The sequence below is a fragment of the Pantoea sp. C8B4 genome (genome assembly GCF_051336905.1).
GTDB classification, from domain to species: Bacteria; Pseudomonadota; Gammaproteobacteria; order Enterobacterales; family Enterobacteriaceae; genus Pantoea; species Pantoea rwandensis_B.
The window spans coordinates 1-57,671 of sequence record NZ_JBGMNK010000002.1 but is presented as its reverse complement, the minus strand read 5'-3'; the positions used below and the strand labels follow the sequence as shown (position 1 = coordinate 57,671).

At 56.3% G+C, this 57,671-nt stretch carries 39 protein-coding genes and 1 tRNA gene (1 of these 40 running past the window's edge); 31 read left to right on the top strand and 9 right to left on the bottom strand.

Going from position 1 to position 57,671, the window contains the following annotated elements; translation table 11 throughout:
• A protein-coding gene (locus tag ACCW76_RS03110) for a fimbria/pilus outer membrane usher protein (RefSeq protein WP_436337721.1) crosses the window boundary here: on the top strand, nucleotides 1-1,024 show its 3' portion. It extends 1,547 nt beyond the left edge of the window; the window shows 1,024 of its 2,571 coding nt (coding positions 1,548-2,571); its start codon lies off the left edge, out of view; its stop codon occupies nucleotides 1,022-1,024.
• Nucleotides 1,025-1,057: 33 nt separating this feature from the next.
• A complete protein-coding gene (locus tag ACCW76_RS03105) occupies nucleotides 1,058-2,134 on the top strand; it encodes an adhesin (RefSeq protein WP_436337720.1) in 1,077 nt (358 codons plus the stop codon).
• A 37-nt stretch (nucleotides 2,135-2,171) separates the two neighbouring features.
• On the opposite strand, the gene ACCW76_RS03100 is transcribed toward ACCW76_RS03105, so the two are convergent.
• Entirely contained in the window at nucleotides 2,172-2,798 is a 627-nt protein-coding gene (locus ACCW76_RS03100) for a serine protease (protein WP_436337719.1), read from the bottom strand.
• A 483-nt stretch (nucleotides 2,799-3,281) separates the two neighbouring features.
• On the opposite strand from ACCW76_RS03100, the gene ACCW76_RS03095 reads away from it, so the two are divergent.
• The gene (locus ACCW76_RS03095; protein ID WP_045816380.1) at nucleotides 3,282-4,445 is read left to right on the top strand and encodes an MFS transporter; all 1,164 of its coding nucleotides are present in this window, start codon (nucleotides 3,282-3,284) and stop codon (nucleotides 4,443-4,445) included.
• On the opposite strand, the gene ACCW76_RS03090 is transcribed toward ACCW76_RS03095, so the two are convergent.
• Entirely contained in the window at nucleotides 4,442-5,362 is a 921-nt protein-coding gene (locus tag ACCW76_RS03090) for a LysR family transcriptional regulator (RefSeq protein ID WP_436337718.1), read from the bottom strand. The two genes, ACCW76_RS03095 and ACCW76_RS03090, sit on opposite strands and share 4 nt — an antisense overlap.
• Nucleotides 5,363-5,472: 110 nt before the next feature.
• On the opposite strand from ACCW76_RS03090, the gene lysA reads away from it, so the two are divergent.
• Nucleotides 5,473-6,726, top strand: a complete 1,254-nt coding sequence (gene lysA, locus ACCW76_RS03085; protein WP_436337717.1) for a diaminopimelate decarboxylase — start codon at nucleotides 5,473-5,475, stop codon at nucleotides 6,724-6,726.
• Complete coding sequence (locus ACCW76_RS03080; protein WP_436337893.1) at nucleotides 6,726-7,175, top strand: GNAT family N-acetyltransferase; 450 nt, start codon at nucleotides 6,726-6,728, stop codon at nucleotides 7,173-7,175. Before lysA ends, ACCW76_RS03080 begins: the two co-directional genes overlap by 1 nt.
• A 187-nt stretch (nucleotides 7,176-7,362) precedes the next feature.
• Here the strand turns inward: ACCW76_RS03080 and galR are convergent, their stop codons facing one another.
• The gene (galR, locus tag ACCW76_RS03075) at nucleotides 7,363-8,364 is read right to left on the bottom strand and encodes an HTH-type transcriptional regulator GalR (RefSeq protein ID WP_034823157.1); all 1,002 of its coding nucleotides are present in this window, start codon (nucleotides 8,362-8,364) and stop codon (nucleotides 7,363-7,365) included.
• 197 nt (nucleotides 8,365-8,561) lie between these two features.
• Between galR and ACCW76_RS03070 the strand changes: the two genes are divergently transcribed.
• The 12 genes from ACCW76_RS03070 to lplT all read left to right on the top strand — a co-directional run bounded on the left by ACCW76_RS03070 (nucleotide 8,562) and on the right by lplT (nucleotide 32,268).
• Nucleotides 8,562-10,823 carry a molybdopterin-dependent oxidoreductase gene (locus ACCW76_RS03070; protein ID WP_436337716.1) on the top strand — a complete coding sequence of 754 codons (2,262 nt, stop codon included), beginning with the start codon at nucleotides 8,562-8,564 and terminating at the stop codon, nucleotides 10,821-10,823.
• Nucleotides 10,824-11,109: 286 nt separating this feature from the next.
• A complete protein-coding gene (locus tag ACCW76_RS03065; protein ID WP_038645061.1) occupies nucleotides 11,110-12,840 on the top strand; it encodes a penicillin-binding transpeptidase domain-containing protein in 1,731 nt (576 codons plus the stop codon).
• 424 nt (nucleotides 12,841-13,264) lie between these two features.
• Complete coding sequence (locus ACCW76_RS03060) at nucleotides 13,265-13,453, top strand: hypothetical protein (RefSeq protein ID WP_038645063.1); 189 nt, start codon at nucleotides 13,265-13,267, stop codon at nucleotides 13,451-13,453.
• Between the two features lie 199 nt (nucleotides 13,454-13,652).
• Entirely contained in the window at nucleotides 13,653-14,789 is a 1,137-nt protein-coding gene (locus ACCW76_RS03055) for an efflux RND transporter periplasmic adaptor subunit (protein WP_436337715.1), read from the top strand.
• Between the two features lie 9 nt (nucleotides 14,790-14,798).
• Nucleotides 14,799-17,933 carry an efflux RND transporter permease subunit gene (locus tag ACCW76_RS03050; RefSeq protein ID WP_436337714.1) on the top strand — a complete coding sequence of 1,045 codons (3,135 nt, stop codon included), beginning with the start codon at nucleotides 14,799-14,801 and terminating at the stop codon, nucleotides 17,931-17,933.
• Entirely contained in the window at nucleotides 17,923-19,323 is a 1,401-nt protein-coding gene (locus tag ACCW76_RS03045) for an efflux transporter outer membrane subunit (RefSeq protein WP_436337713.1), read from the top strand. The genes ACCW76_RS03050 and ACCW76_RS03045 overlap by 11 nt, the downstream gene beginning before the upstream one ends.
• A gap of 142 nt (nucleotides 19,324-19,465) precedes the next feature.
• Nucleotides 19,466-20,710: an MdtA/MuxA family multidrug efflux RND transporter periplasmic adaptor subunit gene (locus ACCW76_RS03040; RefSeq protein ID WP_436337712.1), complete on the top strand. Its 1,245-nt coding sequence runs from the start codon at nucleotides 19,466-19,468 to the stop codon at nucleotides 20,708-20,710.
• Nucleotides 20,707-23,904 (top strand): efflux RND transporter permease subunit, encoded by a 3,198-nt coding sequence (locus ACCW76_RS03035; protein WP_436337711.1) that lies wholly within the window; start codon nucleotides 20,707-20,709, stop codon nucleotides 23,902-23,904. Before ACCW76_RS03040 ends, ACCW76_RS03035 begins: the two co-directional genes overlap by 4 nt.
• The gene (locus ACCW76_RS03030) at nucleotides 23,904-27,005 is read left to right on the top strand and encodes an efflux RND transporter permease subunit (protein WP_436337710.1); all 3,102 of its coding nucleotides are present in this window, start codon (nucleotides 23,904-23,906) and stop codon (nucleotides 27,003-27,005) included. The genes ACCW76_RS03035 and ACCW76_RS03030 overlap by 1 nt, the downstream gene beginning before the upstream one ends.
• Before the next feature lie 3 nt (nucleotides 27,006-27,008).
• Nucleotides 27,009-28,403, top strand: coding sequence for an efflux transporter outer membrane subunit (locus ACCW76_RS03025; RefSeq protein WP_436337709.1), 1,395 nt, complete (start codon nucleotides 27,009-27,011; stop codon nucleotides 28,401-28,403).
• Nucleotides 28,404-28,930: 527 nt separating this feature from the next.
• Nucleotides 28,931-31,081 (top strand): bifunctional acyl-ACP--phospholipid O-acyltransferase/long-chain-fatty-acid--ACP ligase, encoded by a 2,151-nt coding sequence (gene aas / locus ACCW76_RS03020; RefSeq protein ID WP_436337708.1) that lies wholly within the window; start codon nucleotides 28,931-28,933, stop codon nucleotides 31,079-31,081.
• Nucleotides 31,078-32,268: a lysophospholipid transporter LplT gene (gene lplT / locus ACCW76_RS03015; protein WP_038645081.1), complete on the top strand. Its 1,191-nt coding sequence runs from the start codon at nucleotides 31,078-31,080 to the stop codon at nucleotides 32,266-32,268. Before aas ends, lplT begins: the two co-directional genes overlap by 4 nt.
• Before the next feature lie 201 nt (nucleotides 32,269-32,469).
• On the opposite strand, the gene ACCW76_RS03010 is transcribed toward lplT, so the two are convergent.
• From ACCW76_RS03010 to mutH, 4 genes are all read right to left on the bottom strand, one after another.
• Nucleotides 32,470-33,510 (bottom strand): NADP(H)-dependent aldo-keto reductase, encoded by a 1,041-nt coding sequence (locus ACCW76_RS03010; RefSeq protein ID WP_045816396.1) that lies wholly within the window; start codon nucleotides 33,508-33,510, stop codon nucleotides 32,470-32,472.
• A 143-nt stretch (nucleotides 33,511-33,653) separates the two neighbouring features.
• Nucleotides 33,654-33,872: a YgdI/YgdR family lipoprotein gene (locus ACCW76_RS03005; protein WP_034823127.1), complete on the bottom strand. Its 219-nt coding sequence runs from the start codon at nucleotides 33,870-33,872 to the stop codon at nucleotides 33,654-33,656.
• A 117-nt stretch (nucleotides 33,873-33,989) separates the two neighbouring features.
• Entirely contained in the window at nucleotides 33,990-34,700 is a 711-nt protein-coding gene (locus ACCW76_RS03000; protein ID WP_034823125.1) for a TerC family protein, read from the bottom strand.
• Between the two features lie 59 nt (nucleotides 34,701-34,759).
• Nucleotides 34,760-35,446: a DNA mismatch repair endonuclease MutH gene (gene mutH / locus ACCW76_RS02995; RefSeq protein WP_436337707.1), complete on the bottom strand. Its 687-nt coding sequence runs from the start codon at nucleotides 35,444-35,446 to the stop codon at nucleotides 34,760-34,762.
• On the opposite strand from mutH, the gene ACCW76_RS02990 reads away from it, so the two are divergent.
• From ACCW76_RS02990 to recD, 13 genes are all read left to right on the top strand, one after another.
• Nucleotides 35,445-35,618, top strand: coding sequence for a hypothetical protein (locus ACCW76_RS02990; RefSeq protein ID WP_436337706.1), 174 nt, complete (start codon nucleotides 35,445-35,447; stop codon nucleotides 35,616-35,618). The two genes, mutH and ACCW76_RS02990, sit on opposite strands and share 2 nt — an antisense overlap.
• 511 nt (nucleotides 35,619-36,129) lie before the next feature.
• A complete protein-coding gene (gene rppH / locus ACCW76_RS02985) occupies nucleotides 36,130-36,660 on the top strand; it encodes an RNA pyrophosphohydrolase (protein WP_034823115.1) in 531 nt (176 codons plus the stop codon).
• A gap of 12 nt (nucleotides 36,661-36,672) precedes the next feature.
• Entirely contained in the window at nucleotides 36,673-38,919 is a 2,247-nt protein-coding gene (gene ptsP / locus ACCW76_RS02980; RefSeq protein ID WP_038645088.1) for a phosphoenolpyruvate--protein phosphotransferase, read from the top strand.
• Between the two features lie 115 nt (nucleotides 38,920-39,034).
• Nucleotides 39,035-39,916, top strand: coding sequence for a prolipoprotein diacylglyceryl transferase (gene lgt / locus ACCW76_RS02975; RefSeq protein WP_034823111.1), 882 nt, complete (start codon nucleotides 39,035-39,037; stop codon nucleotides 39,914-39,916).
• Complete coding sequence (thyA, locus tag ACCW76_RS02970) at nucleotides 39,913-40,707, top strand: thymidylate synthase (protein WP_045816400.1); 795 nt, start codon at nucleotides 39,913-39,915, stop codon at nucleotides 40,705-40,707. The genes lgt and thyA overlap by 4 nt, the downstream gene beginning before the upstream one ends.
• Nucleotides 40,708-40,797: 90 nt before the next feature.
• Entirely contained in the window at nucleotides 40,798-41,358 is a 561-nt protein-coding gene (locus ACCW76_RS02965; protein ID WP_436337705.1) for a prepilin-type N-terminal cleavage/methylation domain-containing protein, read from the top strand.
• Nucleotides 41,349-41,888 (top strand): prepilin peptidase-dependent protein, encoded by a 540-nt coding sequence (locus tag ACCW76_RS02960; protein ID WP_436337704.1) that lies wholly within the window; start codon nucleotides 41,349-41,351, stop codon nucleotides 41,886-41,888. The genes ACCW76_RS02965 and ACCW76_RS02960 overlap by 10 nt, the downstream gene beginning before the upstream one ends.
• On the top strand, nucleotides 41,885-42,313 hold the full coding sequence (locus tag ACCW76_RS02955; RefSeq protein WP_436337703.1) for a DUF2509 family protein: 429 nt from the start codon (nucleotides 41,885-41,887) through the stop codon (nucleotides 42,311-42,313). Before ACCW76_RS02960 ends, ACCW76_RS02955 begins: the two co-directional genes overlap by 4 nt.
• Nucleotides 42,249-42,587 carry a prepilin-type N-terminal cleavage/methylation domain-containing protein gene (locus tag ACCW76_RS02950; protein WP_436337702.1) on the top strand — a complete coding sequence of 113 codons (339 nt, stop codon included), beginning with the start codon at nucleotides 42,249-42,251 and terminating at the stop codon, nucleotides 42,585-42,587. Before ACCW76_RS02955 ends, ACCW76_RS02950 begins: the two co-directional genes overlap by 65 nt.
• A gap of 79 nt (nucleotides 42,588-42,666) precedes the next feature.
• Nucleotides 42,667-46,047 (top strand): exodeoxyribonuclease V subunit gamma, encoded by a 3,381-nt coding sequence (recC, locus tag ACCW76_RS02945; RefSeq protein WP_436337701.1) that lies wholly within the window; start codon nucleotides 42,667-42,669, stop codon nucleotides 46,045-46,047.
• 105 nt (nucleotides 46,048-46,152) lie between these two features.
• Nucleotides 46,153-49,050, top strand: coding sequence for a pitrilysin (gene ptrA / locus ACCW76_RS02940; protein WP_436337700.1), 2,898 nt, complete (start codon nucleotides 46,153-46,155; stop codon nucleotides 49,048-49,050).
• Complete coding sequence (gene recB / locus ACCW76_RS02935) at nucleotides 49,047-52,592, top strand: exodeoxyribonuclease V subunit beta (protein WP_436337699.1); 3,546 nt, start codon at nucleotides 49,047-49,049, stop codon at nucleotides 52,590-52,592. Before ptrA ends, recB begins: the two co-directional genes overlap by 4 nt.
• Nucleotides 52,589-54,439 carry an exodeoxyribonuclease V subunit alpha gene (recD, locus tag ACCW76_RS02930; protein WP_436337698.1) on the top strand — a complete coding sequence of 617 codons (1,851 nt, stop codon included), beginning with the start codon at nucleotides 52,589-52,591 and terminating at the stop codon, nucleotides 54,437-54,439. The genes recB and recD overlap by 4 nt, the downstream gene beginning before the upstream one ends.
• A 166-nt stretch (nucleotides 54,440-54,605) precedes the next feature.
• Here the strand turns inward: recD and argA are convergent, their stop codons facing one another.
• Entirely contained in the window at nucleotides 54,606-55,934 is a 1,329-nt protein-coding gene (gene argA / locus ACCW76_RS02925) for an amino-acid N-acetyltransferase (protein WP_034823094.1), read from the bottom strand.
• 232 nt (nucleotides 55,935-56,166) lie between these two features.
• Here argA and amiC point away from each other — a divergent pair, with 232 nt between their 5' ends.
• Nucleotides 56,167-57,402: an N-acetylmuramoyl-L-alanine amidase AmiC gene (amiC, locus tag ACCW76_RS02920; RefSeq protein ID WP_038645103.1), complete on the top strand. Its 1,236-nt coding sequence runs from the start codon at nucleotides 56,167-56,169 to the stop codon at nucleotides 57,400-57,402.
• Between the two features lie 66 nt (nucleotides 57,403-57,468).
• Here the strand turns inward: amiC and ACCW76_RS02915 are convergent.
• Nucleotides 57,469-57,545 (bottom strand) — tRNA-Met (locus tag ACCW76_RS02915).
• Nucleotides 57,546-57,671: the final 126 nt, after the last annotated feature.

Genomic DNA, 57,671 nt, shown 5'->3' with positions numbered 1-57,671 from the left:
CGGTTCTGCCTATCTCTCCACCTCACGAACCGATTACTGGGGCAGAAGCCAGGTCATCAATTCGCTGTCATCAGGCTTCAACGGTAGCTATCGCGGAATGAATTACACTCTGGCGTACAACATTGAGCGCACCAAAGGTAACGGCGCCTGGCCGGAGAACCGCACGCTAACCTTCAATATGACCGTTCCATTCAGTCTGTTTTCATCCCGTTCAGGCATGAGTCAAACCTATGCTAGTTATCAGGCCAGTCACAATAATCGTGGTCAGGTTCAGCAACTGGCAGGCATCAGCGGCAATGCGCTCGACAGTCGTCTGACTTATGGCTTGATGCAGGGCTGGGCTAACGAACCACAGCAACGCAGTCATCAGTCACTGAGCCTGGCTTATGCGGGAAGTAAAGGCTCGCTGGCTTCCGGTTACAGCCGTTCAGGCGGTAGCCAATCGATGAATCTCGGCGGTAACGGCGCGTTTGTTTTGCACCCAGAAGGGCTGACGCTCAGCAAAATGGTCGGCAACTCAGTGGCCATTATTAGTGCGCCGGGTTCTCAAGGCGCGAAAGTGGGCAACGGTGGCAGCTATACCGACAGCCGTGGTTTTGCGGTGGTGCCTTATCTCACCAACTATCAGCTCAACAACATTTCACTGGATCCTTCTACCCTGCCAGAAAACGTCGATCTCACCGATTCCAGCGTGGCGGTCTATCCCACTAAAGGTGCGGTGGTTCGAGCGAACTTCGCTACGAAGGTGGGGTATCAGGCATTACTGACACTGCAACGCCGGGACAAGTCGATTCCTTTTGGTGCGACCGCCAGCGTCATTAACGTGACGAATAGCGAGGTGAACAGCGGCCTGGTCGGCGATGCCGGTCAACTGTATATGAGCGGATTACCCGAGCAGGGCAGGCTGTTGGTCAAATGGGGTAAACGTTCAGAACAGCAATGTCAGGTGAATTTTAATCTCAAGAATATTTCTGCTTCCTCCGCGAATAACCCCATTCGTATTGTGAAAGCAGAGTGCGAATAGGGGAAAACCATGAAGCTAAAGACAGGCTCCAGCGTGAAAATCAGCTTACTTGGTACAGCGCTTCTTTTCACTTTACAGCCGCATATCGCCAGCGGCCAAATCACCATTGGCAAAGATAAAGGGATATTCCCGACCGGGCTGATGATTAATGTCAGTGACACACAGCCTCAAGTCTATAGTGATGCTTTTACCAGCACCGGCGTGGCAGCGATTGGGCCTAATTTACGCTGTGCTACTCAGGGAGATTTAAGACAAATCAACGGTATTTGGGCGTTGCCGATTGCACAGGGTATTGGCTTAGCGCCCAACGTCACTGCAACAGCCAGCTATACCGGATATCGCAATGGGAGTTACCAGCATGAAATCCTGACGGGAAAAATCACCCCGGAAGGCAGTTATGCAACCACGAATCTGGGCTATAGCATGACCAGCCCCGGCTCTATCCCTTATCACTGGTGCCTTTCTCCCGTTGATAAAACAGACTATGGTTTTTTCAGAGGTGCCGGTAATAAAAGCTATGAAATACGCGGCGAGTGGATGCTGGTCACTGATGGCACGCAAAAAACGGGTTCGCCCAGTATTCCGATAATGCGCGCGATGTCGCTAGGCGGCGGAACGCTCTATAACATCGTAATCCCTGCCGCCATTCCGATTCGTGTATCCACGCTGGAATGCACTATCAATACGCCGACCACCATTAATTTCGGCGCGGCGGAACAGAATTTCAAAAAAGATAGTGAGCTGGCAAAAGTGAATCACCATATGGGCGTGACCTGCACCCAGGATGCTGGTCGCGGCATCGATACGAATATTAATGTGCGTTTTAGAGCTTTAAGCGGTTTGCACGAGGGTAATAAATATCGTCTGAAACTTGATCAGGGTGGTGGCTATATTACCGGTAGCCTCGGTGGCGTCACCTATGATGGCCGCTGCGGTACCAATCAAGGCATCACCTTTGACAATGCGGAAATTAAAATTGGCGAGATTTACCGATCGCAATTAAATAAATCATATTCCCATCCACTTGTCTGGCGGCTCTGTTCTGGCGGCAGTGATTTGCCCAGCGGCCGCGTCACCGCAACGGCAGAAATGATGGTGACCTATAACTGATTCTTCCCCGACAGAACGGCTGAGGGAAGTCAGTTCATTACGACTTCACGACGTTGTCCAGCCACACCTGAAAACGCGAATAGGGCACATACAGCGCCACATCCTTATACAAGGTCTTACCGCTTTTATTGTCGTCAATCGCGCTGCTATAGCCGACAATCACCCCCGCCAGCGTATCGTCGCTGGCGTTGTACACCGCACCACCCGACATGCCTTTCACTACACCGGCATTGGCGGCCACCACCACACAACTTGGTTTATTCCAGTCATTGGCCAGTGTGGTGTTGATTAAATTCTTGCCGCTAGAGGCCACCGGCATGGCCGAGATAAAGCTGTAACCGTATAGATTGACGTTGTCGCCAATATGGCTGTTGCGGAACGGTGGGGGCAGATTGGGTTCGGTGTTCTTGTGATACACCACGGCGATATCGCACTCAGGATGCCAGGCTTTCACCCGATACATCGAGTATTTCGCCACGTGTGCGGCCGTCAAACTGTATTCAGGTGTCAGTGGAATGGTGGTGCCCAGCGCGCCAATACCCAGCACGGTAGGAATGCCAGTCACGGTCATATCGACGCGTTTTGCGGCTTCTTTGCTGTACTCGTAGTGACCCACGGAGCAGCCACTCAGGCAACCCACTGTCAGTGCGATCAGCCATCGCATAGGTGTTCCCCCTGCATTTTTTGACACCGCATCACCGCGTAACTGGTTGAGGTATCGGCAATGCGCGCCCATCCTTTACTGATTGATTTCTCGCCGAAAGCTGAATTGCTGTGACAACGATCACAGCTGAATCAAGCGTAGCGTGAAAAGTGCCATCTGTCTCAGTGGTCAGCTGCAGTCACTTTCCCGCGCAGGGATTATTGCGTTGCAAGCAAAAATGCCTTGCAGCACAGAGGCTGGTTGAGCTGCCAAGCCTGTGCTTTAATCAGAATGTGACGCAGTTCAAATAATAAAATCCGTTATCGTTTGGGTTGCAGGTAAGTTGGCTGATATCGCTCACTCTAATCACTGATTTAAGCCAGCTTATCGGGATTGTCTCGTTTGCCCCTGCCTGCAACTCAAAAGAATGAGGGTATGCGTCCGTTGTAACCGCATTGCGTCCGCCGTGCGGCCCGCCTGCAAAACATTTTAGGAGAGTGTGTTATGCCTGTTGCATTACTGGCGCTGGCGCTGAGTGCGTTCGCCATCGGCACCACGGAATTCGTGATTATGGGATTGCTGCCGGAAGTGGCGGGCGATTTACAGGTGTCGATTCCTTCAGCAGGATGGCTGATCAGTGGTTATGCACTGGGCGTGGCCATCGGTGCACCGATCATGGCGTTGCTGACGGCGAAGCTGCCGCGTAAACGTACTCTGATTCTGTTGATGATCATCTTTATTATCGGCAACGTGCTGTGCGCGCTGGCGTACACCTATAACCTGCTGATGCTGGCGCGTGTGGTCACCGCACTGTGCCACGGCGCTTTCTTTGGTATCGGCTCGGTGGTGGCAGCGAGTCTGGTGGCACCCAGCCGTCAGGCATCGGCGGTGGCGTTGATGTTCACTGGCTTAACTCTCGCCAACGTGCTGGGCGTGCCGCTCGGTACCTGGTTTGGTCAGCTCTTTGGCTGGCGCGCCACCTTCTGGGGCGTGGCGATCATCGGCATCCTCGCCTTTATCGCCTTGATTGTCAGTCTTCCGACCAACAAAGAAGAGAAACCGGTGCATCTGGCGAGTGAAGTCAGCGCGCTGGCGAATGGCAAACTGTGGCTGTCGCTGCTGATGACGGTGTTCTTTGCTGCTGCGATGTTTGCGCTGTTTAGCTACATCGCGCCGCTGCTGTTGCAGGTCACGGGCATCACCGATCGCGGCGTGAGCTGGACGCTGTTCCTGATTGGTGCGGGCTTAACCGTCGGTAACATCCTCGGTGGCAAGCTGGCCGACTGGAAAGTCTCCTTCAGCCTGATTCTCAGCTTTGTGCTGATCGCGGTGTTCTCGCTGCTGTTCAGCTGGACCAGCCACGCGCTGTGGTTAGCGGAGATCACGCTGTTCCTGTGGGCGATGGCGACCTTTGCGACCGTGCCGGGCTTGCAGATTAATGTGGTGCGCCACGGTAAAGACGCACCTAACCTGGTTTCCACGCTGAATATCTCTGCGTTCAACGTCGGTAATGCGCTCGGTGCCTGGGTCGGCGGCGCGGTGATCGATAAAGGCTACGGCCTGACGTCAGTGCCGGTCGCCGCCGCTGCACTGGCGGTGGTCGGTCTGGTCATCTGCCTGATCACCTTCCGTAAGTCGGGCGGGCAGGGCGAAGCGGTACGCGCTTAAACCAGACGCTCGGCAATGCGTTGGGTAAAGGTGGCCACCTGCTGTTGCAGGTGGTCGCAGAAGTGATCAACCAGCGCTGAGGCCGGGCGATGCTGTGGCCGCACCAGGCTCACGGTGAAGGGCACCGCAATACTGAACTTACGCATCACCACACCGCTGTCGGCGTAATCCAGTGCCGTCAGCGGATTCACAATCGAAATCCCCACCCCGGCGCGCACCATCGCGCACACCGATGCCGCACTGTGCGTCTCCAGCACCAGACGGCGTTCCACCCCTTGTTCATGAAACAGCGAATCCAACAGCTGACGATAGCTATCACTGCGCGACAAGCTGACGTAATTCTCTCCCTGAAAATCCTGCGGCGTCAGCACCTCTCGCTGACACAGCGGATGGTGAGGCGGCAGCACGCAGACTTCATCGCAGGTCAGCAGCGGCACACGCTCAGTGCCTGCTGGCGCATGTTGGGTTTCGGTCAGACCCAGATCGTAGCGCTGTGCCGACAGCCACTCTTCCAGCAGCGGCGACTCCTGCGGAATGATGTTCAGGCTGACCTGCGGATAGCGTTGCAGGAAAGGCTGTAGCAGGGGAGGTAACAGCGATTGCGAAAATACTGGCAAGCAGGCAATCGACAGCTCACCCTGGCGGAACTGGCGCAAACCTTCGGCGGCATCCATGATGCGGTCTAAGCCGTACCAGGATCGCTGAACTTCTTCATACAGCCGTAAACCCTGCACCGTGGGCTGCAAACGTCCACGCACTCGCTCAAACAGTTCCAGACCCAGCTGCTGCTCCAGCCGCGCCAGCTCGCGGCTCACCGTCGGCTGTGAAGTATGCAGCAATGCAGCCGCCTGCGTCAGGTTGCCGCTGGTCATCACCGCATGAAAAATTTCGATATGTCGCCAGTTAATTTTTGCCATAAATCCTCTCTGCAATTCCATATCATATTTGCATAGCTGACGCTAAAACAGATATTTTTCTGAATCGAACGGCTGTGGCTAAATAGTTGCAAAGACACAGGAGAATTGAGATGCCACGTCCACTGAACAACACCGAAACGGCACTGACTGCCGACAATTTATTGCCGCTGGCGCAGCGCTATGCAGGGCCATTCTGGGCTTACGATGCCGCGATTATTCAGCAGCGTATTGCGCAGCTGAGCGCCTTTGACGTGGTGCGTTTCGCGCAAAAAGCCTGCTCAAACATCCACATTCTGCGTCTGATGCGTGCCGCTGGCGTAAAAGTGGATTCCGTTTCACTGGGTGAAATTGAACGCGCCCTGGCCGCGGGTTTCCAACCGGGTGGCGAAGATATCGTCTTTACCGCTGACGTTTTTGATCAGCCAACCCTGGCGCGTATCGCGGAATTGAAAGTGCCGGTCAACGCCGGTTCCGTAGACATGTTGCATCAGCTTGGGGTTGTATCACCAGGCCATAAAGTCTGGCTGCGCATCAACCCAGGATTTGGTCATGGTCACAGCCAGAAAACCAACACTGGCGGTGAGAACAGCAAGCACGGCATCTGGCACAGTGATCTGCCGCTGGCGCTGGCGGCGATTCAGCAGCACGGCCTGAAACTGGTGGGCCTGCATATGCACATCGGTTCCGGTGTCGATTACGGCCACCTGCAGCAGGTGTGTGACGCGATGGTCGATCAGGTCATCGCATTTGGTCAGGATCTGGAAGCCATTTCAGCGGGTGGTGGTTTGTCGATTCCATACCGTTTCGGCGAAGAAGCCATTGATACCCAGCACTATTTCGGCTTGTGGAGTGGTGCGCGTGACCGCATCGCGGCGCATCTCGGTCATCCGGTGAAACTGGAAATTGAACCTGGCCGTTTCCTGGTGGCAGAGTCTGGCGTACTGGTGTCTCAGGTGCGTGCGGTTAAGGAGATGGGCAGCCGTCACTTTGTGCTGGTGGATGCCGGTTTCAGCGATCTGATGCGCCCATCGATGTACGGCAGCTATCACCATATTTCCGTGCTGCCAGCCGATGGTCGCGCGCTGAGTGACGCAACCGTTGAGAGCGTGGTGGCCGGTCCGCTGTGCGAGTCGGGCGATGTGTTCACCCAACTGGAAGGCGGTAAAGTCGAAACCCGTGCGTTGCCAGCCACGCAGGTCGGCGATTATCTGGTGTTCCACGATACTGGCGCGTACGGCGCATCCATGTCTTCCAACTACAACAGTCGTCCATTGATCCCTGAAGTGCTGTTTGAGAATGGCACTCCACGTGAGATTCGTCGCGCGCAGACCATTCAGGAGCTGCTGGCGCTGGAGCTGATGTGATCAAGATTGTTCCACTCAGTGAAGTCCCATATCACGCCAGTCATATCACCGACTGGCTGTGGCAGGCGTTTGGCGAGGGAACATCCCGCGAATTTTACGACAGCATTGTGCGCAGCAGTCTGAACGGCGCCGAATATCCGGTGACCTTTGTGGCGCTGGATGGCGATGTGCCCTTGGGCACGGTTGGGTTCTGGCGCTGTGATTTGATCAGCCGTCAGGATCTCTATCCGTGGATTGCCGCGTTGTATGTGGATGAACCTGCGCGCGGCAATGGCTTGAGCGAAGCGCTGCAGCAGCATGTGTTGAATTATGCCCGCGAGCGCGGACATGAAAAGCTGTGGCTGTGGTCAACGTTTGGCGGTTACTACGAGCGCTTTGGCTGGCAGTATCAGTGTGACGCGCTGGAGTTCCCGGATGTGCGAGTGAAGGTCTATTCGCAGGATTTGTGATTTGTCACCGACCGCCGCTACACATCACAAGGCGCTTTAACTTTTCGTTGTGAACCGTAGCGGCGCGATTTATCGCGCTCATTCGCAGCGATAGCGTTACTGGCCGATGCGCAAAAAATTGCGCCGCAACACATTGTACGGCGCTTTCACTTTCCGCCGCGACACATCGCAAGGCGTTTTAACTTCTTCAACCCGGCCCGCTCACCGAATGCCTTCTCACCAGTGTCGGGCTAAACATATTGGTCACTTCCGGCATTTCCGTGCCGTTGGCTAACGCCAGTGCCAGCTGTGCCGCCTGCTGCGCCATGGTGACAATCGGGTAACGCACCGTAGTCAAACGTGGACGCACATAGCGTGAGACCAGCACATCATCGAAACCAATCAGCGACATCTCTTCTGGCACGCGAATGCCGTTATCACTCAACACCGCCAGCGCGCCAGCCGCCATTGAATCGTTGTAACAGGCCACCGCCGTGAACTGCTTACCGCGCCCCAGCAATTCCGTCATCGCCTGTTCACCACCCACTTCATCCGGCTCGCCCCACGCCACTAAGCGGTCGTTTGAAGGCAAACCGTGCTCTTTTAGCGCATCGTAATAGCCCTGCAGGCGGTCTTCGGAGTCAGAAATAGGGTGGGTCGAGCAGATAAAAGCGATTTGCGTATGGCCTTGTTGGATCAGATGGCGTGTTGCCAGCCAGGCACCGTAACGGTCATCGAGCGCGATACAGCGCGACTCAAAACCTTTCAGCAAGCGATTCAGCAGCACCATACCCGGCACCTGCTTCATCAGCACTTCTAAATCGGCGTCAGGAATTTTCTTGGCATGCACCACTAAGGCATCGCAGCGATGCCGCATCAGTTGCTCAATCGCCTGACGCTCTTTTTGCTCAATGTGGTAACCGTTACCAATCAGCAGGAAGTTGCCGGTGGCACCTGCGACTTCATCGACAGCTTTCACCATCGCGCCGAAAAACGGATCGGAAACGTCACCCACCACCAGACCGAGGGTTTCGGTGGATTGCTGCGCCAGCGCGCGTGCATTGGCGTTCGGGTGATACTGCAACTGCTCCATTGCCTGGGTCACGGCGAGGCGTGAACTCTCGCTGGCTTTGGGCGAATTATTGATGACGCGGGAAACGGTCGCGACCGATACCCCGGCCATGCGGGCAACATCCTTAATGGTAGCCATGCGGTTACTTGCATCCGGGAAAACGTTTACACATCCCATCAGTGTTACGGAAAACAGTACCTGTAGCAACCCGCGAGAATGCCAGCGCTGTCGCAAAAGTGCGGAAAATCAGGCGCTCACAGACTGGCTTTAGCCCTGCTATCGCCTCATGGTATGCTGCCAGCACGATTCAGACCTGCCTGCCGGACCCAATAACCATGAAAACACGCGTGCCACACCTGGCGCACTGGGGCGCATTTACTGCCGTCACGGAAAACGACCGCCTGATTGGCTGTGAACCCTTTTTTGCTGACGCCGATCCGTCGCCGATGCTCAACACCATCCCGGAACTGGTCTACTCGGATAAGCGGATCCGCCAGCCAATGGTACGTCGTTCATGGATAAAGTCGCGTGAGAACAGCGATCGCACGCTGCGTGGTCGTGAAGATTTTGTCGCCGTGGATTGGGATACCGCACTGGATCTGGTGGCGGAAGAGAATCGCCGCGTGCGCGATCGCTACGGCGCATCGGGTATTTTCAACGGCTCCTACGGCTGGTCATCGGCTGGACGCGTTAACCATGCGCGCACCCTGATCCGTCGTTTCTACTTCCAGGGCGGCGGCGGGGTGGATCAGCAGGGTAACTATAGCTGGGGCGCAGCGCAGTTCTTCCTGCCCTATGTGATTGGTACCTACATGCCACTCACGGGCCGCGTCACCGACTGGCCGAGCGTGGTGGAACATGCTGACATCTTTATCGCCTTCGGTGGCCTGGCGCTGAAAAATGCCCAGGTGGCGTCGGGCGGGGCCGGACAGCACAGTCTGAAACCGGCGCTGGAGCAGTTGAGCGCTAAAGGCACACCGATCATCAACATCAGCCCAATGCGTGATGACTGCCCGGCGTTCGTCAATGCCGAGTGGATTCCGATTCGCCCGAACACCGATGTGGCGCTGATGCTGGCGCTCGGTTATGAGATTACGCGCCGCAATGCGCTGGACGAAAGCTTCCTTGCCAGCCACTGCACCGGCTGGCCGCAGCTGCGAGAATATCTGTTAGGCGAAAGCGACGGTATCGCCAAAACGCCGGCGTGGGCGAGTGCCATCACCGGGATTCCGGCGGCGCGTATCGCGTTGCTGGCACAGCAGCTGATTGGCAAACGCAGCTTTATCACCTGTTCTTACTCGGTACAGCGTGCTCATCGCGGTGAGCAGCCGTACTGGATGATGATTGCGCTCTCCTCGATGCTGGGTCAGCCAGGCTTGCCGGGCGGCGGTTTCTCCTTTGGTCACGGTTCGATGAACAGCGTCGGTAATCCGCGTCAGGAAGGGCCCGCGCCGATGATGAGCACCGGGCCGAATCCCGGCAACTTCTCGATTCCGGTCGCGCGCATCAGCGACATGCTGCTCAATCCCGGCCAGCCTTACAATTTCCAGGGCGAAACCCTGCACTATCCCGATATCCATCTGGTGCACTGGGCGGGTGGCAATCCGTTCCACCACCATCAGCAGCTCAACCGCCTGGTGGAAGGCTGGCAGCGCCCGGATACCGTGATCGTGCAGGATATCGTCTGGACCCCGGCGGCGCAGATGGCGGATATCGTGTTACCCGCCACCACCACGCTGGAGCGCAACGACATCGGCGGATCTTCACGCGATCGCTTTGTGTTCGCGATGCATCAGGCGGTGAAACCGCAGCATCAGGCGCGTAACGATTTCGATATCTTTGCAGATATCGCCGATCGCCTAGGCTATCGTGATGTGTTCACCGAAGGGCGCAACGAGATGCAGTGGATCGAGCACCTGTATCAGCAGTGTGCAGTGGCGCATGCGCGCAAAGATATCCACTTCCCGGAGTTTGGTGAATTCTGGGAGCGCGGCTTTGTTGAGATCCCGGAAGGCGGCAAGCCGTATGTGTTTATGGATGATTTCCGCGCCAACCCACAGGCCCATCCGATCCAGACCGCCAGTGGCAAAATCGAGCTGTTCTGCCAGACCATCGCCGATTATCAACTGGAAGATTTTGCCGGACATCCTGAATGGCGTGAGCCGCAGGAGTGGTTGGGCGCACCGCTGAGCGAGGATTTCCCGCTGCATATGATCTCGATTCAGCCCTCGGATCGGCTGCACAGCCAGATGGACGCGACTGCCACGGTGCAGGCGAATAAAACTGCCGGACGTGAAACCTTATATATGCATCCGCAGGACGCCAGTGCGCGTGGGATTGTGGATGGCGACGAAATCGAAGTCAGTAATGCGCGTGGCCGTATGCTGGCCGGTGTGCGTCTGACCGATGGCTTAACGCCAGGTGTGGTGATTATCTCCACCGGCGCCTGGTTTGATCCCGGATTCGGCCGTGCCTGGCAGCCGTGGGACCGTGCCGGTAACCCCAATGTGCTGACGCTGGACATCGGCACCTCGTCACTGACGCAAGGCCCTAACGCCATGAGTTGCCTGGTGGAAATCAAAAAACACCTGATGTGAATGGGGTGCTAACAATCTCACCGCTGGTTACATTTTGCGGGTAACTGTTGCGTTTGAGAGATGGAGAACCGTCATGCCACCTTGCTACAGTCAGGGTCCCAGAGGTATTGATGGGTGAACATCAAAAAGTTTTCTTGATTACACCGACCTGCGCAGATGCGCAGGTTTTTTTTGCCTGTCGCTCGCGCTAACGAACTGAAACACAGTTTTCCTGTCAACTCGCTTTACCTTTCTTTATAACTGCGGATAACAAGCTTGAAAAAACTGTTTATTGCAGCGGAATGCTATGCCCCGTATAAAAAAACTTCTGGGAAAAGACCAGATCAAAGCCCCATTTAACCCGTTTCGTTTTCGCCTGATTTGTCTGGGTGTCTTCAGCTGCATGGTGTTGCTGCTGATCTTCGTCGGCGACCTGCAACTGATTAAGCATCCGATGCTGGAGCACGAGGCCGATCAGCGTTCACTGCGCACCGTCACCTTGCCCACCAACCGTGGCACCTTACTGGATCGAGATGGCCAGGCGCTGGCACTGAGCGTACCGGCGCGCGATATCATCGCCGACCCGATGCGCGTGCTGGAAGCCAATCCCGACTTCACCAACGCCAAATGGACATATCTTGCCTCGGCGCTGAACTTGCGTCCGGAAGAGTTGCGTGAGCAGATCACCGCGAACCCGAAAAAACGCTTCCTCTATCTTGGCCGTAAGATCGAACTGGGCATCGCCAAAGACATCGCCGAACTGCACCTGAAGGGCATCAGCTCGGTATACAACGACAGCCGTTTCTATCCAATGAGTGAAGCCGCTGCGCCGTTGATTGGCATTGTCGGTGCAGACAGCAATGGCCTGAACGGTCTGGAGAAAGGTTTCGACCACGTGCTGCAAGGCGAGCCGGGCAAAGAGGTTTATCGTCAGGACAAAGAGGGCAACATCGTTGCCATGCTTGATTACGAGCCGCCGAAGCAGCCGCCAACGGTACAGCTGAGTATTGATAAGTTTGACCAGTTCACCCTCTACAGCAAACTGCGCGATGGCGTGTTGCTGAATAAAGCGGATTCCGGTGCGGCAGTGCTGATCAAGATCGATACGGGCGAGATCCTGGCGATGGCTTCCTATCCTTCGTTCAACCCCAACAACTTCGATAACGCCACGCCAGCACAGATGCGCAACACGGCAATCAATGACAGCTACGAACCCGGCTCCACGGTGAAACCGCTGGTGGTGATGGAAGGGCTGGAGCGTCATCTGGTGCGTGCCGACTCGGTGATCGATACCACACCCTACAGCGTTAACGGCCACTTGATTCGTGACGTCGGCCACTGGCCGCGCCTGACCATGACTGGTATTTTGCAGAAATCGAGTGATATCGGCGTCTCGCATATTGCACTGGCGATGCCTGCTGAAGCGCTGGTGAACACCTATCAGGCGTTTGGCTTGGGTAAGCCAACCGGACTCGGGTTAACCGGCGAGAGCGTGGGCTACTTCCCGCTGCACCGTGAACGCTGGGCGGATATTGAACGCGCCACCTTTGCCTTTGGCTACGGCCTGCGCGTCACACCGCTGCAAATCGCCCGTGAATACGCCACGCTCGGTTCTTACGGCGTATATCGTCCACTGTCGATTACCAAAGTCACACCGCCGGTGTTGGGCAAGCAGGTGGCCGATCCGCAAATCGTGCAAACCGTGGTGCACATGCTGGAGAGTGACGTATTGCCTGGCGGTACCGGCGTCAAAGCCGCTGTGCCGGGTTACCGTCTGGCGACCAAAACCGGTACTGCAGAGAAAATGGGCACCAGCGGGAAGTACGATGGCGGTTACGTCAACTACACCGCCGGTATTGCCCCTGCCAGCCATCCTGAGGTGGCGCTGGTGGTGATGGTCAACCATCCGACAGCGGGCGATCACTTTGGTGGTTCGGTAGCGGCGCCGATTTTCGGCAGTATTATGGGGCCGGTGTTGAAGCATATGAACATTGCGCCTGACGCCATCTACAGCAAACCGAATTCGGATAAATCTTAGTAAAATCAGGATGTAACTGCCGCGAGGTGCTTTTCACACCTCGTTGCATTTCGCCGAACTCCGTTGCGATTTGCGGCTGTTTTCTCACACCACTTTCGGCGACGATAAAAGTCCCAGAGGTATTGATTGGTGTGAAGATCGGCTGCTGCGGCAGCAATACCTGTCCTCAGGTATTCACCCTGTTCGGTTGCACCGACCCACGCGGATGCGTGGGTTTTTTTTACCTGAAATTTACCGCTGAGCGAACTCGCTCACACCTCTTGTCTGAGTCTTAACACTTCCCCGCCAACATAAAAATATCTTGCTGTGTAACCTATGCGTAACGCACCGCGATGCCGCATTCCATTTCGGTTCGCCAGCCCCTTGCCGTGTTGGTAGCGCGGCTTTGGGGCGTTTTTTATGCCATTCGTTGAGGTGTGTCCCGATGCCAAAAACCAAAGACCGAACGCCAAAAGGCGAGGGCCGCTCCTCGGCGTTTCAGTTACGCATTCATCCGGAGTTGCATGACCAACTGCGCGAAGTCACCGAAGATGAAAACATCACGCTATCGTGCTGGTTGAAAGATTTGGCGCGTCGCGAATTGCGTCGTCGTGGGATTGAGCCGAAAGGTTAATGCTGTCGTCATCAATGGCGGTAAAAAACCCGCAAAAAGCTAAATTTCACAGCCATTTATGGCACGAAAGGTTTACCATTTTCCTTTGGAAAATATATTTTACGCAACCTTAACAACCGCCTTATCACTCCCTCCCTACAATGATTTTTTGAATGTCATCACATCAGTGACTATCCCTCCTTTCATCCAGAGAAAAATTATGCGCCTGAAACTTCTTTCTGCCAGCGTGGTGTTTTTACTGGCAGCCTGTGACCAGGGCGGAGCAAAGCCCGCTGCATCCGCGACACCCCAGGTGGGTGTCATCGCCCTAAAATCTGAGCCCGTCACGCTGGTGACACAACTGCCTGGCCGCACCACGGCGGTCCGCACCGCGCAGGTGCGCCCACAGGTCAGCGGCGTGATCCAGAAAATCCTGTTTACCGAAGGCGGAGAAGTGAAAGCGGGCCAGCCGCTCTATCAGATCGATCCGGCAACCTATAAAGCCGCTTATGACAAAGCTATGGCGACCTGGCAAAACGATGCCATGGTGGCAAAACGCTATCAGCCGCTGGCTTTTGCACACGCCATCAGCCAGCAGACTTACGACGATGCTGTCGCGGCAGAGCGTGAAGCACAAGCCGATGTGGAAACCGCTAAGGTCAATCTTGATTACACACTGGTGAAAGCGCCGATCTCGGGTCATATCAGCCGTTCGCTGTATACCGCCGGTGCTCTGGTGACTAACGGCCAGACCGACTATCTCGCCACCATCACTCAACTTGATCCGATCTATGTCGATGTCAGTGAGTCATCCACCGACTTGCTGCGTCTGCGTCGTGCCTTAGCCGACGGCAAAATTGCCAAAGTGGATGACAACACCGCTGCGGTTGGCCTCTCTCTGGAAGACAACAGTCAGTACGGGCAGCAAGGCAAACTGGCGTTCTCGGAAGTGAACGTCGATACCGCCACCGGCACCGTGGTGCTGCGCGCCGTATTCCCGAATCCACATAACGAGCTACTCCCGGGCATGTATGTGCACGCCAGCTTCCCGCAGGGTATTCAGCAGCAGGGGATTCTGGTGCCGCAGGAGTCGATCATGCATGACACCAAAGGCCAGCCGTATGTCTACGTGGTGAAAGGCGACAACACCATTGAGCAGCGCAGTATTCACACCGGCGAGATGATCAACGGTGAATGGCTGGTGACGTCTGGGCTGAGTGAAGGTGAACAGGTCGTGGTGAACAATCTGCAAAGCGTGCGTGCTGGGGCGAAAGTCACGACCACTGCCGCCAGCACCAATGACACGCCATCCGCCAATGCCGTCAGTCTGTCGATGACCGACGCAGCGGCGCAATAAGGGGGCGGCATGTCGAAGTTTTTTATTGAACGTCCGATATTTGCCTGGGTTATCGCGATTATCGTGATGCTGGTGGGCGGGATTGCGGCCATCAGTTTGCCCGTCAATCAGTATCCCAATATCTCGCCACCAGCGGTGTCGATCTCAGTGACCTATCCGGGCGCCAGTGCCGAAACCACGCAGAACACCGTGGTGCAGGTGATTGAGCAGCAGTTGAATGGGCTGGATGGCTTGCGCTATCTGGAATCCAGCAGTGCCTCGGACGGCAGTGCGCAGATCATCGCCACCTTTAACCAGGGCATCAATCCGGATATCGCCCAGGTGCAGGTGCAGGACCGCGTCTCTCTGGCGGAATCGCAGTTGCCAACCGACGTAACCCAGCAAGGGATCCGCATCCGTAAGTACCAAAAGAACTTTATGATGGTCATCGGGCTGATCTCTAAAGACGGCAAGCTGAGCAACGGTGATCTCGCGGATATGCTGGTGTCGAAGCTGGAAGATCCGATCTCGCGTACGCCAGGCGTCGGTGACTTTATGGTGCTGGGTTCGGAATATGCCATGCGCATCTGGCTCGATCCCGCCAAATTGTACAAGTACAACCTGATGCCGAGCGATGTCACCACCGCCATTGATAATCAGAACGTGCAGGTGTCGTCCGGTTCACTCGGCGGGTTGCCGACCATTCAGGGCGCCAAAACGCAGGCTACGGTGCTGGGTAAAACCCGTTTCACCACCGTGCAGCAGTTTGAAAACGTGCTGTTGAAAGTGAACAGTGACGGTTCGCAGGTGCGTTTGAAAGACGTCGCCAGCGTGGCGCTCGGTCCGCAGAGCTACGGCATTGATGCCACCATGAATGGCAAACCAGCGGCAGGTATTGCGCTGCGCCTGGCCACCGGCGCGAACGAGTTGGATACCGCTAAAGCGGTGCGCCAGACCATTGCCGATCTGAAAGACTCGCTACCGGATAATGTTGAAATTCAGTATCCGTATGACACCTCCCCGGTGGTCAGCGCCTCGATTGAAGAAGTGGTGAAAACGCTGATCGAAGCGGTGGTGCTGGTGTTCTTCGTGATGCTGCTGTTCCTGCAAAACCTGCGCGCGACTCTGATTACCACCCTGGTGGTGCCAGTGGTGTTGCTAGGTACCTTCGGCATCCTGTCGGCCTTCGGTTACAGCATCAACACCCTGACCATGTTCGGTATGGTGCTGGCGATAGGGCTGTTGGTGGATGATGCCATCGTGGTGGTGGAGAACGTCGAGCGTGTGATGCACGAAGAACATCTCGATCCGAAAACCGCCACCATCAAGTCGATGCAGCAGATACAGGGCGCACTGTTTGGTATTGCGCTGGTGCTGTCAGCGGTGCTGCTGCCAATGGCGTTCTTCTCCGGCTCGACCGGGGTGATTTACCGCCAGTTCTCGATCACCATTGTGTCGGCGATGGCGCTGTCGGTGATCATGGCGCTGATCTTCACCCCAGCACTCTGTGCCACTCTGCTCAAACCTTCGGCGGCGGAGCACAAGACCACCGGTTTTGCTGGCTGGTTTAACCGTAAATTCGACAGCGGCGCGATGCACTATACGCGCGGCGTTAACAACGTTATTTCCCGTCGCGGCCTGTTCCTGGTGATCTACCTGGTGATCGTCGGCGTGACGGGCTTTTTGTTCACGCGTGTGCCCACCACGTTCCTGCCTGCCGAAGATCAGGGCTTGATGATGGTGCAGATGACGCTGCCGGTTAACGCCTCTTCACAGCGTACGCAGCAGGTGATCAACGATCTCAATGACTACCTGCAGAAGAATGAGGCTTCGGTGGTCACCACCACCTTTGGCGTGGCGGGCTTTAACTTTGCTGGTCGTGGTCAGAGTAACGCCATGGCGTTTGTGCGCCTGAAGGACTGGAGCGATCGTACCCATAGCGGGCAAAGCGTGCAGGATCTGGCGAACCGTGTGATGGCGCATTTTGCCAACTACAAAAACGCCAAAATCTTCGCCATGGTGCCGCCTGCGGTCATGGAATTGGGTAACGCCACCGGCTTCGATCTCTATCTGCAGGATACGGGCGCGCACACCCATCAGCAGATGATGGATGCCACGCACCAGTTAATCGATCTGGCCAACAAAAATCCGCGTCTGGCGCAGGTGCGCATGAACGGACTGGAAGATGAGCCGCAGTATCAGCTGGAGATCAATGACGAGAAGGCCAGCGCGTTGGGACTGAGCATGACTGACATCAACAACACGCTGTCAGTGGCGTGGGGTTCCAGCTATATCGATCAGTTTATGTATAACGGTCGTGTGAAAGAGGTCTACCTGATGGGTAAAGCCGATTCACGCGTGACGCCATCCGATCTCGATAAATGGTACTTCCGCAACAGCAGCGGCACCATGGTGCCCTTCTCCGCCTTCGCCAGCGGCAAATGGGTTTACGGCTCGCCACACTTCGAACGCTTTAACGGCCTGACCTCTGAAGAGATCCTCGGATCGCCTGCGGCAGGGCAGAGTACCGGTGAAGCGATGAAAGCCGTGGAACAGTTGGCGAAGCAGTTGCCAAAAGGCTTCCGCGTGCAGTGGTACGGCATTTCCTATGAAGAGCAGGCTTCCGGCAACCAGACCACGCAGCTCTATATCATCTCGATTCTGGTGGTGTTCCTGTGTCTGGCCGCGCTCTATGAGAGCTGGTCCATTCCGTTCTCGGTGATCATGGTGGTGCCGCTCGGCATTCTCGGGACCATCAGTGCCGTGCTGCTGCGAGGATTGCAAAACGACGTGTTCTTCCAGGTGGGCTTACTCACCACGGTGGGGCTGGCGGCGAAAAACGCCATTCTGATTGTGGAATTCGCCAAAGAGTTGCACGAACGGGAAGGCAAAACCCTGGTCGAGGCAGCGGTAGAAGCCGCGAGGCTGCGTATCCGACCGATTATCATGACGTCGATGGCGTTTATTCTCGGCGTGCTGCCGCTGACTATCTCTAAAGGCGCAGGCGCAGGTAGCCAGCACTCGATTGGTACGGCGGTAGCGGGCGGGATGATCACCGCCACTTTCCTCGCCATCTTCTTTGTTCCGATGTTCTACGTGGTGGTATCGCAGTTCTTCGCCCGCAAGAAAAAAGCATCCGCAGAGGTGACAACGCATGAACACTAAAACTTTCCGTATGGCGCTGCTGCCGCTGGCCATGGCGCTGTCTGGATGTACGCTGGCGCCCCATTATCAGCGCCCCGCAATGCCGGTAGACGCGAAGTACGATCAGCCCACGCCGGTGGGCAATGTGGCGGATCTGCCGTGGCAGAACTTCTTCACTGACGCCACGATGCGCAACCTGATTCAGCTGTCACTCGACAACAATCGTGACCTGCGGGTCGCGGCGCTAAATGTCGAAGAGGCGCAGCAGAGCGTCACGGTGCAGCGCGCGGCGTTAATGCCGTCAATCAATGCTACGGCCAGCCAGACCTCGGCGCATGAACCGGCCAACCTCTACAACACCAAGACCACCGGAGCGGTGACCTATCACGAGCTTAACGCCGGACTGAGCGTCACTTCGTGGGAGCTGGACTTCTTTGGTCGCTTGCAGAGCCTGCGGGATGAGGCGCAGGAAACGTATCTGTCCACCGCCGCGACCGAACGCGCCACGCGCATCTCGCTGATTTCTGAGGTGGCAACCGCCTGGCTGACCTTGAGTTCGGATAACGATCTGCTGCATCTGGCGCAAAACACCGCCAAAAGTCAGCAGGAGTCGTATCGTCTGACGCAACTCAGCTATAACGGCGGGGCCAGTAGCGATCAGGATCTGGCGCAGGCAGAGAGCACCGTGCGGGCTGCCCAGGCGGATGTGGCAAGCTATACGCGTCAGGTACGTCAGGATGTGGATGCGCTGCGCTTGCTGGTGGGCACCGATCTGCCCGCCACCTTGCTGTCCCACGCGACGCTGGACGCCAACTGGCAGTTCCCGGCCACGCCGGCGGGCTTGCCATCTGATCTGCTGACGCGTCGTCCGGACATTATGGCGGCGGAACATAGCCTGAAAGCGGCGAATGCCAACATTGGCGCAGCGCGCGCGGCGTTCTTCCCGAGCATCACGCTGACGGCCTCTGGCGGCTCAACCAGCAACTCGCTCGGCAGTTTGCTGGGCGGCGGCACCGGTGCCTGGTCGTTCGTGCCATCGATAAATCTCCCCATCTTTGACGGCGGCAAAAACGAGGCTAATCTCAACATCGCGCACATTGAGAAACGCATTGAAATTGCAGACTATGAGAAGGCGATTCAAACCGCCTTCAAAGAGGTCAATGATGCGCTGGCCGGTCAGGATACCTGGCAGGATCAGCTGACAGCGCTGCAACAGGAGGTCGGCGCCAACCAGCGCGATTACGACTATTCCGAAATGCGCTTTAAGCAAGGCGTAGACAATTATCTCAATGTATTAGTGGCCCAGCGATCGCTTTACAGTTCGCAGCAGTCGTTAATCAGTGCGCATCTGGGCCAGTTGAGCGAGAAAATCACCTTGTATAAGGCGTTGGGAGGCGGCTGGAAGGCCTGAGTGCCTTAACGTTACCCTTACGGTTTCTCCATGGAAATTCCATGGCACTTCAGCTGATAATACAAGCAGTGATGATTTCTTTTGAAATAATCCCCTGACATTGCAGGGGATTTTCCATTTTCCTGTTTATCTGAAGAGTCCGATGACAATTAATTCCCCTCGCAGATCGCGTTTCCACTGGCTGAAATGGCTACTCATTTTACTTGTTGTGTTGATCGTGGCTGGCGTGATTTGGCGCGTAGTGGGCGGACACGGCGGTGCGCCGGGTGGCATGCCGCCAGGGGGAGGAAAGGGTGGTCATCGCGGGGGCGCAGGCGGCCCGCCGGGTATGGCGATGATGGGCGGCGGTGCCACGCTGGTGCATAGCGGTGTGGCCACCACGGCCAATGTGCCGGTGTATCTCAATGCGCTGGGCACGGTGATCCCGAATGCCAGCGTCACCGTCACCAGCCGTGTGGCGGGTCAACTGGAAAAAGTCTTCTTTACCGAAGGGCAAAAAGTCGAGGCCGGACAACTGCTGGCGCAGATCGATCCGCGCAGCTATCAGGCGACACTGGCGCAGTATCAGGGCGATCTCAATCAAAACCAGGCGTTACTGAAAAGCGCTGAGCTGACATTGGCTCGCTATAAAAAGCTGGCGGCCCAGGACTCGTTGTCACGCCAGGATCTCGACACGCAAACGGCCACTGTTGGGCAGTACAAAGGCGCAGTGGCAGCCGATCAGGCGCAGATCGCCAGTGCAAAGCTGGATATTGAGTACGCGCGCATCACCTCGCCAGTCAGCGGCCGTGTTGGCCTGCGTTTGGTTGATCCGGGCAATATGGTGCAAACCACCGATACCACCGGCATTGTGGTGGTGACGCAGATGCAGCCCGCAGCCGTGACCTTCAGCGTCCCGCAAAGCAATATCGCGCAACTCACCAAAGCGCTGCACAATGGGCAGAGTTTGCCCGCAGTGGCTTTTGATCAGGACAACAGCACCCAGCTGGCTCAAGGCAGCGTGCAGTTCATCAGCAACCAGATCGATACCAGCACTGGCACCATTGAGCTGAAAGCCACTTTCCCGAATGAAGATGAATCGCTGTTTGCTAATCAGTTCGTCAACCTGCGTCTGCAAACCAACATCCTGAATAACGCCACGGTGATCCCGGCGCAGGCGCTGCAACTGAGCAGCGACGGCAGCTTTGTGTTTGTCATCAATAAAGACAACACCGTGACGCGCAAAGCCGTGACCACTGGCCCGGCGTTTGGCGAAGATCAGCAGTCGATTCTGAAAGGCGTTGAGCCGGGCGATCGTCTGGTTACCGAAGGCATTGATCGCCTGACCAACGGCAGTAAAGTCTCTCTGGCCGATGACAGCATAACTGCCACAGCGGCCAAAAAATGAATCCGTCTCGTCTGTTTATCCAGCGTCCCGTCGCCACCATCCTGCTGATGGTCGGCGTACTGATTTCCGGGATCTTTGCCTATAAGTTCCTCTCCACCTCGGCGCTGCCGCAGGTGGATTACCCGACCATTCAGGTCACCACCTTGTATCCTGGCGCCAGTCCGGATGTGATGGCGTCGTCCGTTACCTCGCCGCTGGAGCGCCAACTCGGGCAGATGGCGGGTCTGAGCCAGATGACGTCAACCAGTTCGGGTGGTTCCTCGATCATCACTCTGAAGTTCAGCCTCGATCTGTCGCTGGATGTCGCCGAGCAGGAAGTGCAGGCGGCGATCAATGCCGCCAACAACCTGCTGCCGAGCGATCTGCCCAATCCGCCGACCTATAAAAAGGTCAACCCGGCAGATACGGCGGTGATTACGCTGGCGGCCAGCTCGGATAACCTGCCGCTGACCCAGGTGCAGGATCTGGTGAACACCCGCGTGGCGCTGAAGCTGTCGCAGATAAACGGCGTCGGTATGGTGACGCTGGCGGGCGGCCATCAACCGGCAATCCGCGTGCAGATGGACCCGAAAGCGCTGGCGGCACATAAGCTGTCGCTGGAAGACGTCAATACGTTGATCAGTAACAGCAACGTCAATGGCTCAAAGGGCGGCTTCGACGGCAAATATCACTCGGTGACCATCGACGCCAACGATCAGCTGCGCACCGCCGATGAGTACGGCAATCTGATCATCACCTATCAGAACGGTGCTGCACTGCGCCTGAAAGATATCGCGCATATTGAACAGGGGCCGGAGAACAGCTTCCAGTCAGCGTGGGCCAATAACAGTCCGGCAATTGTAATCAGCGTGCAGCGCCAGCCGGGTGCCAACGTGATTCAGGTGGTAGACAGCATTAAAGCGCAACTGCCAACCTTGCAGGCCGCGCTGCCCGATGGCGTGAAGATGAGCATCTTGTCTGATCGCACCCAAACCATTCGTGCTTCCATCAGCGACGTACAATTTGAGCTGATGCTGTCGGTGGCGCTGGTGGTGATGGTGACCTTCCTGTTCCTGCGCAATGTGGCGGCGACGTTGATCCCGAGCGTGGCGGTGCCTCTGTCACTGATTGGCACTTTCGGCGTGATGTACCTGGCCGATTTCAGTCTGAACAACCTGTCACTGATGGCGCTGACTATCGCCACTGGCTTCGTGATTGACGATGCGATTGTGGTGGTGGAGAACATCTCTCGTCGGCTGGAAGAGGGCGAAACGCCGATGCAGGCGGCGCTGAAAGGCTCGCAGCAGATTGGCTTCACCATCATCTCACTGACCTTCTCGCTGATTGCGGTGTTGATCCCGCTGCTGTTTATGGGCGATGTGGTGGGGCGCTTGTTCCGCGAATTTGCCATCACACTGGCGGTGTCGATTCTGGTGTCGATGGTGGTGTCACTGACGCTAACGCCAATGCTGTGCGCTTACCTGTTGCAGCATATCCCGGAAGAGAAGCAGTCGCGCTTCTCGCGTAAGGGTGGGCAAATTTTCGATAAGCTGGTGCGCGGCTATGACCGTCTTCTGACCGTGGTGCTGAACCATCAGAAGTTGACGCTGCTGGTGGCGCTGGCAACCTTTGCGCTGACGGCGCTGCTGTATATCGCCATCCCGAAAGGCTTCTTCCCGACGCAGGATACCGGTCTGATTCAGGGCGTCACCGTGGCGTCGCAGGATGTGTCGTTTAGCGAGATGTCGAAGCGTCAGCAGGCGCTGGCAAAAGTGATTCTGCAGAACCCGTCAGTGGACAGCCTCTCTTCGACCATCGGCATCGACGGCAGCAACACCAGCCTCAACAGCGGTCGCATCCAGATTAACCTCAAGTCATTTGATGAGCGTGATGATAAAGCCGATGTGGTGATCAAGCAGCTGCAACAGGCGGCACAACAGGTGGCGGGCATTCAGCTCTACCTGCAACCGGCGCAGGATTTGACGGTCAACGATCAGGTCACGCCGAGCCAGTATCAATTTACCCTCGACGATGCTGACAGTGAAAATCTGGTGAGCTGGACGCCGAAGATGGTGGCGGCCCTGCAGCAGCGTCCGGAATTTAACGGCGTGGTCAGCAATCTGCAGGATCAGGGCCGTGTTGCTTACGTCGAGCTAAACCGCGACAAAGCGGCGCGTTACGGCATCACCGCTTCGGATGTGGATACCGCGCTTTACAACAGTTTCGGTCAGCGTCTGGTTTCCACCATTTTTACCCAGGCCAATCAATATCGCGTGGTGCTGGAAGTGGCGCCGCAGTATCAGCAGTCGCCAGCGTCGTTTGATGATGTCTACTTGCCGGTGAGCAGTAGTTCAGGTACCTCAACCAGCAGCAGTTCGGGCACCACATCCAGCAACAGTTCGGGCAGCAGCTCAACCACCAGTACCGATAGCGACACCACCACCGGGATGGTGAAACTGACCTCGATCGCCACTATCCATCAGCGTACCGGTTCACTGATGCATATGCGTCTGAATCAGTTCCCGGCGGTGATGGTGTCGTTCAACCTCAACAGCGGCTACTCGCTGGAAGATGGGCAGAAAGCGATTGCGGAAGTGACACAGCAGTTGAATCTGCCGTCCAGCATTACGCTGCGCTATCAGGGGGAAACCTCGGCCTTCCAGAGCGCCACTGGCAACACGCTGTGGCTGATTCTGGCCGCGCTGATCACCATGTATGTGGTGTTGGGCATCCTGTATGAGAGCTTTATTCATCCGGTGACCATTCTCTCGACGCTGCCATCAGCGGCGGTGGGCGCACTGTTGACGCTGTTGCTGGCGGGCAGTGAATTCAGTTTGATCGCCCTGATCGGGGTGATCCTGCTGATCGGCATCGTGAAAAAGAATGCAATTATGATGATCGACTTCGCGCTGGAAGCCGAAAACAAGCAGGGCATGAGTGCGCGTGATGCGATTCATCAGGCTTGTCTGCTGCGCTTCCGTCCGATCCTGATGACCACCATGGCGGCACTGCTCGGTGCACTGCCGCTGATGCTGGCCTCAGGATCCGGTGCCGAACTGCGTCAACCACTTGGTCTGGTGATTGTCGGTGGTTTGATTGTCAGTCAGGTGCTGACGCTGTTCTCTACGCCGGTGATTTATCTGTGGTTCGATGGCATCGCGCAGCGCGGCAAGCGCTATATGCAGCGTAAACAGCAGCAGGCGCGGAGCGAGTAATGAACCTCACCAGACTCTTTATCTTTCGCCCGGTCACCACGTTGCTATTAACGTTGTCGATCATGCTGTTGGGTCTGCTGGGTTATCGGCTGTTGCCGGTGGCCCCGCTGCCGCAGGTGGATTTCCCGACCATTATGGTCAGCGCCAGCTTAGCCGGTGCCAGCCCGGAAACCATGGCGGCCACGGTGGCTACACCGCTGGAGCGTTCGCTCGGACAGATCGCGGGCGTCACCGAGATGACCTCGACCAGCTCGCAGGGCTCCACCAGCGTGATTTTGCAGTTTGATCTCGACCGCGATATCAACGGTGCGGCGCGTGATGTGCAGGCGGCGATCAATGCCGCACGCAGTCTGCTGCCGAGCGCCATGGAATCGCTGCCGACCTATCGCAAAGCCAACCCGTCCGATGCGCCGATTGTGATGCTGGCGCTGACCTCTGCCACGCGCACGCCAGGTGAACTCTACGACCTGGCGGAAAGTAAAATCGAGCAGGCGATGGGGCAGGTCAAGGGCGTAGGTGAAGTGTCGCTGATGGGAAGTGCGTTGCCCGCCGTGCGTATCGATCTGCAACCGCTCAAGCTGGCGCAATACGGCATCTCGCTGGACACGGTGCGGGAAGCCATCGCCAACAGCACCACCAACAAACCCAAGGGCATTCTGCAAGGTAGCCAGCAATCATGGGTAGTGGACAGCAATGGTCAGTTGGATAAAGCGGCGCAGTATCAGGATCTGATCGTCAGTTATAAAGACGGTAAAGCGGTACGTCTGCACGATGTCGCCACCGTGTACGATTCGGTGGAAGATCAGTATCAGGCTGGTTTCCTCAATTCGCAGCCGTCAGTCATGGTGGGCATTAAGCGCCAGGCCGGTGCCAACATGCTCGACACCATTGATGCCATCAAGGCGCAGTTGCCCGCGCTGGAAAAAGATCTGCCTGCGGATACCCAACTGAAAGTGGTGGTGGACCGTTCACCGACGGTGCGTGAATCCCTGTACGACACCGAAGAAACGCTGCTGATCGCCATGCTATTGGTGATAGCCGTGGTGTTTGTGTTCCTGCGCAACGTGCAGGCGGTGGTGATCCCGGCGCTGGCGTTGCCGGTGTCGTTGATTGGTACCTGTGCGGTGATGTATCTGCTGGGCTACAGCCTCGATAACCTGTCGCTGATGGCACTGATCATCGCCACCGGCTTTGTGGTCGATGATGCCATCGTGGTGCTTGAAAACATCACCCGCCATATCGAAGAAGGTTTGAGTCCGCTGCGTGCGGCGCTAAAAGGCGCGCAGGAAGTGAGTTTCACCGTGCTGTCGATGACCATGTCGCTGGTGGCGGTGTTTATCCCAATCCTGCTGATGGGCAGTATTGTCGGGCGTCTGTTCCGCGAGTTTGCCGTGACGCTTACCGTGTCGCTGCTGATTTCGATGTTTGTTTCACTCAGCCTGACGCCGATGCTGTGCGCGCGCCTGCTGAAGCCGAAACCGAAAGTCAGCAAGCGCCCCCATCCGCTGTATCAGTTTATTGAAAATCAGCTGAATGGCTTGCTGGCGGCCTATTCGCGTGGCCTGGCGTGGGTGATGGCGCACCAGAAGATCACCATGTTCAGCCTGGTGCTAACGGTGTTACTGAACCTGTTCTTGTTCACCGTGGTGCAGAAGGGGTTCTTCCCCAATCAGGACACCGGGCTGTTGATGGGCGCACTGCGTGCCGATCAAAACATCTCGTTCCAGGCGATGAAACCGAAGATGCTGGAGTTCACTAAAATCATCCAGTCCGATCCGGCGGTGGACAGCGTGATGTCGTCGATGGGCAGCGGAATGTTTGGCTCGCGCAACAGCGCCAACTTCTTTGTGCGTCTTAAAGACTTTAGCGATCGCGATGCCACGGCCACCGAGGTCGCCAACCGGCTGAGCCTGAAGACCAGCCATATCGCCGGGGCGCAGATGTTCCTAATGGCGGCGCAGGATCTGCATATCGGTGGGCGCAGTGCTAACGCCACTTATCAATACAGCCTGCAGGCGGACGATCTGGATCTGCTGCGAGAGTGGACGCCGAAAGTACAGGCCGCGCTGGCGGCGATCCCGCAGCTCAACAGCGTGGACTCTGATTCGCAAACCGGCGGCCAGGAAGTGGTGATCAATATCGATCGCGATCGTGCGCAACGGCTGGGCGTTAACGTGCAGATGCTGGATACCATGCTGAATAATGCCTTCAGCCAGCGGCAGGTCGCCACGCTCTATCACACGTTGAATCAGTATCATGTGGTGATGTCATTGCAGGACAGCTACACGCGCGATCCGGAAATTCTGAAAGAGCTGTATGTGATTAACGATAGCGGCGACCGTGTGCCGCTCTCCGCTTTCGCCAGCTTCAAGGGCGGTAATGCACCGCTCTCCGTGGCGCATCAGGGGCAATCGGCCACCAGCACCGTGGCCTTTAACCTGAATGATGGCGTGTCACTGGAGCAGGCGCAGGCGCTGATTAAGCAGGCAATGGCGCAGCTCGGCCTGCCGTCCACCATCCAGGCCGGTTTTGCTGGCACCGCAGCCGCCTTTGCGCAGCTGACCGCCACCATGCCGTGGCTGATTATTGCGGCACTGGCGGCGGTGTATATCGTGCTCGGCGTGCTGTATGAGAGTTATATCCATCCCATCACCATCCTCTCTACGCTGCCTTCTGCGGGGGTTGGCGCGCTACTCCTGCTATTGCTCACTAATACGCAACTGACGGTGATTGCCCTGATCGGCATCATTTTGCTGATCGGCATCGTGAAGAAGAACGCCATCATGATGATCGATTTTGCGATTCACGCCGAGCGCACGCAGGGCATGTCGCCGAAGCAGGCGATCACGCAGGCCTGTTTGATGCGCTTCCGTCCCATCATGATGACCACGCTGGCCGCCTTCTTTGGTGCTTTGCCGCTGGCATTGGGCAGCGGCGGCGATGCGGATTTACGCAGTCCGCTCGGCATCGCGATTGCCGGTGGTTTGGCGCTGAGCCAGCTGTTAACCCTGTTTACCACGCCGGTTGTTTATCTCTGGCTTGATAGTTTGAGTCGCGCCACTAAACGTCAGTGGCAGCGGTTGCGTCATGTGGAATCCTGATCGATGAAAAATGTTCTGAAATTTACCCCGATGGTGATGGCACTGTTGCTGGCGGGCTGCGCGGTGGGTCCTGATTATCAGCGCCCGACCATGGCGATGCCGACGCATTTTAAAGAAGCCAAAGGCTGGCAGCAGGCCACGCCGCAGGATGCAGAGAGCAAAGGCGACTGGTGGTTGGTGTATCACGACGCCACGCTGGATAGCCTGTTGCGTCAGGTGAGCATCTCCAACCAGAACGTGGCGAGCTATGCCGCGCAGTACCGTGAAGCGCAGGCGCTGACCTCACAATCTCGCGCGGCGTTATTCCCTTCGGTGAGCTACGACGCCAGCAGCACGCGCAGCGGCAGTCGGGCCAGCACCACCGGCCAGCGCAGCGTCAGCAATGCGCATGCCGCCGATCTCAGCGCCAGCTGGGAGCTGGATTTGTGGGGCAAACTGCGCCGCACACTGGAAGAGAACAAAGCCAGTGCGCAGGCGAGTAAGGCCGAGTTGGCGAATATCACGCTGAGTGCGCAGTCAGAGCTGGCACAGGATTACTTCCAGCTGCGCATCCTCGACGAGAAGATTGCCCTGTATCAGCGCAGTATCGATGCCTATCAGCGTTATCTGACGGTGATACAGAACAAGTACTCGGCGGGCAGCGAATCCCGCGCCACCCTGGCACAGGCGCAGATGCAGCTGGAGAGCGCACGCGCCTCGGCACAGGATTATCAGTGGCAGCGTGCCCAATCGGAACACGCCATTGCGCTGTTGCTGGGCCGTGCGCCGGCTGATTTCTCGCTGCCAGTGGCGAAGCTGGAGGCTAAGTTACCAGCCATCCCTCATAGCCTGCCTTCTGCGCTGTTGCAGCGTCGTCCGGATATTGCCTATGCCGAGCGTAATGTGGCAGCAGCCAATGCGGCGGTGGGTGTCGCCATCGCCGGTTACTATCCAGATTTGACCCTGAGCGCCAGCGGCGGCGTGAGTTCGTCGGCCATTAATAGCCTGTTCTCACTACCCAATCGCGTCTGGTCATTAGGGCCGGAGTTGAGCGGTACGCTGCTGGACTTCGGTGCGACCTCGGCCAAAGTGGAACAGGCACGCGCCGCCTATGACGCCAGCGTGGCGGATTATCGCCAGTCGGTGCTGACGGCGATGGGGGAAGTGGAAGATTATCTGGTGCAGCTGAATACGCTGCAGGGCGAAATTGCTTCACAGCAGCTGGCGACCAGTGCCGCGCAGGAGTCAGCCCGCGTGACGCGTAATCAGTATGATGCCGGGATGATTGATTACCTTGATGTGGCGACCACGGAAAACAGCAGTTTGAGTGAGCAGCAGAGTTTACTGTCACTGCAGAGCACGCAGTGGGTAAGCAGCGTTGAGCTGATTGCCGCGCTGGGCGGGGGTTGGCAGGGGTAAGTGTTATTCGTTCTGGCAGGGATGAGTTTTAGCAGCATAGATGAGGGTTGTTTTGCAGTTTAGAGCAGCTAAGTATGAGGCTGTTGATTCTGTTGTGGGCTTTTTGGGTGCGGAGTGGTGGGCTATAGCGCCTCTGTTCAGTGGACTGCCCGGCCACCGCAGAGGGGCTTTGGCCTCAAGCATCGTGCCCTTTTTGAACCAAACACCGAGCATATGCACGATCAGGTTCCCTTCTACCTAAACTCACATAAGCCAATGTGCAGCCTGTTCTCTTTGGCAAAGCGACTCCAGACTGCGCTATCACCGTTTTCTCATCACAACCTGCGCTATCACCTTTACGGCAGTGCAACCCTGATGGCATTAGCACTGAGCAGCATTTCACAATCATCAGCACCCCAACGGTAAATTTTTGCAGGCCAGGCACCACACCCACCTCAATTCCTCACCATAAATCACCGCAGCACTTGTCGAAAATCGCCAGATATTGCAAGGTAAGCGCCATATTTTACCGCTGCTAAGGAGCTGGCATGCTTTTCACTGTTCTGCGTTTCCTGTTTCGCCTGTTATGGCGGGTGGAACTGCGTGGCGATCTCACCGCACTGCACAAAGAAAAAGTGCTGATCACCCCTAACCATATGTCTTTCCTTGATGGCATTTTGGTGGCGCTGTTTTTGCCGATTAAACCGGTGTTCGCCGTCTATTCCTCGATCAGCGATCAATGGTTTATGCGGCTCCTCAAACCGATTATCGACTTCGTGCCACTCGATCCCACTAAACCGATGTCGATCAAACATCTGGTGCGCATGATCAATGAAGGTCGTCCGGTGGTGATCTTCCCGGAAGGGCGCATCACGGTGACGGGATCGCTGATGAAAATCTACAGCGGAGCGGGCTTTGTCGCGGCGAAATCGGGTGCGACCGTGGTCCCGATGCGCATTGAAGGCGCGGAGTACACGCCGTTTGGCAGACTGGCAGGGATATTTAAGCGTCGCCTGTTCCCGCGCATCACTTTAAGCGTGCTGCCCGCCACCGTCATCCCGATGCCGGAAGCCAAACGCGCGCGCGATCGTCGCGTCTTAGCGGGTGAGCACTTACATCATGTGATGATGGAAGCACGTATGGCGGTACGTCCGCGCGAAACCTTGTTCGAAGCCTTTCTCAATGCGCGCCAGCGTTATGGTCTGGCGAAACCCTGCATTGAAGATATCAACTTCAAACCGGACAGCTACACCGGGCTGCTGAAAAAATCGCTGGGCGTGGGGCGTATTCTTGAGCGCTACAGCCAGCAGGGTGAATACGTTGGCCTGCTGCTGCCGAATGCCACGGTCACGGCGGCGGCGATCCTCGGGGCATCACTGCGCGGGCGTATCCCGGCGATGCTCAATTACACCGCGGGCGTCAACGGCATGCGCGCGGCGCTCACTGCTTCGCAGGTCAAAACCGTCTTCACTTCGCGCCAGTTCCTGGAGAAGGGCAACCTGGGACATCTGCCGCAGGGCTTAACCGAAGTCCAGTGGATCTACCTCGAAGACCTCAAAGACACCGTTACCCTGAAAGACAAGCTGTGGATTCTGGCTCACCTGCTGACGCCGCGTCGTGCGCAGGTTCCGCAGCAGCCGGAAGAGGCGGCCATGGTGCTGTTCACCTCGGGTTCCGAAGGCAACCCCAAAGGCGTGGTGCACTCACATAAAAGCCTGTTAGCTAACGTCGAGCAAATTCGTACTGTGGCGGATTTCACCCCGCGCGATCGCTTTATGTCGGCGCTGCCGCTGTTCCATGCTTTCGGCCTTACGGTGGGCTTGTTTACGCCGCTGCTCACCGGCGCGCAGGTGTTCCTTTATCCGAGCCCGCTGCATTACCGCATCGTGCCGGAACTGGTGTATGACCGTAACTGCACCGTGCTGTTTGGCACCTCAACCTTCCTCGGTAACTACGCGCGCTTTGCCAATCCGTATGATTTTGCACGCCTGCGCTATGTGGTGGCGGGTGCAGAGAAGTTGCAGGAAGGCACGCGTCAAATTTACGCCGAGAAATACGGCATCCGCATTCTCGAAGGCTACGGCGTCACCGAGTGTGCGCCAGTGGTGGCGATCAACGTGCCGATGGCGGCGAAACCTCACACCGTGGGTCGTATTCTGCCCGGCATGGATTCACGTTTGATCTCCGTGCCAGGTATCGAGCAGGGCGGTCGTCTGCAACTGCGTGGTCCGAATGTGATGAACGGTTACCTGCGCGTGGAAAATCCGGGTGTCTTAGAGAAGCCCGTAGCGGACAACGGCGAAGGCGAGATGGAAGCCGGTTGGTATGATACCGGCGACATTGTTAGCTTCGATGAAGGTGGCTTCTGCCAGATTCAAGGCCGTGCCAAACGCTTCGCCAAAATCGCCGGTGAGATGGTGTCACTGGAAAGCGTCGAGCAGATCGCGCTGAAAGCCTCGGGTGAGAAGCAACATGCCGCCTCGCTGCGTCCTGATGGTCATCGCGGTGAAGCCTTAGTGCTGTTCACTACCGACAGCGCGCTGAACCGCGAGCAACTGCTTAAAGCCGCGCGTGATATCGGCGCACCAGAACTGGCGGTGCCGCGTGACATTCGCTTTATGAAACAGCTGCCGCAACTGGGTAGCGGTAAACCAGATTACGTCAGCCTGAAACAGCTGGCCGAAGAGGAGCAGGCATGAGTCAGGCGGTTAATCCCGATTCACCGTTACTGTCACGCAATATGATGGCGGTGATCGTGGCGCAGTTTTTTTCCGCGTTTGGCGACAACGCGCTCCTGTTTGCCACGCTGGCGGTGCTGAAAAGTCAGCTCTATCCTGACTGGAGCCAGCCGATTCTGCAGATGATGTTTGTGGCCACTTACATTCTTCTGGCACCGTTTGTCGGGCAGATGGCTGACAGCTTTGCCAAAGGCCGGGTGATGATGTTTGCCAATAGCCTCAAGCTACTGGGTGCGCTGATTATCTGCTTCGGCTTCAATCCATTCCTCGGCTACACGCTGGTGGGCATTGGTGCGGCATCCTACTCGCCGGCGAAATACGGCATCCTGACGGAAATTACACGCGGTGAAAGGCTGGTCAAAGCCAACGGCTTGATGGAGTCATCGACGATTGCTGCCATTCTGCTGGGTTCGGTGGCGGGCGGTATTCTGGCTGACTGGAATCTGCTGGCCGCGCTGGTTGTGTGTGCACTCACTTACGCGCTGGCGGTGGTGGCGAATATCTTTATCCCTAAACTTATGGCGGCACGCCCGGGCCAGAGTTGGCAGTTTGGTGCCATGTTCCGCAGTTTCAGGGACTCTGCGCTGTTGCTGTGGCGTAACGGCGAGACGCGTTTTTCCCTGCTCGGCACCAGCATGTTTTGGGGGGCGGGGGTAACGCTGCGTTTCCTGCTGGTGTTGTGGGTGCCCGTCGCGCTGGGTATCACTGACAATAAAACGCCGACCACGTTAAATGCCATGGTGGCGATTGGGATTGTGATTGGCGCCGCCGCAGCGGCGAAACTGGTGACGCTACAAACCGTGCGCCGTTGCATGCCCGCCGGGATATTGATTGGCGTAATGGTGGTGGTGTTCTCACTGCAAACCAGCTTGCTGAATGCCTATCTGGTGCTGATGGTGATTGGTGCGCTGGGAGGCTTCTTTGTGGTGCCACTCAATGCGCTGCTGCAGGAACGCGGCAAAGAGTCGGTGGGCGCAGGTAACGCGATTGCGGTGCAAAACTTCGGTGAAAACATCGCGATGTTGGTGATGCTGGCGCTGTACACCATCGCGGTGAAGTTGGGTGCACCCGCGGTGGCAACCGGTATTGGGTTCGGTGGGATTTTTGCTGTGGCGATTGCGGTGCTGTGGTGGAAATCGCGCCGTTAAGGCGGTGCGTAGAAAAACCAGGTCGCCAGCCATGGCGACCATAGATCCGAAATGCGCGCCTTCACGGTACTCAAGCAAAAACCGCGTCATACGCCAATAGGGTGCGCATCCAGGCTCATCGGGCCAAAGTCTTAACCACCAGGCGATCAATGCTGCAGGTCGTTGCGACGCAAACCGTTGCGCCGCAACGATGACATCCCGTTAAGGTGCCGGGTAAGTATACTGACGATGAATCGCTTCCAGTTCCTCTAACACATCGGCATTCAGCGTCAGGTTGAAACTCTCCACGTTAATCTTCAGCTGTTCCAGTGTGGTGGCGCCCAGCAGTGTACTCGCCACAAACGGCTGTTGACGCACGTAAGCCAGCGCCATCTGTGATGGATCCAGATTGTGCTTCTTCGCCAGACCAACATAAGCGGCAATCGCCTGATTCGACTGCTCACCACTGTAGCGGGTGAAGCGGCTAAACAGGGTGTTACGCGCACCGGCAGGTTTAGCACCATTCAGATATTTGCCGCTCAGAGTCCCAAACGCCAGGCTTGAGTAGGCCAGTAGTTCAACCCCTTCATGCTGGCTGATTTCCGCCAGACCGACTTCAAAGCTGCGGTTCAGTAGGCTGTACGGGTTCTGAATGGTCACAATACGCGGCAACTCGTGCTTCTCAGCCAGCTGCAGATAGCGCATCACGCCCCATGCAGTTTCGTTAGACACGCCGATGTAGCGAATCTTACCTGCACGCACCTGCTCATTCAGGGCTTCCAGCGTTTCCAGCAGCGTCACGTTGGCGGTGGTTTCGCTGTACTGGTAGCCCAGTTTGCCGAAATAGTTGGTTTGACGCTGCGGCCAGTGCAGCTGGTAGAGATCGAGATAGTCGGTGTTCAGACGCTTCAGGCTGGCATCCAGCGCTTCGCGAATGTTTTTGCGATCCAGCGCCTGGTTAGGGCGAATCGACGCATCTGCGCCGCGCACCGGACCGGCAATTTTGCTGGCCAGAATGATCTTGTCACGGCTGCCGCGCTTCTTCAGCCAGCTGCCAATGTACTGTTCGGTTAATCCCTGGGTTTCCGGGCGTGGCGGCACCGGATACATTTCAGCGGTATCAATCAGGTTGATGCCACTGCTAATCGCGTAATCGAGTTGCGCGTGGGCGTCGGCTTCGCTGTTTTGCTCACCAAACGTCATGGTTCCTAACCCCAGTTGGCTGACTTCCAGCGTACTGTGGGGGATGCGGTGATAATGCATTGCCGGCTTCCTTTTTTCATTATGAAAGGGAATGTTGTGTCCTCTGGGACTATATCCTGTGAAGCGGCGCGGAAGGAAGGGGGGAAAGTTCGGGAAATCGCCTGCACTGGGGAAAAAATCGTGCAGGCAATCGAATTTGGCACTTAACGCTCAATGATGGTGGAGACCTCGTCACCATTGATCTGCATCACATGACCTTGATCGTCAGTGTACTGCACCAAACCTGTCTCTTTATCGATGGACGGTTTGCCATCAGTCTTAATCATACGGCCATCTTTGGTCGCCATCACGTAATCACTGCTGCAACCACTCAACGTCAGCGCGACCAGCATAATACCCACGACACTCACCAACCCTTTCATTCTTATCTCCCTCAACCTACTTCAACTGCAAAAGTGTAGTAATAAATGCTTTCGCTGGCTGACGTAATCGCATCATTCCTAAAATTAAAGGGCGAGATGCGCTCGCCCTTGACATCGTTAAGCCGCGCTTTTCTTGCTGCGCATCAGGTTCAGGCACTCCACGGCCATGGAGAAGAACATGGCAAAATAAATGTAACCTTTTGGTACATGGATGCCGAAACTCTCCAGAATCAGGGTAAAGCCGACCAGAATCAGGAATGCCAGCGCCAGCATTTTCACCGATGGATGGCGCTCAACAAATTCACCAATGGCGCGTGCGGCAAACATCATCATCAACACGGCAATGACCACGGCAGCCATCATGATGAACAGATGATCGGACAAGCCGACAGCGGTGATCACCGAATCGAGGCTGAAAATAATGTCCAGCAACATGATCTGTACGATCGCGCCGAAGAAGGAGTGGACGTTGGTTTTGTGTTCACCTTCGGCGCCTTCAATGGTTTCATGAATCTCCATACTGGATTTCCACAGCAGGAACAGACCACCAAACAGCAGGATCAGGTCGCGCGCCGAGAAGCTGTGATCCATCAGGGTAAACAGCGGATTGGTGAGGCGGACTACCCAGGCGATTGACGCCAGCAAGCCCAGTCGCATCAGCATGGCACCCATTAAACCGAGGCGGCGAGCTTTGTTTTGTTGGTGTTTCGGCAACTTAGCGACAACCAGCGACAGGAAGATAATGTTGTCGATACCCAAAACCACTTCCAGAATGGTCAATGTTCCCAGTGCCAGCCAGGCATTGGGATCAGCAATCCAGTCAAACATGAATCATTCAATCCTAAACGAAAATTAAACGGCGATTATACGCACCCGATACGCCTGACTTACAGTAGAAAATGGCGTGCCAGCAGCGGTCCGGTGAAGCTTTTTTTGAGATAAAAACCGCGCGGTAGCGTCATTATAGGTTCTCCACGCTCACCGATGGCTTCCGTCAGCGCTTTGCTGTTGGCCGCTTTCGGGCGGATCTGCAGCCAGGCGCCGTGACGGGCGGTAATGCGTTCCACCTGGCCCAGCACGATCATATCCATCAACTCTTCCCAGTCTTCACGCAACTGCTGATCTTCTTCTTCGCTCGGTTGCCATAACAGCGGCGATCCCACACGACGGTCAGCGAGAGGCAAAGCACGGTCGCCCTCAATCGGGATCCATAACACCCGTGCCAGTTTGTGGCGCACATGGCTGGTCTCCCAGGTTACGCCGCTGTTGCCAGTCAGGGGCGCCAAGCAAACAAAGGTGGTTTCCAGCGGTTTGCCCAGCGCATCCACGGGGATGGTCTTGAGTTCTATACCGAGATGGGCGAAATCCTGCTCCGCTTTGCTGCCCGCGCTGGCACCCAGGTGCTGCTCAATCAGCATGCCAACCCAGCCTTTATCCCGCCGCAAATCAGCCGGCACCGGTAAACCCAGCTGTGCTGCCAGTGCTGCAAACGTCTGGCCTGCCAGTTGTTGTGCGCGCTGCAGTAATTCAGCTTCATCTTGTGGTGGCGTCGGCAATAAAACGGGGGAATTCATGGCAAAACTCATATTGGTTAAAGGATGTACAGCGCTGGCGGGTATGAGTTTTCCACATGTGCGCAGCGTGAATAACCGTGATAATAGCATGATTAAGCGTGCTTTTTTATTTGCATTGCCGGACGACAGTGAATGCTATGGCAAGGTTATCCCAGTTTGTTATCGACAATGAACAGGATCTCCAGCCTACTTATCCACAGAAAGGTGGGATAACCCCCTTGCTGAGCACCCCTGTTTCCATTTACAGCCTTGACTTTAGCGATTTGAACGCTTTTTTTCCTTTCTTTGACCAGGTTTAGGGCATTCTCTGTGGATAAAAGCGACACTGGTGGATCTTTGAGCAGCGAATGGAACCTGAGGTTAATTAGAAAGTGATCCGCGTTGAAACAACACTGTCATTTTTTCCTATCACTATGATTAATGGTGTTTTTAGTGCTATTCTTTGTCTGCCTTATGAGAATTTTCCGAAGTGGTTATTCAACTCATTCCCGTGTTCTGCACAAAGCTATCCACAGAAAAGGTGAATAAGATCGCCCTGAAAACCACTCTGCTGTTTATAACTTGGCTAAACTCTGTGAGTTATCCTGTTTTTATACTGCTATCACCCCGGATATCCAGTGGTTTACCGCCTGTAAGGAGTGTGAAACAATCAGGCTATTCAAATTTAGCTTTGAGGTAGTCCAGTGATCGATGATGATGGCTACCGCCCGAATGTTGGTATCGTAATCTGTAACAGGCAAGGACAAGTGTTATGGGCCAGGCGCTTTGGACAGCACTCCTGGCAATTTCCTCAGGGAGGCATCAATCCGGGTGAAACCGCTGAACAGGCGATGTATCGCGAACTGTTCGAAGAAGTGGGTTTACACCGCAAAGATGTTCGAATACTTGCTTCAACCCGTAACTGGTTACGTTACAAGTTGCCAAAACGTTTGGTGCGTTGGGACACAAAGCCGGTGTGTATCGGCCAGAAACAAAAGTGGTTTCTTCTGCAGTTGATGTGTAGTGACGCGGAAATCAATGTGCAACACAGCAGCACACCTGAGTTTGATGGTTGGCGCTGGGTCAGCTTTTGGTATCCGGTGCGTCAGGTCGTCTCTTTCAAGCGCGATGTCTATCGCCGCGTGATGAAAGAATTCGCTGGCGTGGTGATGTCTATGCAGGAGAGTGCGGGGCAGCGTAACAACAATGCCGCTCATCGACGTAAAAGAGGATAGGCCACGCCCTTTATGCTCACTCAGTTGCGCGAAATAGTAGAGAAAGTGGCGAGTGCTCCGCGTCTGAATGAAGCACTCGACATTCTGGTAAACGAAATTTGCCTTGCGATGGAAACCGAGGTCTGCTCGGTTTATCTCGCAGATCACGATCGTCGTTGCTACTACCTGATGGCAACGCGCGGGCTGAAAAAGCCGCGCGGTCGCACTGTCACGCTGGCGTTTGATGAAGGGATTGTCGGGCTCGTCGGACGTTTAGCCGAGCCGATCAACCTTGCCGACGCGCAAAGCCATCCCAGCTTTAAATACATTCCCTCGGTAAAAGAAGAGCGCTATCGCTCCTTCCTCGGCGTGCCGATCATCAGCCGCCGCCAACTGCTTGGCGTGCTGGTGGTACAACAGCGCGAACATCGTCAATTCGACGAGAGCGAAGAATCATTCCTGGTGACGCTGGCCACGCAAATGGCGGGCTTGTTGTCGCAATCACAACTTGGCCAACTGTTTGGTCAGTTCCGTCAGACGCGGGTCAAAGCCATCGCAGCGGCGCCTGGCGTGGCGGTCGCCCCCGGTTGGGTTGATGAAACTCAGCCGTTGCTGGATCAGGTCTCTGCCGCCTCGACGCTGGATGTGCAGCGTGAACGCGAGCGTCTGGTGCTGGCGATGGGCGAGGCCGGCAATGAATTTCGCCGCTTCAGCAAACGCTTTACTGCCAGTGTGCAAAAAGAGAGTGCGGCGATCTTCGATCTCTACTCACACCTGTTAACCGACGCCCGTTTGAAAAAAGATCTGTTTGCCGAGATCGATCGCGGATCGGTTGCCGAGTGGGCGGTCAAAACGGTGATCGAGAAGTTCGCGGAACAGTTTGCCAGCCTGCAGGATCAATATTTACGTGAGCGCGCGGGTGATTTGCGCGTGCTCGGGCAACGTCTGCTGTTTCACCTCGACGATACGCTGGTGGGGACGAATGCCTGGCCTGAACGCTTCGTGCTGGTGGCGGATGAACTCACCGCGACCACGCTGGCAGAGCTGCCACCAGAGCGTTTAGCCGGTGTGGTGGTACGCGACGGTGCGGCCAATTCCCATGCGGCCATTCTGACGCGCGCGATGGGTATTCCCACCGTCATGGGTGCGGATATCATTCCTGCACAGCTCAACAAACGCCTGCTGATTGTCGATGGCTACCGCGGCGAGTTGTTAATCGATCCTGAACCCGTGTTGGTGCAGGAGTATCAGCGTTTGATCAGCGAAGAAAACGCGCTGAGCAAAATGGCTGAAGGTGTGGTGGAGCAACCCGGCGAGCTGAAAAGCGGCGAACGGGTGCAGGTGATGCTGAACGCGGGCCTGAGCCCTGAGCATGAGCAGAAGCTGGATAACTGGGTGGATGGCATTGGCCTGTACCGCACAGAGATTCCGTTTATGCTGCACAACGGCTTCCCGTCGGAAGAGGAGCAGGTCGCGCAATATCAAGGCATGCTGCAACTGTTCTACGATAAGCCGGTGACGCTGCGTACGCTGGATGTCGGCGCGGATAAACAGCTGCCTTACATGCCGATCAGTGAAGAGAATCCTTGCCTCGGCTGGCGTGGCATTCGTTTGACGCTCGACCAGCCAGAAATCTTCCTGGTGCAGGTGCGCGCCATGCTGCGTGCAAACGTGGCATCAGGCAATCTCAGCATTCTGCTGCCGATGATCAGCCATATCGATGAGATCGACGATGCGCGTCGTCTGATCGATCGTGCCGGTCGCGAAGTGGAAGAGATGTTGGGTTATGTGATCCCGAAGCCGCGTATTGGCGTGATGATCGAAGTGCCTTCCATGCTGTTTATGATCCCGCATCTGGCGGATCGTGTGGACTTTATCTCCGTTGGCACCAACGATCTGACGCAGTATTTGCTGGCGGTGGATCGCAACAATACCCGGGTGGCGAATCTCTACGATCCTCTGCATCCGGCGATGCTGCGCGCGCTGCAAAGCATTGCCCATGAAGCCCGCCAGGCCAAACTGGAACTCTGCCTGTGTGGTGAAATGGCGGGTGATCCAATGTGCGTGGCGCTGCTGGTGGGCATGGGTTATCACCATCTCAGCATGAACGGCAAAAACATTCCGCGCGTGAAGTATCTTTTGCGTCACCTCGATCACGAGGAAACGCAAAAGCTCAGTGAAAATGGCGTGGCGGCGCATACCGCTTCTGAAGTGCGCCATCTGGTATCCGCGTTCATGGAGCGACGTGGACTGGGCGGTTTGATTCGCGGCGGTCGTTAACAGCGTTTACATTTCCGCGGCAATTGTGAAAAGCGGCTGTGCTATCATGCGCAGCCTTTTATGGTATGACCCCTTAGCCAGACCCGTTTCAGGGCAGAAAAAACGATGGTGAAAGATGACTAACGGCTACATTTCGTTTCCCCAATTCGATCCGGTAATTTTCTCCATCGGACCGATTTCGCTTCACTGGTACGGTTTGATGTATCTGGTGGGCTTTGTATTTGCTATGTGGCTGGCGGTGCGCCGTGCCAACAAACCCGGCAGCGGCTGGAAAAAAGAAGAAGTGGAAAACCTGCTGTATGCGGGCTTCCTCGGCGTGTTCCTTGGTGGCCGTATTGGTTACGTGCTGTTCTATAATTTGCCGCTGTTCCTCGATAATCCACTCTATCTGTTCAAAGTCTGGGATGGCGGTATGTCGTTCCACGGTGGCTTGATTGGGGTGATCGTGGTGATGCTGGTGTTTGCGCGCCGTACCAAACGCACGTTCTTCCAGGTGTCCGATTTCATTGCTCCGCTGATCCCGTTTGGTTTGGGTGCCGGCCGTCTCGGCAACTTCATCAACGGCGAGCTGTGGGGCCGTGTCGATCCCAACTTCAAATTCGCCATGCTGTTCCCGGGGTCGCGCAGTGAAGATATCGCGCTGGCGGCGAACAATCCGCAATATCAGCAGCTGCTGAGCACTTACGGTGTGTTGCCGCGTCATCCTTCGCAGCTGTATGAGCTGTTCCTCGAAGGCATCGTGCTGTTCATCATTCTCAACCTGTTTATTCGCAAGCCGCGCCCGATGGGCAGCGTCTCTGGCCTGTTCCTGATTGGCTATGGCGCTTTCCGCATCATCGTCGAGTTCTTCCGCCAGCCGGATGCCCAACTGGGCCTGTTTGAAGGTGGCATCAGCATGGGGCAGATTCTCTCCATCCCGATGATTCTGGCCGGTGTGATTATGATGATCTGGGCGTTCCGTCGTCGTCCGCAGCAACAAACTCGTGAGGTAAAATGAAACAGTATCTGGATTTAATGCAACATGTGCTGAATGAAGGCGCAGAGAAAGCCGACCGAACCGGTACGGGCACCCTGTCGATTTTCGGCCACCAGATGCGTTTCAATTTGCAGGACGGTTTTCCACTGGTCACCACCAAGAAAGTGCACCTGCGTTCCATCATTCATGAGCTGCTGTGGTTCCTGAAAGGCGAAACCAACATCAGCTACCTGAAAGATAACAAGGTGACGATTTGGGACGAGTGGGCTGATGAGAATGGCGATTTAGGTCCGGTCTACGGCAAGCAGTGGCGCAGCTGGGGCAGTGCGTCAGGCGAAGAGATCGACCAGATTAGCAAAGTGATTGAGCAGTTGAAGCGCGATCCCGATTCACGCCGCATCATTGTATCGGCATGGAACGTGGGTGAACTGGACCAGATGGCGCTGGCACCGTGCCATGCATTCTTCCAGTTCTACGTGGCGAACGGCAAGCTCTCATGCCAGCTCTATCAGCGCTCCTGCGATATCTTCCTCGGCCTGCCGTTTAATATCGCTAGCTATGCGCTGCTGGTGCATATGGTGGCGCAGCAATGCGATCTGGAAGTGGGTGATTTTGTCTGGACCGGTGGCGATACTCATCTGTACAGCAACCACCTGGAGCAGGCGCAGTTACAGCTAACGCGCGAGCCGCGCCCGCTGCCGAAGCTGGTGATCAAGCGTAAGCCTGCTTCTATCTTCGACTACAACTTCGAAGATTTTGAGATCGAAGGTTACGACCCGCATCCGGCCATTAAAGCGCCTGTCGCGGTGTAAACTGACTCGCATCAACCCTGAAGCCCTGCCACTGTGCGGGGCTTTTTTATCTCTGTTATCTGCATCCGCCTCACAAAAATTTGTCTCTACATGTACCGCGCGAAACTAGCCTGCGCGACGCTTTCGATCCTGCTTGATGTTGTCTTGTTACCCGCCGTGAAGACGCGCATCTTTATCGCCATGAACAAACACGCAAACCTCGGTTTCACCTTGCCGGAACTGCTATTGGTGATGGTGATCGCTGGCATCCTCAGCCTCGGTGCCCTGCACAGTTGGCAGCGCTGGCAGCAGCATCAGCAGCTGCGCGATAGCGTGCAGCAACTACAGGGGTTTCTGTTACGGCTGCGCGCCCATGCGAACTGGCATAACAGCGATCTCAATTTGTGGTTAATTCCCGGCGAACGCGGCTGCCTCGGCGTGGGGGTAAAACCGCCGGAGGGTTGTGAGCTGCCTTCACGCTGGAGGTTAGCGCCGCCGCACACCGGGGTGCGCTTCAGCGCGATCATCGGTGAGCCGGGTTTCTTTGGGCGGCGTGACGTGGCGCGGCCTGGCAGCATTGAGGTTGAAAGCGCGGCCGGTCGCTGGCGGGTGATTATCTCTGCGCGAGCACGCCTTCGTGCCTGCCAGAGGGGAGAAAAAGGGTGCGAATAGCGGAGGCCGGCTTCAGCCTGCTGGAGATGCTGATTGCGCTGGCGGTAGGGGCAATATTAATGGTCAGCGTGGGGCGGTTCTTGCCGCTACTGCTGGAACAAAATCTGCGCCTGCAGCAGCGTGTGCAGTTGCAACAGGAGCTACAGCAGCTTTCCCATACGCTGCAAAAGGCGTTACAGCGCGCGGGATATTGTCGCGGGCAATGCAGTGGACCGGCGCTCACGCTCGCTGCTGGTGGCAGCTGTGTCCTGCTGCGCTGGGATGAAAACAGCAATGGGCGCTGGGAAGATGTGGGCAGCAGTGAAAGTGACTTTTACGGCTATCGATTGCGCAGTGGGCAACTGGAAATGCAGCGCGCGGTGGATAGCTGCAACGGCAACGGTTGGGAGCGCCTGACCGATCCTGCTTTTCTCACGATTGAGCATTTCAACGTGGTGCGGCAGGGAACCCGGTTAGTTCTCCATCTGACGGGGCGAGCGGGTGCGCAAAGCCTGCAGGTTGAGCACTGGATTGAAGGACGAAATTTATGAGTCAGCACGGCAACAGTACGTTGGGCATGGTGTTGATGCTGTTACTGCTCGGCAGCCTGACGCTTCATGCCACGCGCACGCAGTTGTCGCAGGGCATGGTGCTGGTGGCCGATACACAGCAGTATCATCAAGATTTTGCGCAAGCACAGGCTGCGCTGCAATGGGGGCTGATGCAGAGTTGGCCTGCAGCGTCCGGTTGGCAATGCCAGCAACAGCCCGTACACCAGTGGTTAAGCTGCTTATTACATACGGAGGAGGGTAATGCGCTGTTATCGGGTCAGGATGAAAAGAGTGAACTCCGCCTCTGGCAATGGGTCTCGCCACGCAGCCATCGGCTGCATCCCCAGGCGCACGGCTGGATTGACTACTGTCCATTGTCTAAACCGGAGCACTGCCAGCCGCAGGAAGGATCAGCAGGGCTTTAGCCTGGCTGAAACGCTGGTGGCGATGCTGCTGCTGGCGATGACCATCAGCACGCTGTTGCAATACCATCGAGCGCTGGCCTTAGGGTTTAGTCAACAGTGGCAGCAGCGCCAGGCGTGGCAGGTTGCCGGACAAGCCTTGCTGGGGCGTGAGGTGGCGGGCTGGCACATCGAGTGTCAGCAGCAGAGTGTGGGCATAGGATGCGTGCTGGAGCGCATCACGGTGACGGGCTCGCAACAGCGCAGCGCCAGCCTGGCTCAGCTCAATTGTCACTAAGGTGACCTCGGCGATAGGCATCGTTAGCGATACAGGGTAGAGTGACCAGGCTGCGCTGTTTTCCCTCTCAAGGAGATTTATGTTCCGGGTTTACCACTCCAATCAGCTTGATCTGTTGAAAAATCTGGCAGGTATTCTGATTGAAAACCAGCCGCTGAACGATGCGTTCGCGGCCGAACAGGTGCTGGTGCAAAGCCCCGGCATGGCGCAGTGGCTGCAGATGGAACTGGCAAACAGTTTTGGTATTGCAGCGAACATCGACTTTCCGCTCCCTGCGACCTTTATCTGGAACATGTTTGTCAAAGTGCTGCCCGGCATTCCAGAGGAGAGCGCTTTCACCAAAGCCAGCATGAGCTGGAAATTGATGCATCGCTTGCCCACCTTGCTGGAGCAGGAGGCGTTTCAGCCGTTGCGTCACTACCTCAATGATGACGATGACAAGCGCAAGCTGTATCAACTCAGCGCCCGCGTTGCCGATCTGTTTGACCAGTATCTGGTGTATCGATCTGACTGGCTCAACAGTTGGGAGCGCGGGGAACTCGTCGACGGCTTGAGCGATGCCCAGCAGTGGCAGGCACCGCTGTGGCGCGATCTGGTGGCGTTCACCGAACAATTGGGCCAGCCGATGTGGCACCGTGCCAACCTGTATGCGCGCTTTATCCACGCGCTGGAGCAGGCAACGACGGCACCGGCGGGGTTGCCGCAGCGCGTGTTTATTTGTGGTATCTCTGCGTTGCCGCCCGTGTATTTGCAGGCACTGGAAGCGCTCGGCCGCCATATCGATATTCATCTGCTGTTTACCAATCCCTGCCGCCACTACTGGGGCGATATTCAGGATTACGCGTTCCTCGCGAAATTGCAGAGCCGCAAGCGTCGCCGCATGCAGTCTGAAGAGGCACAGCCGCTGTTCCGCGATCCCGAAGCAGCGCCGACGCTGTTCAACGAACTCGGCGAGCAACAACTCACCAATCCGTTATTGGCCTCCTGGGGCAAACTCGGGCGCGATAACCTGTTCCTGCTCAGTCAGATGGAATCCGCCGCCAACGATATTGATGCCTTTGTTGAGATGCCGCAGGACAGCTTGCTACACAGTCTGCAAGCCGATCTGCTCAACCTGGATGACCACGCCGTGATCGGTTTGCACGCCGATGAACTGGGTAACAGCCACAAAAAACGGGTGCTCGATCCTGACGATCGCACCATCACGCTGCAGGTGTGTCATAGCGCTCAGCGTGAGGTGGAAGTGTTACAGGATCATCTGCTGGCGCTGATGGAGGCCGATCCCGATCTTAAACCGCGCGACATCATCGTGATGGTGGCGGATATCGATAGCTACGCGCCATTCATTCAGGCGGCGTTTGCCAGTGCGCCAGCGGATCGTTATCTGCCGTTTGCCATCTCGGATCGCCGCGCCAGCCAGGCACATCCGGCGATTCTGGCCCTGCTGAGCGTGCTGGCATTACCGGACAGCCGTTTCGCTTCTGAAGAGGTCCTGGCGCTGCTGGAAGTCCCTGCGCTGGCGCAGCGATTCTCGGTGGATGAAAGCGGTCTGCGCCTGCTGCGTCGCTGGGTGATGGAATCCGGTATTCGCTGGGGGCTGGATGATGCCAGCGTCGAAGCACTGGCACTGCCCGCCACCGGCCAACATACCTGGCGCTTTGGTTTACAGCGAATGCTATTGGGCTACGCACTGGAAAGTCGTAACGGTGACTGGCAGGGCATTCTGCCTTACGACGAATCCAGTGGATTGATTGCCGAACTTGCCGGACATCTGGCCGAATTACTCTCTCGCCTCGAAGCATGGCGCACCCGATTGGCCGGCGAGCGTACGCTGCCAGAATGGCTGCCGCTGTGCCGCGAGCTGATTGACAACTTTTTCAACGGCGATGCCGAAAGTGACGCGGCGTTACTGCTGGTTGAAACCCAGTGGAAACAAATTATCGAACAGGGCATGCAGGCTGACTATCAGCAGCCGATTCCTGTGACCTTATTACGTGACGAGTTGCGCTCGCGCCTCGATCAGCAACGTATTAGCCAGCGCTTCCTTGCCGGGCCGATTAACTTCTGTACCCTGATGCCAATGCGTTCCATTCCGTTCAAAGTCGTCTGTTTGCTGGGGATGAACGATGGCGTCTATCCACGCACGTTAGCGCCGCTCGGTTTTGACCTGATGCAGCAGCAGGCACGCAAAGGCGATCGTAGCCGCCGTGATGATGACCGCTACCTGTTCCTGGAAGCCCTGATTTCTGCACAACATCAGCTCTACATCAGCTATATCGGTCGTGCGATCCAGGACAACACCGAGCGTTATCCCTCCGTGCTGGTGACGGAGTTGGTGGATTATCTTGGTCAGAGTTTTTGTCTGCCAGGCGACGAAGCGTGCGAACCCGACGTCAGCGAGCAGCGTGTTCGTGAACATTTACAGAAGCTCCACAGCCGCATGCCCTTTGCAGCAGAGAACTTCCGCCCTGACGCTTACGGCCAGAGCTTCGCGACAGAATGGTTGCCCGCTGCCACCGGCAGTGGCGTGGCGCAGCCAGACTTTGTGCAACGGTTGCCGCCACTGCCGCTGGAAACGCTCTCGCTGGAGCAATTGCTGCGCTTCTGGCGTCATCCGGTACGGGCCTGGTTCCAGCAGCGGCTGGGCGTGGCTTTCTGGATGGAAGAGAGCGAATTGCCGGACAGCGAGCCGTTTGCCCCGGATAGTCTGGAGCGTTATCAAATCAATGCTCAGCTACTGAATACCCTGGTCAACGGTGAGGATCCTGCGCAGCTTTATGCACGTCATCGTGCAGCAGGCAATCTGCCATATGGTGCTTTTGGGGAACTTTTCTGGCAGAGCCAGACCGAAGAGATGCAGGAAGTGGCCGCCGAAGTGAGTGGACAGCGCCAGCCCGCAGAGAGTTGGGAAATCAATCTGTCGCTGAATGGGGTGCAGTTGACCGGCTGGTTAACCCAGGTACAAGCTGATGGGTTGTTACGCTGGCGTCCGGGTGTGCTGAACATGAACGATGGCCTGCTATTGTGGCTGGAGCATCTGGTGTACTGCGCGTTAGGCGGCAAAGGAGAAAGCCGCATGTACGGGCGCAAACAGAGCCGCTGGCGTTTTAAAGCCATCGACGCTGAACCCGCGCTGTCCCTGTTGAGTGAATACGTGGCGGCTTATCAGGCGGGGATGATGGAACCGCTGATGTTGTTGAACAAATCGGGTGGCGCCTGGCTGGATGCCAGTTTTGATCGAAAATCCGGACAGTTGCTGGACGATGACGCCACGCAGAAAAAGGCATTTAACAAATTGCTGCAAGCCTGGCAGGGTGGTTTTCAGGTGGAGGGCGAAGGCAGCGATCCTTATTTGCAGCGCCTGAGCCGTACGCTGGATGATGAGGCGGCGCAGCTGATTGTTGCCGCCGCTCGCCAGTGGTATTTACCGGTGCGCCTTGCGCATCAAGATGATGAATAGCAATCGGGTAACGCCGCTTTTGCGGGTGTTCCCAAAATCATAAAAAGTTGTCTATTGCGCCGCTGGGCACACAGCCAGCGGTAAAGGGTAAAGAAAGGGGTTTAAATGCGGATTTACGCACGCTGGATTGGAGCGCTGCTGCTGAGCATGCTGGCGCTGAATGCCTTTGCCGATAGCGATCGCGGCTGGCAGCCCATCAATGAAACGATTCGAAAAAGCGATCACGATCCGCGCAGTTATCAGGCCATCACGCTGACTAACGGTATGACGGTGTTGCTGGTGTCTGACAAAGAAGCGCCTAAATCACTGGCCGCACTGACGTTGCCTATCGGCTCGCTGGACGATCCAAATCAGCAGCTTGGGCTGGCGCACTATACCGAACATATGGTGTTAATGGGCTCAAAACGCTATCCGCAACCGGATAATCTGGCCGAATTCCTGAAAAAGCACGGCGGCAGTCACAATGCCAGTACCGCGTCTTATCGCACCGCGTTCTATCTGGAAGTAGAGAATGATGCACTGCAACCGGCGGTGGATCGCCTGGCCGATGCTATTGCAGAGCCTTTGCTCGATCCGGTCAACGCCGATCGTGAGCGTCATGCAGTTAATGCAGAACTCACTATGGCGCGTTCGCGCGATGGCCTGCGTATGGCGCAGGTCGGGGCGGAAACCCTGAACCCAGCGCATCCAGCTTCCCGCTACTCAGGCGGCAACCTTGATACGCTGCGCGATAAGCCAGACAGCAATTTGCATCAGGCCTTGACGGATTTTTATCACAGCCACTATTCCGCCAATCTGATGAAAGCGGTGATATACAGCAACAAATCGCTGCCGGAAATGGCCGACATTGCGGTCCAGACTTTTGGACGAGTGGCTAACCATCAGGCCATCGTGCCGAAAATCGAAGTGCCGGTGGTGACCGATGCGCAGAAAGGCATCATCATCCACTACGTGCCCGCCCAACCGCGTAAACAGCTGAAAGTTGAATTCCGCATCGCCAACAACAGCGACCAGTTCCGCAGCAAAACCGATACGTTGATCAGTTACATCCTGGGCAACCGCAGTAAAAACACCCTTAACGACTGGCTGCAAAAGCAGGGGCTGGCCGACGGTGTGAATGCCGGTGCCGATCCGATGACGGACCGCAACAGCGGCGTGTTTGCCATCACGGTCTCCCTGACCGACAAAGGCCTGGCACAGCGTGATGAAGTGGTGGCGGCGATCTTTAGCTACCTCGACATGCTGCGTAGTAAAGGCATCGATAAGGGCTATTTCGATGAGGTATCGCATGTGCTGGCGCTGGATTTCCGCTATCCGTCGATCACCCGTGACATGGATTACATTGAATGGTTAGTGGATACCATGCTGCGCGTGCCGGTGGATCATACGCTGGATGCACCTTATCTCGCGGATAACTTTGATCCTGCGGCGATCAAATCTCGTCTGGATGAGATGACACCGCAAAATGCCCGCATCTGGTATATCAGCCCGAATGAGCCGCACAACAAAGAAGCCTATTTTGTGAATGCGCCTTACCAGGTCGACAAAATCAGTGATGCACAGTTTAGTGACTGGCAGCAGCGCGGCGCGCAGATCCAACTGTCGATGCCGACGCTGAATCCGTATATCCCTTCTGATTTATCCATTATGCCTGGCGATGGCAAAACGTATACGCATCCGGTGGCACTGACCGACGGTGACAGCATGCGCATCTACTGGATGCCAAGCCAGTTCTACGCCAGTGAACCAAAGGCAGCCATTACTCTGGCACTACGCAACAAAGCGGCAATAAGCGACGCGCGTCAGCAGGTGTTGTTTGGTCTGAATGATTATCTCTCCAGCGTGGCGCTGGATGAGTTGAACTCGCAAGCGTCAGTGGGGGGGATCAGTTTTTCTACCGGTGAAGATGACGGCATTGTGTTCAGCGCCAGTGGTTTTACCCAGCGTCTGCCGGAGTTACTGAAAAAACTGGTTGAGGGCTATGCCAGCTTCCAGCCGGACGCACAGCAACTGGAACAGGCGAAATCCTGGTATCTGGATCGACTGGAAGCAGCCGAGAAGGGCAAAGCCTTCGAGCAGGCGATTCAGCCGATGCAGATGCTGTCACAGCTGCCGTATACCCAGCGTGAGACGCGCCGCAAGTTGGTGAAAGACCTGACGCTGAAAGACGTGACGGATTACCGTGATGCCTTACTGCGCAACGCCACGCCGGAAATGATGGTGGTGGGCAACCTCTCCGCCGATCGCGTTAAACAGCTGGGCACCGATCTGCAACAGCAGTTGCACAGTGATGGTCACAGTTACTGGCACAGCGATTACGTGGTGATCGATAAAGCCATGAAGGCCAACCTGCAAACCGCAGGAAGCAGCACGGATTCTGCACTGGCAGCACTCTACGTGCCACTGGGTTACGACGAGTATCAAAGCATGGCCAACAGCACCATGTTGAGCCAGATTATCCAACCCTGGTTCTATAACCAACTGCGCACCCAGGAACAGCTGGGCTATGCGGTGTTCTCGTATCAGATGCCGATTGGTCGCCAGTGGGGGATTGGCTTCCTGCTGCAAAGCAACAGCAAGCAGCCGGCCTATCTGATGCAGCGCTTTGAGGCGTTTTATCCGCAGGCTGAGCAACGCCTGCGCGATATGAAACCGGAAGATTTTGCCCAGTATCAGCAGGCGCTGATCAACGACTTAAAACAGCGCCCGCAAACTCTGGATGAAGAAGCGAATCGCTATAGCCGTGACTTCAACCGACAGAATTTTGCTTTCGATACGCGTGAAAAAGCCATCGAGCAGATTCAAAAGCTCACGCCGCAGGGCGTGGCCGATTTCTTCCATAAAGCGGTGCTGGAACAGCAGGGCATGGCGATGATTTCGCAGATTGGCGGCAGCCACGATGGCGCCACCAAAGATGATTATGCACCTCTGCCAAGCTTCACGACCTGGGATCAGGTGGAGAAGCTACAGCAATCCCTGCCGGTTAAGAGTGACGAGCAATGAGCCTGATTCAGCCGCCAGAACCGCTCAATCCGCTGACGCTGCCGTTGCGTGGCGAGCGGCTGATTGAGGCGTCTGCCGGAACCGGCAAAACCTTCACTATTGGTCTGCTTTATCTGCGGCTTTTGTTGGGGCTGGGCGGGCAAAATGCCTACGCCCGGCCACTGTCGGTCGAAGAAATTCTGGTCGTGACCTTTACCGAGGCGGCCACCGCAGAGTTGCGCGGACGTATCCGCGCCAACATCCATGAGCTGCGGCTGGCCTGCATTCGCGGTACCAGCCGCAATCCGATGCTGATGCAGTTGCTACAGGAGATGCCGCAACCTGCGGAAGCGGCATCGCTGCTGCTGGCTGCAGAGCGGCAGATGGATGAAGCGGCGATCTTTACCATCCACGGCTTTTGTCAGCGCATGCTCAATCTCAACGCCTTTGAATCCGGCATGCTGTTTGAACAGCAGCTGATTGAAGATGAACAGCAACTGCTGCGTCAGGCCACTGCCGATTTCTGGCGTCGCCACTGCTATCCACTCTCGCTGGATATCGCCCGCGTGATTGTCAGTGAGTGGAGTGGCCCGGAGCAATTGCTGGCGACGTTGCGGCCATGGCTGCAAGGCGAATCACCTCACCTGCGTTTAGCGCCCGCTGACGACGAAACGCTGACGACGCGCCACAACGAAAACCTGGCGCGCATTAACGCGATGAAAGCCCAGTGGCGCGCGGTGGGTGAAGAGGTGCTGACTCTGGTGGGGCAGTCCGACGTGGACAAACGCAGCTACAGCAGTAAAAATCTGCCGGTGTGGGTGAGTAAAATCGGTTTCTGGGCACAGAGTGAAACCCTGGATTATCAGGTACCCGCAGAGCTGGCGCGATTTGGTCAACGGGTGCTGGAGGAGAAAACCAAAAAAGGCCATCCTCCGTACCATGCCCTGTTTGCGGCCATCGACCTGTTTCTGTCCCAGCCCATTTCACTGCGTGATTTGCTGATTGCACGCGCGCTGGTGGACATCCGCGCCGCCGTGCGGAAAGAGAAACGCCAACAGGCGCTGCTGGGTTTTGATGATCTTCTGAGTCGGCTGGATGATGCTTTACAGCAGCCAGCAGGAGATATGCTGGCGCAGGCGATTCGTCAGCGTTTCCCGGTGGCGTTAATTGATGAGTTTCAGGATACCGATCCGCAGCAATACCGCATTTTCCGTACGCTCTACGGCAATCAGCCTGACCATGCATTGCTGTTAATTGGCGATCCAAAACAGGCCATTTACGCCTTTCGTGGCGCAGACATCTTTACCTATATTCGCGCGCGCAATGAAGTGAGCGCACATTACACCCTGGACACAAACTGGCGCTCTTCGCCAGCGATGGTGGAGAGCGTCAATCAGCTGTTCACTCGGCTCGATTCGCCCTTTGTCTTTGATGCCATCCCTTTCTTGCCGGTGCGCTTCGCTGAACCGAATCAGACGCTCTCACTAACCCTTGATCACCAGGAGCAAGCGGCACTGCGTTTTTGGCTGTTGCCGGGAGACGGGTGCAGTGTAGGCGATTATCAGCAGGCGTTAGCACGACAGTGTGCGGCTGATATCAGCCACTGGTTACAGGCAGGGCAGCAACAGCGTGCATTGCTGGGTAAAGCGGCCGCGCAGCGCCCAGTACAGGCATCGGATATTACGGTGCTGGTGCGAAGCCGCAACGAAGCCAATCTCATCCGTGAAGCACTCAACCTGCTTGGCATTCCCTCAGTCTATTTATCGAATCGCGACAGCGTGTACACCACGCCGGAAGCGCGCGAGTTGCTGTGGTTATTGCAGGCGGTGCTGGCACCCGAACAGGAGCGCATGCTGCGTACGGCGCTCGCCACCTCGCTGTTTGCTTTTGATGCGGCACAGTTGGATGCATTGGATCAAGATGCGCGCGGTTGGGATGAATTGGTAGAGACCTTTGCCCGCTGGCAACTGCTGTGGCAGCAGCGTGGCGTATTACCGATGCTGCGCCAGCTGATGCAGGAACGTCAGTTGGCGGAAAATCTGCTTGCCTCAGAAAATGGCGAACGCCGCCTGACCGATTTGCTGCATCTGGGCGAGCTGATGCAGGAGGCGGCGGCACAGCTCGATAGCCCGCATGCATTGGTGCGTTATCTGGCGCAGCAGATTGCCAGCCCGGACAGTCAATCGTCCAGCCAGCAGTTGCGTCTGGAAAGCGATCGCCATTTGGTGCAGATCGTCACCATCCATAAATCTAAAGGTCTGCAATATCCGCTGGTGTGGCTGCCGTTTGCCGCCGGATTCCGCGAGGCGGATACCGCGCTGTATCACGATCGCGACAACTTTGAAGCGGTGCTGGATCTGCAGGCCGATGATGCAAGTCTGGCGATGGCCGAGCAGGAGCGTTTGGCCGAAGATCTGCGCTTGCTGTACGTGGCACTCACCCGTTCGGTATATCACTGCAGCGTCGGCGTGGCGCCGCTGTTTCGCGGTACGCGTAAAAAAGAAGGTGAGAGCGATCTGCACAAAAGCGCACTGGGCCATCTATTACAGCGCGGTGAAGCGGCGACAGCGGAACAGCTGGGCGCTTTACTCAATCAGCACAATGTCGCGGGTACCGAGGTGATGTACGTGCAGGATCTGGGGTCCGAACGCTGGCAAGCGCCTGATCCCGCTCATGACACATTGGCTGCCCGCACCGTTAGCCGCACGCTGGTGGAACCCTGGCGCGTCACCAGCTACTCCGGCTTGCAGCAACACGGTAGCCAGCGACTACTTGATGTGATGCCGCGTTTCGATCTGGAAGCCGCAGGCGAAGAACAGCAGGAAGAGATCGCTGAAGCCGCACTGACGCCGCACCATTTTCCACGCGGCGCCGCACCAGGGACTTTCCTGCATGAACTGTTCGAATCACTCGATTTCCCTCAGCCCCCCACGGCGGCATTGCTGGAGCAGCATCTGCAGCAGAATGGGTATCCATTGTACTGGCAACCGATGCTGACTGATTGGATTGCGCGCGTGGTGAGCACGCCGCTCAACGATCAGGGGATACAGCTCGGTCAGGTACAGGCCAGCGATCGACTCGTGGAGATGGGCTTCTACTTGCCGATTGACGGTTTGCTGACCGCGAATGATCTGGATGCGCTGATCCGTCAGGATGCTTTATCGTCCGATGCACCGCCGCTCGATTTTCGTCAGGTGCAGGGCATGTTGAAAGGCTTCATTGACCTGGTGTTCCGCTGGCAAGGCAAATACTACCTGCTGGATTACAAATCCAACTGGCTGGGCGACAGCCACGAAGCTTATACGCCAGCAGCGATGAGACAGGCGATGATCGACCACCGCTATGATTTGCAATATCAGCTCTACACGCTGGCGCTGCATCGCTATCTGCAACATCGCCTGGCAGATTATGACTATGAGCAGCACTTCGGCGGCGTGTTTTATCTGTTCCTGCGTGGCATGGATGGCACTTCACCGGCCAACGGCGTATTCCACACACGGCCAACTCTGGATTTTGTTTCACAACTGGATAGCCTGTTTCGCGGGCAGGGAGCCACGGCATGAATGGCCTTACAGCGCTATTACAACAGGCGGTTGAGCTGCGTTTACTGCGTTCACTGGATGTTCAGTTCGCACTGTTACTGGCAGATGACACGCAGCCAGCACGCCTCCTTGCGGCTGCCTGTCTCAGTGCGGAAGCGGGTGAGGGGCACGTCTGTTTACCGCTGTTACAGTTGAGCCGTGAAGGGTTATTCAAGGGCCGTCACCCTGAACTGGCGCAGGCCATCTGGCTGGCGGCGGGCGAACCGCAGGACTGGACGCAAATTCTGGCTGGCTGGCCTGCTCTGAGCGACAGCAACAACGAGCAGGCAGCACCGATTGTACTGACCGAAGGCCGTCTTTATCTGCATCGTCTCTGGCACCATGAAGGGCAAGTGGCGCGTTTCTTTCAGGCGCAGTCTGCTCCGCAGGCATTTCCTGATGGAGAGGTGCGTGCTGTACTGGATAACCTGTTTGGTACCGAGCCAGATGACTGGCAAAAAATCGCGGCGGCGGTGGCGCTAACGCAGAAAACGGCGGTGATCTCGGGCGGCCCCGGCACCGGGAAAACCACCACCGTGGCAAAACTGCTGGCGTCCTTGATTCGCCTGAGCCAGGGCGCGCTGCGCATTCAGCTGGCCGCCCCGACCGGCAAAGCGGCGGCGCGTTTAACCGAATCGCTCGGTAAAGCGTTGCAAAAACTGCCGGTCAGCGACATTGAGCGCCAACGCTTCCCTGCGGAAGCTACCACGCTGCACCGTTTGCTCGGTGCCCAGCCCGAAACTCAGCGCCTGCGCTATCACGCCGGTAACCTGCTGCATCTGGATGTGCTGGTGGTGGATGAAGCCTCAATGGTTGATTTGGGCATGATGGCCAATCTCATCGCCGCACTGCCACCCCAGGCGCGCGTGATTTTTCTTGGTGACCGTGACCAGTTGGCGTCAGTAGAAGCCGGTGCGGTACTGGGCGATATTTGCCGCTGTGCGGAAGCGGGATACAGCGTCGCGCGTTCCGCCCAGCTGAGTGCGTTAACCGGTTGCCAGGTTGAAGGCCACGATGATGACAGCGCGCCAGCCGTGCGCGACGCCATCTGCTTATTACGCAAGAGCTATCGCTTCGATGCTAACTCGGGCATCGGCAAGCTGGCGGCTGCGGTCAATGCAGGCGAGCCAAAGGCGGTTGAGGCCGCATTTAACGCGGGCTTCAGCGATATATCACGCCAGCCACTCAATGATGGCGAGGCCTATCAGGCAATGCTGAATGATATCGCGGAAGGCTACCGTCCGTTCCTGCGGCTGGTGAGCCAGCGAGCACAGCCCGCAGAGATTCTGCACGCATTTGGGCGATATCAACTGCTGTGCGCACTGCGAGAAGGGCCGTTTGGCGTGCAGGGATTGAATCAGCGTATTGAGCAAAAACTGATGCAGCTGCAGCTGATTCGTCGTCCACAGGGTGGCAGCCGCTGGTATCAGGGGCGCCCGGTGATGGTGACACGCAATGACAGTGCACTTGGGCTGTTTAACGGCGATATCGGGATGACTTTGTTAGATGATGAAGGGCTACTGAAGGTTTTCTTCCCGTTACCCGATGGCAGCATTAAAGCGGTGCAGCCGAGCCGGTTACCGGCGCATGATACGGCCTGGTCGATGACGGTGCATAAATCGCAGGGATCGGAGTTCGACCATACTGCACTGGTGATGCCGGCACAGTTTTTACCGGTGCTCACTCGCGAACTGATCTACACCGCCATTACCCGTGCGCGCAAGCAGTTAACGCTCTACAGCGATGAAAGCGTGTTTCGCCGTGCGGTGCAGTTACGCACCCAGCGCCGAAGCGGATTGCTGGATCGATTGGGCGGGGATTCATTCTGAGCCGGAGTTGAGGCCGGTGTAGAAACCGACCTCAGGTCAGTGCGGGTGTTTTATTGGATGCGCGTGGATGCGCATCCTTACAACGTTATCAGTCAAATGCGCTGGGCAATTCCAGACCTTCTAGCGCAGCCTGACATTCTCTGCTCTTCTGCCGCATTCACCGCCGTTAGCGCAAATCCGCCATCAGCACTTTCGAACGGCGCTGATAGTTATACATCTGCTTCTTACTCTCCGGCAGTGATTCAATATCAACCGGCGTAAAGCCGCGCTCCTGGAACCAGTGAATACTGCGAGTGGTCAGCACAAACAGCTTCTTCAGCCCCATCTGGCGTGCCTGCAGCGCCACACGCTCCAGCAACAGCTCGCCGCGTGAAGAGCTGCGGTAATCGGGATGCACCGCCACGCAGGCCATTTCACCAATCTGCTCATCCGGGAAAGGATAGAGCGCGGCACAAGCGATGGTCAGATTGTCGCGCTGAATAATGGTGAATTTGTCGATCTCCATTTCCAACTGCTCGCGCGAACGACGCACCAGAATGCCTTGCTGCTCCAGCGGGCGAATCAATTCGAGAATGCCGCCAATATCGTTGATGGTGGCACGACGAATCTGCTCAGCGGACTCCATCACAATCTGCGTACCAATACCGTCACGCGAGAACAGTTCCTGAATCAATGCGCCATCTTCCTGATAACTGATCAGGTGGCTACGACGTACGCCGCTGCGGCAGGCTTTCACCGCGCCACGCAGGAAACGCACGGTGCCCGACAGGAAATCACCGTCGTTTTCCATCTCATCGATGCGCGCCTGCGCTTCGTTGGGGAACAGCTCAGAGATAATGGTGCCTTCGCGGTTGGTGACGCCTTGTTCAGAGCAGAAGCCAATCATTTTCTCGGCTTTTAGCTTGATCGCCAACTGCGTGGCCACTTCTTCGGATGTCAGGTTAAAGCTTTCACCCGTCACCGACACCGCGACTGGGCCGAGCAGCACAATGGCATCATTATCCAGCTGACGATGGATGGCTTCTTCATCGATACGACGAATACGGCCGCTGTGGCAGTAGTCCACGCCATCATCGACGCCCAGCGGCTGGGCAATAATAAAGTTACCGCTCACCACGTTGATGTGCGCGCCTTGCAGTGGGGTGTTATTCAGGCTCATCGACAGTCGCGCGGTAATGTCGAGTTGCAAACGTCCGGCGGCCTGCTTCACCAGTTCCAGTGATTGAGCATCAGTAACGCGCGTATGTTTGTGGTAAATCGGTTCCAGCTGCTGTTGCGCCATGCTGGCATCAATCTGCGGTCTGGCACCATAGACAACCACCAGGCGAATGCCGAGACTATGCAACAAGCCAATGTCGTTAACGATGTTGGAAAAGTTCTCATGCTCGATAGCTTCGCCGCCAAGCATAATGACAAAGGTCTTGTCACGGTGGGCATTTATATAGGGAACGGTATGGCGAAAACCCTGAACCAGTTCAGTACTACGTTCCTTCACGGCAAACCCTCTGTGAATGTTTATTCGTAATTTGTGTATTTTTATGCTCTTTTGCCAGCTATTGCAAGCGCCGGGCCTGACGTTACTTTACGATTTTCCTGATGCAACCCATGCTAACAGCCTGCATTATCTGGTTTTTCTGGCAAAACAACCCACGGCTTGCTAAGCAAAGTTTTCGCCTTCCTCTCGTCAATTGACGATATTTTAGACACTACACGGCAGTTGGAGCGGCATGTCTCAGGCTTTTACACGACGACGATTATTGCAGGGCGCGGGTGCGCTCATGCTATTAAGCGTAACGCGAACCGGGCTGGCGGCCAGTCAGCATATTGTGGCGGTGCGCATCTGGCCTTCGTCAACATACTCCCGCGTGACGCTGGAATCGAATGTTCCCCTCAAATACAAACAGTTCACTTTGAGCAATCCCGATCGCCTGGTGATCGACATCGATAACCTGCATATCAATCCGGTTCTGAAAGGGGTGGATAAGCAAGTGCGCGTTGACGATCCCTATATCAAACATGCGCGAGTTGGCCAGTTTGATGCCAACACGGTGCGCGTGGTGCTGGAACTGAAGCGCAACGTTGCACCGAAGATCTTCACGCTGGCACCGGTTGCGGGCATCAAACATCGCTTAGTGGTCGATCTCTATCCGAGCCAGCCCTCGCCGGAAGAGGATCCGCTACTGGCGTTACTGAACGATTACAACCAGGGCGACCTTGAGCGCGATCAGCCGGCGCAAGCGCCTTTACCGGGCAAAGCGGGGCGCGATCGTCCGATCATCATCATGATCGATCCTGGCCACGGCGGCGAAGATCCCGGCGCGCATGGCAAATACAAAACGCGTGAGAAAGACATTGTGCTGAAGATTGGTCGCTACCTGAAGGCGTTGATCGACAAAGAGCGCAACATGAAAGCGTATATGACGCGTAACGAGGATGTGTTTATCCCGCTGCGCGTGCGGGTAGCGAAAGCGCGTAAACAGCGTGCCGATCTGTTTGTCTCGATTCATGCCGATGCCTTTACCAGCCGTGCGGCGCGGGGGTCGTCGGTGTTTGCGCTCTCGACCAGCGGTGCAACGTCTACGGCTGCACGCTTCCTGGCGCAGACCCAGAACGAATCAGATCTGATTGGTGGTGTGAGCATGAGCGGTGACCGCTATCTGGATCACACCATGTTCGACATGGTGCAGCGGCAGACCATCAGCGACAGCCTGAAATTCGGCAAAGAGGTGTTATCGCGTATGGGTCACATCAATCATCTGCATAAACGCACGGTGGATCAGGCGGGATTTGCGGTGCTTAAAGCCCCGGATATTCCATCGATTCTGGTGGAGACTGCGTTTATCAGCAATGTCGAGGAGGAGCGTAAGCTGCGCACACCGCGTTATCAGCATCAGGTGGCTGAGGCGATTCTGCATGGGATTAAAGCGTATTTCGATAAAGGTGCGGTGCTGGCGCGTCGCTAAGAAGAGGGCGGCCGCTGTGCGGAAGCCAAAAACAAAAAAACACCCGTTAAGGTGCTTATCTGTAATTGGTTGCGGGGGCCGGATTCGAACCGACGACCTTCGGGTTATGAGCCCGACGAGCTACCAGGCTGCTCCACCCCGCGTCCGTCTGACGCGTTACACGACTTTCAAATTGTCTCTTCACTTAAGAAGAATTGGTTGCGGGGGCCGGATTCGAACCGACGACCTTCGGGTTATGAGCCCGACGAGCTACCAGGCTGCTCCACCCC

Coding starts and splice junctions, on each gene's coding strand:
- lplT (WP_038645081.1), top strand. CDS start 31,078: ATGAGTCAGGCGGTTAATCCCGATTCACCGTTACTGTCACGCAATATG.
- ACCW76_RS03035 (WP_436337711.1), top strand. CDS start 20,707: ATGAATCCGTCTCGTCTGTTTATCCAGCGTCCCGTCGCCACCATCCTG.
- ACCW76_RS03060 (WP_038645063.1), top strand. CDS start 13,265: ATGCCAAAAACCAAAGACCGAACGCCAAAAGGCGAGGGCCGCTCCTCG.
- ACCW76_RS03025 (WP_436337709.1), top strand. CDS start 27,009: ATGAAAAATGTTCTGAAATTTACCCCGATGGTGATGGCACTGTTGCTG.
- recC (WP_436337701.1), top strand. CDS start 42,667: ATGTTCCGGGTTTACCACTCCAATCAGCTTGATCTGTTGAAAAATCTG.
- ACCW76_RS03000 (WP_034823125.1), bottom strand. CDS start 34,700: ATGTTTGACTGGATTGCTGATCCCAATGCCTGGCTGGCACTGGGAACA.
- mutH (WP_436337707.1), bottom strand. CDS start 35,446: ATGAATTCCCCCGTTTTATTGCCGACGCCACCACAAGATGAAGCTGAA.
- thyA (WP_045816400.1), top strand. CDS start 39,913: ATGAAACAGTATCTGGATTTAATGCAACATGTGCTGAATGAAGGCGCA.
- recB (WP_436337699.1), top strand. CDS start 49,047: ATGAGCCTGATTCAGCCGCCAGAACCGCTCAATCCGCTGACGCTGCCG.
- ACCW76_RS03090 (WP_436337718.1), bottom strand. CDS start 5,362: ATGGCAAAAATTAACTGGCGACATATCGAAATTTTTCATGCGGTGATG.
- ACCW76_RS03010 (WP_045816396.1), bottom strand. CDS start 33,510: ATGCATTATCACCGCATCCCCCACAGTACGCTGGAAGTCAGCCAACTG.
- recD (WP_436337698.1), top strand. CDS start 52,589: ATGAATGGCCTTACAGCGCTATTACAACAGGCGGTTGAGCTGCGTTTA.
- ptrA (WP_436337700.1), top strand. CDS start 46,153: ATGCGGATTTACGCACGCTGGATTGGAGCGCTGCTGCTGAGCATGCTG.
- ACCW76_RS03005 (WP_034823127.1), bottom strand. CDS start 33,872: ATGAAAGGGTTGGTGAGTGTCGTGGGTATTATGCTGGTCGCGCTGACG.
- ACCW76_RS03045 (WP_436337713.1), top strand. CDS start 17,923: ATGAACACTAAAACTTTCCGTATGGCGCTGCTGCCGCTGGCCATGGCG.
- galR (WP_034823157.1), bottom strand. CDS start 8,364: ATGGCTACCATTAAGGATGTTGCCCGCATGGCCGGGGTATCGGTCGCG.
- aas (WP_436337708.1), top strand. CDS start 28,931: ATGCTTTTCACTGTTCTGCGTTTCCTGTTTCGCCTGTTATGGCGGGTG.
- ACCW76_RS03030 (WP_436337710.1), top strand. CDS start 23,904: ATGAACCTCACCAGACTCTTTATCTTTCGCCCGGTCACCACGTTGCTA.
- ACCW76_RS02955 (WP_436337703.1), top strand. CDS start 41,885: ATGAGTCAGCACGGCAACAGTACGTTGGGCATGGTGTTGATGCTGTTA.
- lgt (WP_034823111.1), top strand. CDS start 39,035: ATGACTAACGGCTACATTTCGTTTCCCCAATTCGATCCGGTAATTTTC.
- ACCW76_RS02990 (WP_436337706.1), top strand. CDS start 35,445: ATGGCAAAACTCATATTGGTTAAAGGATGTACAGCGCTGGCGGGTATG.
- ACCW76_RS03055 (WP_436337715.1), top strand. CDS start 13,653: ATGCGCCTGAAACTTCTTTCTGCCAGCGTGGTGTTTTTACTGGCAGCC.
- ACCW76_RS03095 (WP_045816380.1), top strand. CDS start 3,282: ATGCCTGTTGCATTACTGGCGCTGGCGCTGAGTGCGTTCGCCATCGGC.
- ACCW76_RS03040 (WP_436337712.1), top strand. CDS start 19,466: ATGACAATTAATTCCCCTCGCAGATCGCGTTTCCACTGGCTGAAATGG.
- ACCW76_RS02965 (WP_436337705.1), top strand. CDS start 40,798: ATGTACCGCGCGAAACTAGCCTGCGCGACGCTTTCGATCCTGCTTGAT.
- ACCW76_RS03065 (WP_038645061.1), top strand. CDS start 11,110: ATGCCCCGTATAAAAAAACTTCTGGGAAAAGACCAGATCAAAGCCCCA.
- lysA (WP_436337717.1), top strand. CDS start 5,473: ATGCCACGTCCACTGAACAACACCGAAACGGCACTGACTGCCGACAAT.
- ptsP (WP_038645088.1), top strand. CDS start 36,673: ATGCTCACTCAGTTGCGCGAAATAGTAGAGAAAGTGGCGAGTGCTCCG.
- ACCW76_RS03050 (WP_436337714.1), top strand. CDS start 14,799: ATGTCGAAGTTTTTTATTGAACGTCCGATATTTGCCTGGGTTATCGCG.
- amiC (WP_038645103.1), top strand. CDS start 56,167: ATGTCTCAGGCTTTTACACGACGACGATTATTGCAGGGCGCGGGTGCG.
- ACCW76_RS03070 (WP_436337716.1), top strand. CDS start 8,562: ATGAAAACACGCGTGCCACACCTGGCGCACTGGGGCGCATTTACTGCC.
- ACCW76_RS03100 (WP_436337719.1), bottom strand. CDS start 2,798: ATGCGATGGCTGATCGCACTGACAGTGGGTTGCCTGAGTGGCTGCTCC.